Source organism: Flavobacterium sp. 28YEA47A (assembly GCF_041262125.1).
Taxonomy (GTDB): domain Bacteria; phylum Bacteroidota; class Bacteroidia; order Flavobacteriales; family Flavobacteriaceae; genus Flavobacterium.
This window is the reverse complement of record NZ_JBGCCI010000003.1, coordinates 288,358-346,028: the sequence shown is the minus strand read 5'-3', so window position 1 is coordinate 346,028 and position 57,671 is coordinate 288,358. Positions and strand designations below refer to the sequence as shown.

55 protein-coding genes and 4 tRNA genes (2 of these 59 only partly in view) are annotated in these 57,671 nt (G+C 36.9%); 40 read left to right on the top strand and 19 right to left on the bottom strand.

The annotated features are described in order from the left end of the window. From der to ABH942_RS05960, 3 genes are all read left to right on the top strand, one after another. On the top strand, positions 1-1,090 hold the 3' portion of the coding sequence (der, locus tag ABH942_RS05970; RefSeq protein WP_370030115.1) for a ribosome biogenesis GTPase Der. Its footprint begins 221 nt before the window's first position; the window shows 1,090 of its 1,311 coding nt (coding positions 222-1,311); its start codon lies off the left edge, out of view; it ends in the stop codon at positions 1,088-1,090. 804 nt (positions 1,091-1,894) lie between these two features. Next, a complete protein-coding gene (locus ABH942_RS05965; protein ID WP_370030113.1) occupies positions 1,895-4,687 on the top strand; it encodes an outer membrane beta-barrel protein in 2,793 nt (930 codons plus the stop codon). Between the two features lie 66 nt (positions 4,688-4,753). After that, positions 4,754-6,205: a glycoside hydrolase family 30 beta sandwich domain-containing protein gene (locus tag ABH942_RS05960; protein WP_370030111.1), complete on the top strand. Its 1,452-nt coding sequence runs from the start codon at positions 4,754-4,756 to the stop codon at positions 6,203-6,205. A gap of 116 nt (positions 6,206-6,321) precedes the next feature. Here the strand turns inward: ABH942_RS05960 and ABH942_RS05955 are convergent, their stop codons facing one another. The 5 genes from ABH942_RS05955 to ABH942_RS05935 are packed head-to-tail and all read right to left on the bottom strand — an operon-like array spanning position 6,322 to position 9,521. Continuing rightward, positions 6,322-7,116, bottom strand: a complete 795-nt coding sequence (locus tag ABH942_RS05955) for a YgcG family protein (RefSeq protein ID WP_370030110.1) — start codon at positions 7,114-7,116, stop codon at positions 6,322-6,324. Continuing rightward, positions 7,117-7,554, bottom strand: a complete 438-nt coding sequence (locus tag ABH942_RS05950; protein ID WP_370030108.1) for a TPM domain-containing protein — start codon at positions 7,552-7,554, stop codon at positions 7,117-7,119. A gap of 12 nt (positions 7,555-7,566) precedes the next feature. After that, the gene (locus ABH942_RS05945; RefSeq protein WP_370030106.1) at positions 7,567-8,154 is read right to left on the bottom strand and encodes a LemA family protein; all 588 of its coding nucleotides are present in this window, start codon (positions 8,152-8,154) and stop codon (positions 7,567-7,569) included. A 57-nt stretch (positions 8,155-8,211) separates the two neighbouring features. Beyond that, entirely contained in the window at positions 8,212-8,544 is a 333-nt protein-coding gene (locus tag ABH942_RS05940) for a MerR family transcriptional regulator (protein ID WP_370030104.1), read from the bottom strand. Continuing rightward, positions 8,544-9,521 carry a M23 family metallopeptidase gene (locus tag ABH942_RS05935; RefSeq protein WP_370030101.1) on the bottom strand — a complete coding sequence of 326 codons (978 nt, stop codon included), beginning with the start codon at positions 9,519-9,521 and terminating at the stop codon, positions 8,544-8,546. The genes ABH942_RS05940 and ABH942_RS05935 overlap by 1 nt, the downstream gene beginning before the upstream one ends. Positions 9,522-9,729: 208 nt before the next feature. Between ABH942_RS05935 and alaS the strand changes: the two genes are divergently transcribed. Beyond that, complete coding sequence (alaS, locus tag ABH942_RS05930) at positions 9,730-12,366, top strand: alanine--tRNA ligase (RefSeq protein ID WP_370030099.1); 2,637 nt, start codon at positions 9,730-9,732, stop codon at positions 12,364-12,366. Positions 12,367-12,435: 69 nt separating this feature from the next. On the opposite strand, the gene ABH942_RS05925 is transcribed toward alaS, so the two are convergent. Both ABH942_RS05925 and ABH942_RS05920 read right to left on the bottom strand, forming a co-directional pair. Then, entirely contained in the window at positions 12,436-12,852 is a 417-nt protein-coding gene (locus ABH942_RS05925) for a VOC family protein (RefSeq protein WP_370030097.1), read from the bottom strand. A gap of 29 nt (positions 12,853-12,881) precedes the next feature. Then, positions 12,882-13,304, bottom strand: coding sequence for an SRPBCC family protein (locus ABH942_RS05920; RefSeq protein ID WP_370030095.1), 423 nt, complete (start codon positions 13,302-13,304; stop codon positions 12,882-12,884). A gap of 324 nt (positions 13,305-13,628) precedes the next feature. Between ABH942_RS05920 and ABH942_RS05915 the strand changes: the two genes are divergently transcribed. From ABH942_RS05915 to ABH942_RS05875, 9 genes are all read left to right on the top strand, one after another. Further along, positions 13,629-13,856 (top strand): microviridin/marinostatin family tricyclic proteinase inhibitor, encoded by a 228-nt coding sequence (locus ABH942_RS05915; RefSeq protein WP_370030093.1) that lies wholly within the window; start codon positions 13,629-13,631, stop codon positions 13,854-13,856. Between the two features lie 103 nt (positions 13,857-13,959). Further along, positions 13,960-14,934, top strand: coding sequence for an MvdC/MvdD family ATP grasp protein (locus ABH942_RS05910; protein ID WP_370030091.1), 975 nt, complete (start codon positions 13,960-13,962; stop codon positions 14,932-14,934). A gap of 29 nt (positions 14,935-14,963) precedes the next feature. Next, on the top strand, positions 14,964-15,965 hold the full coding sequence (locus ABH942_RS05905; protein ID WP_370030089.1) for an MvdC/MvdD family ATP grasp protein: 1,002 nt from the start codon (positions 14,964-14,966) through the stop codon (positions 15,963-15,965). A gap of 120 nt (positions 15,966-16,085) precedes the next feature. Next, complete coding sequence (locus ABH942_RS05900; protein WP_370030087.1) at positions 16,086-17,033, top strand: GSCFA domain-containing protein; 948 nt, start codon at positions 16,086-16,088, stop codon at positions 17,031-17,033. Between the two features lie 103 nt (positions 17,034-17,136). Further along, positions 17,137-17,616 carry a hypothetical protein gene (locus tag ABH942_RS05895; RefSeq protein WP_370030085.1) on the top strand — a complete coding sequence of 160 codons (480 nt, stop codon included), beginning with the start codon at positions 17,137-17,139 and terminating at the stop codon, positions 17,614-17,616. A gap of 64 nt (positions 17,617-17,680) precedes the next feature. Continuing rightward, positions 17,681-18,178, top strand: coding sequence for a hypothetical protein (locus ABH942_RS05890; RefSeq protein WP_370030083.1), 498 nt, complete (start codon positions 17,681-17,683; stop codon positions 18,176-18,178). A gap of 175 nt (positions 18,179-18,353) precedes the next feature. Then, entirely contained in the window at positions 18,354-20,312 is a 1,959-nt protein-coding gene (locus ABH942_RS05885; protein ID WP_370030081.1) for a tetratricopeptide repeat protein, read from the top strand. A 21-nt stretch (positions 20,313-20,333) separates the two neighbouring features. Then, the gene (locus tag ABH942_RS05880) at positions 20,334-20,981 is read left to right on the top strand and encodes a response regulator (protein ID WP_370030079.1); all 648 of its coding nucleotides are present in this window, start codon (positions 20,334-20,336) and stop codon (positions 20,979-20,981) included. Positions 20,982-21,035: 54 nt separating this feature from the next. Then, positions 21,036-21,647, top strand: coding sequence for a DUF4230 domain-containing protein (locus ABH942_RS05875; protein WP_370030077.1), 612 nt, complete (start codon positions 21,036-21,038; stop codon positions 21,645-21,647). Positions 21,648-21,679: 32 nt separating this feature from the next. Here ABH942_RS05875 and ABH942_RS05870 read toward each other — a convergent pair whose 3' ends face one another. From ABH942_RS05870 to ABH942_RS05850, 5 genes are all read right to left on the bottom strand, one after another. Then, a complete protein-coding gene (locus ABH942_RS05870) occupies positions 21,680-23,437 on the bottom strand; it encodes an aromatic amino acid hydroxylase (protein WP_370030075.1) in 1,758 nt (585 codons plus the stop codon). Between the two features lie 163 nt (positions 23,438-23,600). Further along, a complete protein-coding gene (locus tag ABH942_RS05865) occupies positions 23,601-24,137 on the bottom strand; it encodes a DUF4136 domain-containing protein (protein WP_370030073.1) in 537 nt (178 codons plus the stop codon). A gap of 32 nt (positions 24,138-24,169) precedes the next feature. Further along, the gene (locus tag ABH942_RS05860; RefSeq protein ID WP_370030071.1) at positions 24,170-24,337 is read right to left on the bottom strand and encodes a hypothetical protein; all 168 of its coding nucleotides are present in this window, start codon (positions 24,335-24,337) and stop codon (positions 24,170-24,172) included. Positions 24,338-24,355: 18 nt separating this feature from the next. Beyond that, on the bottom strand, positions 24,356-26,338 hold the full coding sequence (locus tag ABH942_RS05855) for a urocanate hydratase (RefSeq protein ID WP_370030069.1): 1,983 nt from the start codon (positions 26,336-26,338) through the stop codon (positions 24,356-24,358). An 82-nt stretch (positions 26,339-26,420) separates the two neighbouring features. Then, entirely contained in the window at positions 26,421-26,597 is a 177-nt protein-coding gene (locus tag ABH942_RS05850; protein ID WP_370030067.1) for a DUF5522 domain-containing protein, read from the bottom strand. A gap of 28 nt (positions 26,598-26,625) precedes the next feature. Here ABH942_RS05850 and ABH942_RS05845 point away from each other — a divergent pair, with 28 nt between their 5' ends. Genes ABH942_RS05845 through hemL form a run of 4 tightly spaced genes read left to right on the top strand, consistent with a single transcriptional unit; the run spans position 26,626 to position 30,082 of the window. Further along, positions 26,626-26,952: a hypothetical protein gene (locus tag ABH942_RS05845; protein ID WP_370030065.1), complete on the top strand. Its 327-nt coding sequence runs from the start codon at positions 26,626-26,628 to the stop codon at positions 26,950-26,952. Positions 26,953-26,974: 22 nt separating this feature from the next. After that, positions 26,975-27,877, top strand: a complete 903-nt coding sequence (locus ABH942_RS05840; RefSeq protein WP_370030063.1) for a 1-aminocyclopropane-1-carboxylate deaminase/D-cysteine desulfhydrase — start codon at positions 26,975-26,977, stop codon at positions 27,875-27,877. Then, entirely contained in the window at positions 27,870-28,745 is an 876-nt protein-coding gene (locus tag ABH942_RS05835) for a glucosaminidase domain-containing protein (RefSeq protein ID WP_370030061.1), read from the top strand. Before ABH942_RS05840 ends, ABH942_RS05835 begins: the two co-directional genes overlap by 8 nt. 50 nt (positions 28,746-28,795) lie before the next feature. After that, positions 28,796-30,082, top strand: coding sequence for a glutamate-1-semialdehyde 2,1-aminomutase (gene hemL / locus ABH942_RS05830; protein ID WP_370030059.1), 1,287 nt, complete (start codon positions 28,796-28,798; stop codon positions 30,080-30,082). A gap of 53 nt (positions 30,083-30,135) precedes the next feature. Here hemL and ABH942_RS05825 read toward each other — a convergent pair whose 3' ends face one another. From ABH942_RS05825 to ABH942_RS05805, 5 genes are all read right to left on the bottom strand, one after another. Further along, complete coding sequence (locus ABH942_RS05825; RefSeq protein WP_370030057.1) at positions 30,136-30,456, bottom strand: hypothetical protein; 321 nt, start codon at positions 30,454-30,456, stop codon at positions 30,136-30,138. Between the two features lie 82 nt (positions 30,457-30,538). Beyond that, entirely contained in the window at positions 30,539-30,958 is a 420-nt protein-coding gene (locus ABH942_RS05820; protein ID WP_370030055.1) for a hypothetical protein, read from the bottom strand. Between the two features lie 151 nt (positions 30,959-31,109). After that, positions 31,110-31,439, bottom strand: a complete 330-nt coding sequence (locus tag ABH942_RS05815) for a hypothetical protein (RefSeq protein ID WP_370030053.1) — start codon at positions 31,437-31,439, stop codon at positions 31,110-31,112. A 195-nt stretch (positions 31,440-31,634) separates the two neighbouring features. Continuing rightward, positions 31,635-33,338, bottom strand: coding sequence for a lysine--tRNA ligase (gene lysS / locus ABH942_RS05810; protein ID WP_370030051.1), 1,704 nt, complete (start codon positions 33,336-33,338; stop codon positions 31,635-31,637). A gap of 121 nt (positions 33,339-33,459) precedes the next feature. Beyond that, on the bottom strand, positions 33,460-34,140 hold the full coding sequence (locus ABH942_RS05805; protein WP_370030049.1) for a GEVED domain-containing protein: 681 nt from the start codon (positions 34,138-34,140) through the stop codon (positions 33,460-33,462). 313 nt (positions 34,141-34,453) lie between these two features. Between ABH942_RS05805 and lipB the strand changes: the two genes are divergently transcribed. Further along, complete coding sequence (lipB, locus tag ABH942_RS05800) at positions 34,454-35,173, top strand: lipoyl(octanoyl) transferase LipB (protein WP_370030047.1); 720 nt, start codon at positions 34,454-34,456, stop codon at positions 35,171-35,173. On the opposite strand, the gene ABH942_RS05795 is transcribed toward lipB, so the two are convergent. After that, complete coding sequence (locus tag ABH942_RS05795) at positions 35,170-35,769, bottom strand: ribonuclease HII (RefSeq protein ID WP_370030045.1); 600 nt, start codon at positions 35,767-35,769, stop codon at positions 35,170-35,172. The genes lipB and ABH942_RS05795 overlap by 4 nt on opposite strands. A 200-nt stretch (positions 35,770-35,969) precedes the next feature. On the opposite strand from ABH942_RS05795, the gene ABH942_RS05790 reads away from it, so the two are divergent. The 6 genes from ABH942_RS05790 to ABH942_RS05765 all read left to right on the top strand — a co-directional run bounded on the left by ABH942_RS05790 (position 35,970) and on the right by ABH942_RS05765 (position 46,897). Further along, a complete protein-coding gene (locus ABH942_RS05790) occupies positions 35,970-39,017 on the top strand; it encodes a SusC/RagA family TonB-linked outer membrane protein (RefSeq protein ID WP_370030043.1) in 3,048 nt (1,015 codons plus the stop codon). Then, entirely contained in the window at positions 38,995-40,512 is a 1,518-nt protein-coding gene (locus ABH942_RS05785) for a RagB/SusD family nutrient uptake outer membrane protein (RefSeq protein WP_370030041.1), read from the top strand. Before ABH942_RS05790 ends, ABH942_RS05785 begins: the two co-directional genes overlap by 23 nt. Before the next feature lie 9 nt (positions 40,513-40,521). Then, on the top strand, positions 40,522-41,313 hold the full coding sequence (locus tag ABH942_RS05780) for a hypothetical protein (protein WP_370030039.1): 792 nt from the start codon (positions 40,522-40,524) through the stop codon (positions 41,311-41,313). 143 nt (positions 41,314-41,456) lie between these two features. Further along, positions 41,457-43,343: a S8 family serine peptidase gene (locus tag ABH942_RS05775; protein WP_370030037.1), complete on the top strand. Its 1,887-nt coding sequence runs from the start codon at positions 41,457-41,459 to the stop codon at positions 43,341-43,343. 93 nt (positions 43,344-43,436) lie between these two features. After that, positions 43,437-45,407: a putative porin gene (locus ABH942_RS05770; protein WP_370030035.1), complete on the top strand. Its 1,971-nt coding sequence runs from the start codon at positions 43,437-43,439 to the stop codon at positions 45,405-45,407. Between the two features lie 128 nt (positions 45,408-45,535). Continuing rightward, positions 45,536-46,897, top strand: coding sequence for a pyridoxal-phosphate dependent enzyme (locus ABH942_RS05765; protein ID WP_370030033.1), 1,362 nt, complete (start codon positions 45,536-45,538; stop codon positions 46,895-46,897). A gap of 60 nt (positions 46,898-46,957) precedes the next feature. On the opposite strand, the gene ABH942_RS05760 is transcribed toward ABH942_RS05765, so the two are convergent. After that, positions 46,958-48,631 carry a GLPGLI family protein gene (locus tag ABH942_RS05760; protein ID WP_370030031.1) on the bottom strand — a complete coding sequence of 558 codons (1,674 nt, stop codon included), beginning with the start codon at positions 48,629-48,631 and terminating at the stop codon, positions 46,958-46,960. Between the two features lie 111 nt (positions 48,632-48,742). Here ABH942_RS05760 and ABH942_RS05755 point away from each other — a divergent pair, with 111 nt between their 5' ends. The 16 genes from ABH942_RS05755 to rplA all read left to right on the top strand — a co-directional run. Then, on the top strand, positions 48,743-50,011 hold the full coding sequence (locus ABH942_RS05755) for a DUF2851 family protein (protein ID WP_370030029.1): 1,269 nt from the start codon (positions 48,743-48,745) through the stop codon (positions 50,009-50,011). A 59-nt stretch (positions 50,012-50,070) separates the two neighbouring features. Then, on the top strand, positions 50,071-50,298 hold the full coding sequence (locus ABH942_RS05750; RefSeq protein WP_056071361.1) for a hypothetical protein: 228 nt from the start codon (positions 50,071-50,073) through the stop codon (positions 50,296-50,298). A gap of 50 nt (positions 50,299-50,348) precedes the next feature. After that, on the top strand, positions 50,349-51,218 hold the full coding sequence (locus ABH942_RS05745) for a ComEA family DNA-binding protein (protein WP_370030027.1): 870 nt from the start codon (positions 50,349-50,351) through the stop codon (positions 51,216-51,218). A gap of 34 nt (positions 51,219-51,252) precedes the next feature. Then, positions 51,253-52,422: an acyl-CoA dehydrogenase family protein gene (locus ABH942_RS05740; protein WP_370030025.1), complete on the top strand. Its 1,170-nt coding sequence runs from the start codon at positions 51,253-51,255 to the stop codon at positions 52,420-52,422. A gap of 72 nt (positions 52,423-52,494) precedes the next feature. Continuing rightward, positions 52,495-52,689, top strand: a complete 195-nt coding sequence (gene rpsU, locus ABH942_RS05735) for a 30S ribosomal protein S21 (RefSeq protein ID WP_140002256.1) — start codon at positions 52,495-52,497, stop codon at positions 52,687-52,689. 72 nt (positions 52,690-52,761) lie between these two features. After that, positions 52,762-53,658, top strand: coding sequence for a tyrosine-type recombinase/integrase (locus ABH942_RS05730; RefSeq protein ID WP_370030023.1), 897 nt, complete (start codon positions 52,762-52,764; stop codon positions 53,656-53,658). A 35-nt stretch (positions 53,659-53,693) separates the two neighbouring features. Then, positions 53,694-53,996: a ribosome hibernation-promoting factor, HPF/YfiA family gene (gene hpf, locus ABH942_RS05725; RefSeq protein ID WP_140002260.1), complete on the top strand. Its 303-nt coding sequence runs from the start codon at positions 53,694-53,696 to the stop codon at positions 53,994-53,996. Between the two features lie 91 nt (positions 53,997-54,087). Beyond that, positions 54,088-54,161: transfer RNA gene (locus tag ABH942_RS05720), tRNA-Thr, on the top strand. A 34-nt stretch (positions 54,162-54,195) separates the two neighbouring features. Next, positions 54,196-54,276, top strand: a tRNA-Tyr gene (locus ABH942_RS05715). Between the two features lie 83 nt (positions 54,277-54,359). Beyond that, a tRNA-Thr gene (locus ABH942_RS05710) sits at positions 54,360-54,431 on the top strand. Between the two features lie 54 nt (positions 54,432-54,485). Further along, complete coding sequence (gene tuf, locus ABH942_RS05705; RefSeq protein ID WP_140002262.1) at positions 54,486-55,679, top strand: elongation factor Tu; 1,194 nt, start codon at positions 54,486-54,488, stop codon at positions 55,677-55,679. Positions 55,680-55,736: 57 nt separating this feature from the next. Next, positions 55,737-55,807: transfer RNA gene (locus tag ABH942_RS05700), tRNA-Trp, on the top strand. A gap of 15 nt (positions 55,808-55,822) precedes the next feature. Then, a complete protein-coding gene (gene secE, locus ABH942_RS05695; protein WP_370030020.1) occupies positions 55,823-56,020 on the top strand; it encodes a preprotein translocase subunit SecE in 198 nt (65 codons plus the stop codon). Positions 56,021-56,029: 9 nt separating this feature from the next. Next, positions 56,030-56,581, top strand: coding sequence for a transcription termination/antitermination protein NusG (gene nusG / locus ABH942_RS05690; protein ID WP_056069301.1), 552 nt, complete (start codon positions 56,030-56,032; stop codon positions 56,579-56,581). Between the two features lie 68 nt (positions 56,582-56,649). After that, positions 56,650-57,090 carry a 50S ribosomal protein L11 gene (gene rplK, locus ABH942_RS05685; protein ID WP_140002266.1) on the top strand — a complete coding sequence of 147 codons (441 nt, stop codon included), beginning with the start codon at positions 56,650-56,652 and terminating at the stop codon, positions 57,088-57,090. An 8-nt stretch (positions 57,091-57,098) separates the two neighbouring features. Beyond that, positions 57,099-57,671, top strand: partial view of a 50S ribosomal protein L1 gene (gene rplA, locus ABH942_RS05680; RefSeq protein WP_140002268.1) — the 5' portion only. 117 nt of this gene lie beyond the right edge of the window; only the first 573 of its 690 coding nucleotides appear in the window; its start codon is at positions 57,099-57,101; its stop codon lies beyond the right edge, outside the window.

The following is a 57,671-nucleotide window of genomic DNA, read 5'->3' as shown; positions in this document are numbered from 1 at the left end:
ACAGGTGGAGTTAGCTATTGATGAAGCCGATGTTATCATCTTTGTCGTAGACGTAGAAGAAGGCATCACGCCAATGGATGATGCAGTTGCAAAATTATTGCGTAAAGTCACCAAACCGGTTTTATTGGCGGTGAATAAGGTTGACAATGCCATGCGTGAAAAAGATGCTGTCGAATTCTATAATTTAGGTTTGGGAGATTATTACACATTTGCCAGTATTTCCGGAAGTGGAACAGGTGAATTGTTAGATGCCCTGATTGACGCTTTTCCTGAAAAGCCAGAGCCAACAAAAGAAGAACTGGAATTGCCTCGTTTTGCAGTTGTAGGACGTCCAAATGCAGGTAAGTCTAGTTTTATCAACGCCCTGATTGGAAAAGAAAGATATATTGTAACCGATATTGCGGGAACTACCCGTGATGCTATCGATACCAAATTCGACCGTTTTGGTTTTGAATTCAACCTTGTCGATACGGCTGGTATCCGTCGTAAGGCAAAAGTAAAAGAAGACCTTGAATTTTATTCTGTAATGCGTTCTGTGCGTGCCATAGAGCACTCTGACGTCTGTATCCTTATAATTGATGCAACACGTGGATTTGAAGGACAGGATCAGAATATTTTCTGGCTGGCTGAGAAAAACAGAAAAGGAGTCGTTATTCTGGTTAACAAATGGGATTTAGTTGAAAAAGACACCATGTCAACCAAAGAATACGAAGCAAAAATCCGTAAGGAATTAATGCCTTTTACAGATGTGCCAATCATTTTTACTTCGGCTTTGACCAAGCAGCGTTTGCTAAAAGCGCTGGAAGAAACAGTAAAAGTATTCGAAAGCAGAAAGCAGCGAATCGCTACATCGAAATTCAACGACCATATGTTGAAAATTATCGAAAACTATCCGCCGCCTGCCCTAAAAGGTAAGTATGTGAAAATCAAATACTGTATGCAGTTGCCAACTCTAACTCCACAGTTTGTGTTTTTTGCTAACCTGCCGCAATATGTGAAAGAACCATACAAGCGTTTTCTCGAAAACAAAATCCGTGAAAACTGGGACTTTTCAGGTGTGCCAATTGATATTTATATCAGAGAGAAATAATAGCAATGATTTAGTTCACTATGCAGACATGCATATGTTTGCTCAGACAGTTATATTCAAAAGAAACAGGGTTATCCAAATGAAGGATAACCCTGTTTTAGTTATTTGCCTATTCTAACAATTTTTGACATTTGATAAAAACTTAAAAATATTGGAGGTATAATTAATAGCTTGTATTGTAAAAAATAGTTATTTCCTAATAATAAGATTAGCACTACATAAATAATAAAAGGAAGTATTGAGAAAAATAGAACATTGAATTTATTTTTTTGCTCATAGAATTCCATTGATTGCCTGTTAATGAATATAACTAACAAGAAGAGAATAGAATGAAAAATAATATTGTTTTCAATGTTAAAAATATAGATAAGAGCAATTCCGATCGAACCAAAAAAATATAAGGCAAATAAGATTAATAATTTAATGCGTATGTTCTGTTTCTTTAAAAATGAAGGCATAGTGCTTGCGGATTAACTGAACCAATCACTTTTTAAAATTAAGTATTGAAAATTTAACGGATGCTACACAAAAAGGTAGAATTTAAGTCTGAATATGAATTCTATCCTTTAGTGTAGTACAAAGGAGCTTTTAAGTCAGAAACATAAAAGGGATTGTAAACGCAGTTCCCTTTTCTTATTTTCAGGAAGATTACATAAGCATTTTATTGACATGTTTGCCTGTTTTTGGTTTTTTTGACAATTTGTTAAAAATTCTGTAAGAAATTATTTCTTTTGACAATAAAAGTTGTAATTCGCAGTTTTATTTTCTTACAAACCAAAACTAACTAAACTAAAAGTACACTTAATGCTAAGAACCATCCTCCAAGTTCTCATTGTCCTAGTATCGTGCGCAGCATTTGGACAAAATTCATTTACCATTAAAGGAAAAGCAATCAGCAAAGAAGTAAATCTGCCTATCGAATCGGCTACAATCTACATTACTTCCGTGAAAGACTCAACCGTAGTAGATTATACCATTTCAAACAAAAATGGAAACTTTTCTATCACAGTGAAAAAATTAAACCAGCCTTTTGTTGTAAAAGTAGCTTCGTTAGGATACCAGACCTGGCAAAAAGAATTTCCTAAACTGACGTCTGATCTTGATCTGGGAGAAATCTTTGTTTCAGATGCAGTTACAAATCTTGGAGAGGTAGTTATTGTAAGCGAAGCACCGCCTGTCCGAATCAAAAATGATACACTTGAATTCAATGCTTCTTCTTTTAAAGTACGCCCTGATTCTAACGTGGAGGCTTTGCTAAAGCAGTTGCCGGGAGTTGAAATAGATAAAGACGGAAAAATAAAAGTAAACGGAAAAGAAGTAAACGAAATCCTCGTAAACGGAAAATCGTTTTTTGGGAAAGATGGTAAAGTAGCTATAAAAAACCTTCCATCTGAAATTATTGATAAGATTCAGGTTTCAGATACGAAAACAAAGGAAGAAAAACTGTCCGGTGATGCGGCAAGTTCAGATAATAAAAGTATCAACATTACAATACAGGAAGACAAGAATAAAGGACTATTCGGGAAATTTACAGGAGGTTATGGAACAGACAAACGGTACGAATCCAGTGCTTTGGTGAATTATTTCAAGGATAAACAGAAAATAAGTATTCTCGCTTCATCTAATAACATCAATTCCGTAGGATTTTCTATGGATGAGATTTTTGATGCCATGGGCGGAGGACGGAATTATTATAGCAATAGCAATGGTTCTTTTGGTATTGACGGTATGAGTTTTGGCGGAGCAAATGAAGGAATCACACAATCCAGCATGGTTGGACTTAATTTTGCCGATGAATGGTTCAAAAAACTGGAGCCAAATGGAAGTTATTTTTATACAAACTCCAAAACAGATAACGATACGCGTAGCCGGACAGAAAACTTCCTGACATCAGAAGACGGAACAAACAGTTCTTTTATTACTGAATCAACGGGTAAGACAAGAAGAACAAGTGACGGGCATAATTTTAATATGGAATTTGAATACAAGATCAATCCATCGTTGACATTGTCGGTTCGTCCAAGTCTGGTGAAAAACAATTCGGAGTCGAAAAACTTTTCAGAACAGTCTTCTACAAATGATTTAGGATTGGTAAACGAAAGCACCAATTCGTCACAATCGAGTAATGCTTCTTCTACTTTCGGAAATGAGCTATACCTTAATAAAAGATTCAAGAGGAAAGGAAGAAATTTTGGTTTCACTTTTAATAACACAAATAAGAGTAACGATAGAGACAATATAACAAATTCAGAAACGTATTTCTTCCAGGATCCTAGCAGGACTGAAGACATCCGTCGTCAGAGAGTATATGATGATGAAAAAGACAATACGTACTACACTCGAATTGGATATTCAGAACCAATAACAGATTCGTTGAGCATAACCATTAGAGGTTCGTATGAATGGAAAGATTATGACAATACCAAATCAACATTCGACCAAAATGCAATGTCAGGTCAGTATTCTGAATTTAACAACTTGTTGTCGTATGGTCTTATGTCAAAAACAAGGACATTTAATCCTAGTGCTTCCTTTAATGTAAGAAAAAATAAGTATTCTGGAGGGATGACTCTTGGTACAAAAGTGATCAGTATGGAAAATACCTCACTATATAATGGAACGACTAGTCTGATAGATAAAAAGTATATGTATCCGTCAGCAAATGCCTGGTTCAATTACAGACTGTCAAAGTCAAAATCGCTTTATATGTATTATAATTTTGACGTACAATTACCAACAGCGGCACAGATACTTCCTGTAGTTGATTTGACAAATCCATTGTTCCAGATTTCTGGAAATCCAGACCTGAATCCGTCAAAGAATCATAGTTTTCACCTGAATTATAACAATTATGATTATGCAACCAAGTCAGGATTTTATCTATATGCAGGGTTTAATTATTACGAACAACAGATTGTTTTTTCAAGAGTTTTTAATCCGATTGACTTAATCAACAGAGCTGATTATCAAAATATAAATGATACCTATAATAGCTATGGTGGAGTGAACTGGAGCAAGGCTATAAAGAAAGAGCAGCATACTTTTAGGTTTGATATAGGAATGAATGCCAACTATAACCTAAACAAAGGATTGACCAATAATGCCTTATATGAAGCAAGAGAATTGGGCTTGTCTCCTGAAGTGAGAATGGCATGGGATTATGGAGAACTGCTAACCATAGAGCCGTCCTATTCTTATAATTGGAATAAGACCAATTATGAAAATTATTCTGTAGGTAGCTCGTCTAACTTTACCCATAATTTCAAAGTACAGACTACAAGTCGTTGGCCAAAACATCTTGTTTTCGGAAATGATTTCGGTTATACATACAATTCTAATATTTCAGACGGTTATAAAAAGGATTTTTACCTTTTGAATACAAGTTTGGGTTATAGCTTTATGGACGATAAGTGGCTATTCAAAGTTAAAGTATATGATGTACTAAACCAAAACCAGAGTGCTGTCAGATACATTAACCCTGAATCGATTCAGGATATACAGAACACCGTGTTGAAAAGATATGCTATGTTTTCACTTACTTATAAGATTGAAAAATTTGGCGGAAAGAAAAAAGGAGGAGACAGTTTTAATTTTTAAGAACACTCATTTTAAGAAGATTTAATATTCTATTTGGTAAATTAGCAAACCAAATTAAATATTCAAATGAAAAAAAATGTAGTAAGCGCATTGTTAGTAATGGCTTGTTTCTCCGGATTCGCACAGGATTCTAAAAACAAGCCATTCACAACAAGCGGAAAAAAAATCAAGGTGTTTACCACGGCAGAAAACACAGATTTAAGGCTTGCCGCAACAGCTAGTCTTGGATTTAAGCCAGCAAAACAGCCTTTAGAGAACGAAGTCTCGGTTTTCGTAAATCCTAAAAAACAATTCCAAACCTTCATGGGAATTGGTGGGGCAATTACCGACGCGAGTGCTGAGGTTTTTGCCAAACTTTCAAAAGAACAGCAAAAAGAATTTCTGGAAGCCTATTATAGCAAGGAAAAAGGTATTGGCTATTCTTTAATCCGTACCACAATCCATAGTTCCGATTTTAGCAGCGCGAGTTATACCTATGTGAATGAAAATGATAAAGAACTAAAATCATTTTCAATCGATCACGATAAAAAATTCAGAATTCCGCTCATTAAAGAAGCATTAAAAACGGCTGGCAAAGAAATGACTTTGTATGCAAGTCCATGGAGCCCTCCGGCTTTTATGAAAGACACCAAAAGTATGCTGAAAGGCGGAAAATTGGCTCCTGAATTTTATCAGCCTTGGGCTAATTATTATGTGAAATTCATTCAGACGTATGAAAAAGAAGGTATTCCGATTTGGGGAATTACGGTACAAAATGAACCGATGGCAACCCAAACATGGGAATCCTGTATTTTTACTGCCGAAGAAGAAAGAGATTTCTTGAAAAAATACTTAGGCCCTACGATGGAAAAAAACGGACTGGAAAACAAAAAAATAGTAGTCTGGGATCATAACAGAGATTTGATGGTACAGCGGGCTAATACAATCTATTCTGATCCTGAAGCTGCAAAATATGCCTGGGGAATGGGTTTCCACTGGTATGAAACATGGAATGGCGGAAAACCGATGTTTGATAATGTAAAATTGGTAGCCGATTCTTTTCCTGATAAAAAACTGATGTTTACTGAAGGTTGCATCGAAGCATTTAACCCGGCACGTTATCAGTTTTGGGCTAATGCAGAACGCTACGGAATCAATATGATTAATGATTTCAACAACGGAACAGTAGCCTGGACAGACTGGAACATCCTTCTTGATGAAAAAGGCGGACCTAACCATGTGTCTAATTTCTGCTTTGCACCAATCCACGGTGATTTGACAGCCCAAAAATTGATTTATACGCCGTCATATTACTACATAGGTCATTTTTCAAAGTTTATCCGTCCTGAAGCCAAAAGGATAAGCACAGCGGCGAGCAGAAGCCAATTATTGAGCACAACATTCTTAAATACAAATGGAGAAATGGTAACCGTAGTCATGAACCAATCGGATGGCGAAATAAAGTATAAATTGTTTGTAGGCGATTCAGAATCAGAAGTTACAATTCCTGCTCATGCAATTCAAACATTAGTATATTAAAAATAGTTTACGAAGAGAGGTGCTAAGGAACTAAGGCTGAAAGGCAGACTTTTGAAACGATGTTTATATAAAAAAGAAAAGACTGCTAAACAGCAGTCTTTTTTATTGTGATATTTTTACCAGCTTCCTCCGGCACCGCCGCCACTAAAGCCGCCGCCGCCAAAACCTCCGCCGAAGCCACCACCGCCACCGCCGCCAAATCCGCCACCGGAAGAAGAACCTCCTCCGAATCCGCGTCCCAGGCTGCTTAAAATAATGATGTCAGATAGGTCTATACCGCCTCCGCGATTTCCGCCGTTTCTGTTATTCTTGTTTTTGGAAATAATAATAAGAATAACGATAAAAATAATGATGAAAACGACAAGGCCACCAGAGTTTGATTCCCCGTTAGAACCTTTTCGTGTTCCTTTATATTTTCCTTTCAGTACGTCAAATATAGCATCAGCACCCTTGTCTAAACCTTGATAATAGTTACCTGTTTTAAACTCTGGAATTATGACGTTACGTATTAGTTCGCCGTTGATTCCGGCAGTTAACCTTTCTTCAACACCATATCCGGGAGCAATCCATATTTTTCTCTCTTTTACAGCTAATAAGATAAAAACACCATTGTCTTCTTTTTCTTGTCCTACGCCCCAGGCATGGCCCCATTTTGGAGCTAAAAGACCAATGTCTTCACCATTTATGGTAGGAACAGTAACGACTACAATCTGCGTAGAGGTAGAATCAGAATAACGAATCAGTTTTTCTTCCAGCTTTGCTTTATCAGAACCAAGGATATTGGCATAATCATACACGCTGGTCTGAAAACTAGGTTTTTTCGGAATATCAAATTGAGCATATCCGGTCTGAGCCAGAAATAACAGAAGAAAGGATAGCAGGAAAGCGTTTTTTGTTGCGAAAAGTTTCATTTATCCTTTAGATATTTCGTTAGGTAATTCATTAGTGTCATCCTTTTCAAACGGGAAATACTGTTTCAGTCGTTCGCCGGCTTTTAAGATTCCGGAAACAAGACCTTCTTTGTATTTGTTTTCCTTGAAATGAGAAATGACAGTGTCTTTTGTGCAATCCCAGAAATCATCTTCAACCACTTTATGGATACCTTCGTCTCCAATAATTGCAAATGCATGGTCTGAAACGCCTACGTAAAACAATACGCCATTGCGCATGCTCGTGTTGTCCATACCTAAAAAATTAAAAACCTCCTGGGCTCTTTCGAGCGGAGGTTTTTCAGTATGATCTTCAATGTGCACCCTTATTTCTCCCGAAGTATTTCTTTCTGCCTGCGAAATGGCCTGCACGATTTCATTTTCTTCTTCCGGACTAAGGAAATCTTCAACTTTTGACATTGATTCGAGTTTTTAGAATTTTACTTCCACAGGTTTTTCAGCACCTTCAACTGATTTAAAGTATGGTTTTTCAGGATATGAACCGCCTAAGAACATGCTGTTTGGAAAGCTAAGTACATAACCATTGTAAATTTGAACCTGCTCGTTAAAACGAGTTCTTGCCGTAAGGATTTGGTTTTCTGTGCTAGCCAGTTCATCCTGTAATTTCAAGAAATTTTCGTTTGCTTTCAATTGCGGATACGCTTCAACAGAAACTAACAATCTTGAAAGACTTGAAGACACGTTAGATTGTGCTTGTTGGAATTGTGCCATTTGCTCCGGAGTAACATTACTTGGATCAATTGTCATAGCGGTCGCTTTTGCACGAGCTTCAACAACAGCAGTCAAGGTTCCTTTTTCAAAATCAGCAGCTCCTTTTACGGTATTTACTAAATTACCGATAAGGTCATTTCTTCTTTGGTAAGTAGTCTCAACATTTCCCCATTCTTTTGAAACAGCCTGATTGTGTTTCAATGCTGTGTTTTTAATTCCAACAACCCAGAATCCGATAATGACTACCAGTACAACAATAATTCCCAGAGGTATTAACCATTTTCTCATTTTGCTTTTGTTTTTAGAGTTTATTATTTATTGATTTGTTTTCTTTTTAAGCGTATGCTATAATTCATTTTTAATGCTCGTTAGCTGGGCTTTTATAGACTCCAGTTTGCTGACGATTTCAAATTTATCCAACGTCTTTTTCTGGCCTTCTTTTAAATGCGTTTTGGCGCCATCAAGTGTAAAGCCGCGTTCTTTGACCAAATGATAGATCAGCTGGAGATTTTTCACATCTTCAGGTGTAAACATACGATTGCCTTTCGCGTTCTTTTTTGGTTTCAGGATGTCGAATTCCTTATCCCAAAAACGGATGAGCGAAGCATTCACGTCAAAGGCCTTGGCTAATTCGCCAATGCTGTAATATCTTTTGTCTGGCGATAAGTTTAAATGCATTAATCTAAAGATTGGTTTTCTTGGTTAGCTAATTTTGATATGGCTGCAAACTCTGCTGCCGAAATATTGCCGTAATAATAATTCAAAGGGTTTACGACTTCCCCGTTTTTATGGACTTCATAATGCAAATGTGGCGCTTCAGAGCGTCCTGTACTTCCTACATAGCCTATTATGTCACCTCTTTTTACTCGTTGTCCGGCTTTTACCTTGTATTTGCTCAAGTGACCGTATAATGTTTCATATCCAAATCCGTGCCGAATTACAATATGGTTCCCATAACCTGACGCCGTGTTGTCAGCTCGTTCTACTACACCGTCACCTGTGGCATAAATTGGAGTTCCTGTTTTGGCAGAAAAGTCCATTCCGGCGTGGAATTTCCTGATTTTTGTAAATGGGTCACTTCGATATCCGTATCCGGATGCCATTTGTTTCAATTGCTCATTCTTGACTGGCTGAATGGCAGGAATAGCTGTCAGTAGCTTTTCTTTTTCTTTTGCCAGTTTCAGGATTTCATCTAAAGATTTGGATTGGATAACCAATTCTTTGGAAATAATATCCACACGCTTTGTTGTGCTCACAACCAGTTCGGAATTATTATAACCTTCAAGGGCTTTATATCGGTTTACACCGCCAAATCCAGCTTTTCGTTGTTCCTCAGGAATAGGAGAGGAGTTGAAATAAACCCGATACAGATTGTTGTCACGCTCGGCTACATTTTCCAAAACTTCATCCACCTGGTCCATTTTTTTATTCAGGATCGCATAATTGATTTTCATGTTTTCAATCTCACGGGCCTGAAGTCGGTCCTTAGGAGTTTCAAAGAACGGCGTATTGATTAATATTACGAAACACAAAAAACCGAACAATGCCGAAGCTAATAAAAATAAGGCAATTACGCCTAGTTTTTGTCCCTTTTTTGGTTTGATTTTCCGGTAAGCTAAATTTTCGGTATCGTAATAATATTTTACCTTTTTCATATTTTAAAATATGCTACTTTTGCACTTTTTAGTTACAACATTGTAACTTTTAGTGTAACTAGTTACAATTTACTTGCCAAAAAAGAGCTAATACGATTTATAAGCGATTACAATGTTAGACGAACAAATTTAATAAATGTTTCATAGGTTCGCCTTATTATTTTTAGAATAAAGCAATTTACTCCAAGACCATAAATTTATATTTCAGATGAAATCACAGGATATCAGAAAGCAATTTTTACAATTTTTTGAAGAACGCGGGCATTTAATCGTGCCTTCGGCGCCTATCGTACTTAAAGACGATCCAACCTTGATGTTTAATAATTCTGGGATGGCCCAGTTCAAGGAATATTTTTTAGGTAACGCCACGCCAAAAAGCAAAAGAATTGCCGATACCCAAAAATGTCTTCGTGTTTCCGGAAAGCACAACGATTTGGAAGATGTAGGTTTTGATACCTACCACCACACCATGTTTGAAATGTTGGGGAACTGGAGCTTTGGCGATTATTTCAAAAAAGAAGCGATCAATTGGGCCTGGCAATTGCTGACAGAAGTCTATAAAATACCAAAAGAAAACCTATACGTTTCTGTTTTTGAGGGCAACCCGGCTGAAAATGTACCATTTGATCAGGAAGCCTGGGATATCTGGAAAACATTGATTGATGAAGACCGTATCATCCTTGGAAATAAAAAAGATAATTTCTGGGAAATGGGAGAACAGGGACCATGCGGACCGTGTTCAGAAATCCATGTTGATTTGCGTAGTGAAGAGGAAAAAGCACAGGTTTCAGGAAAGAGCCTGGTCAATAACGACCATCCTCAGGTAGTGGAGATCTGGAATAACGTTTTTATGGAATTCAACCGTAAGGCAGATGGTTCTCTTGAAAAACTACCGGCTCAGCATGTTGATACCGGAATGGGATTTGAGCGTTTGTGTATGGCTTTGCAAGGTGTACAGTCAAATTATGATACGGATGTGTTTACACCGCTGATTCGTGAAGTTGAAGCAATCACCGGCAAAAAATATACTTCAAACGATGTTAAAGATATAAGCGAAGAACAAAACAAAACCAATATTGCAATCCGTGTTGTTGTGGATCACGTTCGTGCCGTAGCTTTTGCTATTGCTGACGGGCAATTGCCTTCAAATACGGGTGCCGGTTATGTTATCAGAAGAATTTTGCGCCGCGCTATCCGTTATGGCTTTACGTTCTTGAATACCAAAGAACCGTTTATCTATAAATTGGTTGCTGTTTTGGCGAACCAGATGGGTGAATTTTTCCCGGAAATCAAGACACAGCAGAATTTGGTTACCAATGTAATCAAGGAAGAAGAGGCTTCTTTCTTACGAACGCTGGATCAAGGTTTGCAACTGCTTGAAAATGTTGTCAAAGAAACAAAAGGAAATGAAGTTTCAGGAGCAAAAGCTTTTGAACTGTATGATACTTTTGGTTTCCCTAAAGATTTGACAGCATTGATCCTGAAGGAAAAAGGAATGTCATATAACGAAAAAGAGTTCGATGTCGAATTGCAAAAGCAGAAAGATCGTTCTCGTGCCGCATCAGAAACTTCAACAGATGACTGGACAATTTTAGTGGACGGAAATGTTGAAACTTTTGTCGGATATGACGAAGTAGAAAAAGAAGTAAGAATTACAAGATATAGAAAAGTAGATTCTAAAAAAGACGGTAAACTTTACCAGATCGTTTTAGATGCTACTCCATTTTATCCGGAAGGCGGAGGTCAGGTAGGTGATAAAGGAACTTTATATACGCCAAACCAGGCCATCGAGATTATCGATACTAAAAAAGAAAATAACCTGATCTTGCATTTTGCAAAAGAACTTCCTGAAAATCCGGAAGGGAAATTCATGGCATTGGTCAATACAAAATTACGAAGCGAATCTGCAAGTAATCACTCGGCAACCCATTTGTTACACCAGGCCCTAAGACATGTTTTAGGAACACACGTAGAGCAAAAAGGTTCATTGGTAGCACCTAACTATCTTCGTTTTGACTTTTCTCATTTTGCAAAAGTTACGGACGAAGAATTAAAAGAAGTGGAAACTTTTGTAAATGCAAAAATCCAGGAACAGTTGCCGTTGATTGAAAGAAGAAATATTCCGTTCAAGCAGGCCATTGAAGAAGGTGCTATGGCTTTGTTTGGAGAGAAATACGGTGATACGGTTCGTGCCATAAAATTTGGAGACAGTATGGAACTTTGTGGAGGAATCCACGTTAGAAATACGGCTGATATCTGGTATTTTAAAATTACAAGCGAAGGAGCTGTTGCAGCCGGAATCCGACGTATTGAAGCCATTACAAATGAAGGTGCAAAAGAATTTTTCGCTTCTCAGGAAAATGCTTTGAAGGAAATTAAAGAAGCGTTGAAAAATCCACAAGATTCATTAAAAGCGGTTGTTTCTTTACAGGAAGAAAATGCAAAACTGAAAAAACAGGTAGAAGCATTGCTGAAAGAAAAAGCAAAAAATCTTAAAGGAGAATTGGTTTCTGAGATTGAAGAAATCAACGGTCTGAAATTTTTAGCAAAACAAGTTGACCTGAATCCGGAAGGCGCTAAAGATTTGGCGTATGAATTAGGAAATCTTGGGACTAATCTTTTCCTTGTTTTGGCTACTGCCGAAGAAGGAAAACCAATGCTGACATGCTATATTTCTAAAGAATTAGTAGCAGAAAGAAATCTGAACGCGGGGCAAGTTGTCCGTGAACTTGGAAAATACATCCAGGGCGGCGGCGGCGGCCAACCCTTCTTTGCGACAGCAGGAGGAAAAAATGCTGACGGAATTAAAGAGGCATTGGAAAAAGCAAAAGATTTTGTAAAGTAACAGATTTAAAAAAATGCATAAAAAAACCACAACAGCAATGTTGTGGTTTTTTGTTTTTAAGAGGATTTATTATTGTTGCGGCATTTTGCTGAAATCCATAAAAAGCACGTTCCAACGATGTCCGTCATGGTCGCTGAATCCGCAGCCATACATCCAGCCGTCTTTCTCGCCCGGATTGGCATAAAGCACAGCTCCGGCAGCTACTGCCTTTTTAGCCAGCTCATCGACTTCGCTGGGAGACTGTGCATCGATTGAAAACAGAGCTTCGGTACCTTTTGTCGTATCTGCGATTTCGTTGCCGCTAAAGCTCTTAAAAAGCGTTTCGGGAAAGAAATTAACCACCACATTCTTGTCTCCTACAAAAAAAGAAGCCATAGTAGGGTTTTCGCTAAATTGTGAATTTTCTGTAAAGCCGATAGCTTTGAAGAAAGTTCGGGTCTTGCCGATGTCTTTTGTTGGAAGATTGATCCAAAATTCTTTTACCATGATTATTGTTTTTTAGTTGTGAAAATAGTTTAAAGCGTTTCTGTATACTTTTTAAAGTTATCCATAATGACCTGCCATCCTGCTTTTTGAAATTCGACAGGATGCGTGTTTTCAGGATCAAAGGTTTCGCTTACTTTAACACTGTCTCCTAAGTCTTCGAAAGCAATGCTTACACGACGGCCATCACCCATCACATATTCGATTTTTTTGTGATTCACGACATCAGTGTATTCGCCTCCAAAATCAAAGCCCATGCTGCCGTCTTTTGCAGCCATCTTTGTTCTGAATTTTCCTCCAACTCTTAGGTCGTTTTCTGCTTCCGGAGCATGCCATTCGTCAGAAGCGAAAGACCAGTTCATGATGTGTTGCGGTTCTGTAAAGCCCTGCCATACTTTTGATAGAGGAGCTTTTACGGTAGTTTCTACGGTAATTGTCTGGTTTGAATTGTTCATTGTTTGTTTTTTTAAAATGATTGATTTTGTTTTTGCCTTTTACAAAGATAAATTGAAACAGTGGAAATAAGAGGACGTAAATTAGCCAATGTTGAGGGCGAAACAGGACAGCAGTCTTTAGGGTGATAGGTGAAGAATTATTTTAGGTTAAAGCCTGTCAAACATGGGACTGTGAGCCATTTCTTACCTGATTTGTGTTCGCTAATTGCGAACTTACGGTGTTAAAATTTTGATTTTCAGCACTATAAATTGAAATTGTTTTGGTAATTTTTTTATCTTAGGACTGAAAAAGAAAAACATAGTATTAATCCCAAATTTATTATCATGGAAAATGACAAAAAATTGAAAAAGCCTTTTTTTGCTAACTTTTTGGAAAGCCAAGTTCCTGAAAAGGAAATGGAACAGATCAATGGCGGTACTGATGTCGTAACTCTTAAGTTCCCATCAGACGGTGAAGATGGTCCAGGCCAAGTCATCACCAGCAGAATCAAAGATCTTTATCAGACGATGAAATACCCGTCAGATAATGATGAATCTGGAGTTGAATTGTAAGACTTAATGATAGCAACAGTATTTTTATTTGGAAATACTGTTGCTTTCTTTTGAGCTCAGGATATATGCTTGGGCTTTTTTATTTAAATAATTCCCCAATTTAATGATACTTTGTCTGACGCACAGTAATGATCTCTATACCATTGATATAGTGATGAAACGGCTAAAAGAACTAGGAAAAGAGGCTTATAGAATGAATACAGACCTTTTTTCGCACCAATTATCTTTTGATTATTCGTTTTCAGAACCGGAGAATATTGTCCATGTTCAAATTGACGGGCATACTATTTATGCTGATGCTGTTGAAGCCGTGTGGTATCGCAAGTTATGGCAGGCTGAAATTCCCGATGAACTTGACGACGATTTCAAAGAGATTTATTTTCAGGAATATTATACCATGCGGAATATCTTTTTTGAATCGCTGAACGGTGTTCCCTGGTTTAATCCGATGGCAAAAGATCATGAAATTAGTAATAACAAATTCGGACAATTATCGGTAGCTTCCCAAAATGGCATCGAGATACCCAAAAGTCTTTTTACAAACAATCAGGAAAAGGTAAAAGCATTTTTCTATGAAGAATGCAATAAGCTGATGATTGCCAAGCTTCACGGCACGCTTTCAAGAAGCATGTCAGGCAGTGCGTCTTTTTTTCCTACTACGCAGATCACAGAGCCAAATCTTAAAGGCCTTGCCACGCTCGTTTACTGCCCTATGATTTTTCAGGAAATGATTCCCAAAGCCTATGAACTTCGCGTCATTTATGTTGACGGCGAATTTTTTGCCGGAAAAATTAATGCTGGACGGTCAGAACGAGGCAAAACGGACTGGCGGATTGCGACAGACATTTATTTAAAATGGGAATCGTATATGTTACCAGACTCGGTTGCAAAATCACTCACAAAAATGATGCAGCAGATGGGGCTTTTTTTTGGTGCTATTGATATGATCCGCCATCAGGACGGACGCTATATTTTTCTGGAGGTAAATCCTCAGGGCGAATGGGGAATGCTGCAAAGAGATTTGGGCTATCCTATTGGAGAAACCATAGCCGAAAAATTAGTTTCCAAACTGAGTTAACATTATTTAAACTCCCCAAATTATTCTTTATGAAAAAAGTATTGATAATCACACATAGCCAGGATAATGAATCTATAGAGACTGTTACAGAACAGCTAAAAAAATACAATACGAGAGCCATACGTTTTAATGTGGATCTGTATCCGTTACGCTACCGGCTGACAAGCTGTTATGAAGGCGGACAATGGAAAGTTTATCTCGACCATAACGGAGAAAGAGAGTCCTTCCACGACATTGATGCGTTATGGTACAGACGAAGTCATAACCTGGGAAGCGGCTTAAGTAGCGTGCTTGAAGGCGAATACTTGTCCTCCGCTCATGGCGAAATAAGAACTACGCTTTTCGGTATGTTGGAAAGTCTGAATTGTTTTCAGATAGGGAAATTCAGCCAATACAGAAGGCTGGACAGCAAAGAGGAGCAGATGAAAATTGCTTCTGCCTTAGGATTAAAAATCCCGGAAACATGCATTACCAATAATCCGGACGAAGCAAAAAGATTTGTGCTGTCACATCCTAAAGGAGCAATCACAAAAATGCAAAGTTCTTTTGCGATTGACAGGAGCGGCGTAGAGCATGTGGTTTTTACAAATGTGATTACTGAAGACAATCTGGATACGATTGACAGTTTGCAGTATTGCCCTATGCAGTTTCAGGAAAAACTCGAAAAGCAGAAAGAACTTCGGATAACCATAGTGGGTGATGCTGTTTTTTCTTTTGCGGTGGATTCCCAAAAACTAGACAATGCTAAAATCGACTGGCGACGTGAAGGTGTTGAACTGCTGGATAAATGGGAACCCTATGATTTGCCACAGTCTGTAAAAGAAAAACTATTGAAAATGATGGACATCTACCAGATTAATTATGGAGCCATTGACATTATTGTTACTCCTGAAAATGAACATTATTTCCTCGAAATAAATTCGGCAGGAGAATTTTTCTGGCTCGATCGCCTAATTAACGGAGAAATATCCGACCAAATTGCCAAAGTCTTGTCAGGACAAGCACCCAGACGCTACACACCTGTACTATAACACAAAAAACGGCTTTATCAAAGCCGTTTTTTGTCTCCCCAACTATCCACTATCCACTGTCCACTATCAACTATCCACTGTCCACTAGTTTCTTATCTTTGCAACTAAAATTCTCAACAAATGCAATTTGCTACTCCTATTCCAATACCTAAAAGCTATCATCCGATTGACTATAGTTCGAAAATTGTTTCGTTGGGCTCGTGCTTTGCCGAGAACATGGGAAACAAGCTGGATTATTTTAAATTCCGAAACACGACTAATCCTTTTGGGATTTTGTTTCATCCGTTAGCATTAAATAAAATAATACAGAAAGCGATTCGTCAGGAACAATTTACAGAAGAAGATGTTTTTTTTCATAACGAAAGATGGCATTCTTTTGACGTGCATTCTGAGTTAAGTCATACAGACAAGACGGTGTTTTTGAAGAATCTTAATTCAAACATAGAATTTTTGCATAACGCTTTACTAGAAAGCACTCATCTCATAATCACTTTAGGAACCTCCTGGGTTTATCGAAAAATTGAAACGGACACAATAGTTGCCAATTGCCATAAAGTGCCACAGGCAGCGTTTAAAAAAGAATTGCTTACTGTTTCACAAATTAAAGAGAGCCTTTCAGAAATTGTTAAAGCCGTTTTGTCTTTCAATCCAAAGGCGAAGCTGATATTTACGGTTTCTCCGGTACGCCATATCAAAGACGGTTTTGTCGAAAACCAATGGAGCAAGGCCAATTTGATTTCAGGCCTTCATGAAGTTATCCATTCCACAAATGACGCCCATTATTTTCCAAGCTATGAGATTATGATGGATGAGCTGCGTGATTACCGTTTTTATGCGGAAGACATGATCCATCCAAGTTCGATGGCGATTGATTATATATGGAAACGATTTGCTGAAACCTGGATTTTGGAAGATGCATTTTTTGTAATGCCGGAAGTAGACAGTATTAGGAAAGGCTTAAGCCACAGGTCATTTAATCCGCAATCAGAACAACACCAAAGATTTTTAGAAAGCCTTCAAAATAAGATATTGGTTTTGCAATCCAAGTATCCTTTTATGGAGTTTTGAGATGAAAATGAGTTTATTTTTATAAGAATACGGCATCTGCCGTATTTTTTTTTGTTTGGAATTAAAAGAATTTTGGAGTGTTAAACCTAAAAAACAATTTATTATGAAACCAACAACTTTACTTTCAAAACTGGCTATCGTATTTCTTTTTTTTCTTGGAACGACAGCTTTCTCCCAAAATTTGGTTCCGGCAGAAAACCTGACTCCGGCATTTTTAAAACAGACATTTGAAAATGCGTATATCAAGGTTTTGGAAACCCAAAATGAGTTTATCAAGGTACAGGACACCTATGATGTGTTTATTGATCTCGATCCTTCAAAAAGATATGTTTCTTTTAGCAGTTCGTATTCTTTGGTTGCCGGGACTTCTCAAAAAGATGCTTTGGAATTGATGAACCTTTTGAACACTGAAATCATTTTGATAAAGAGCTATTATATCGAAAAAAATAACTCGATTAATTACATAGCGTATTTCTGGACAGAAAGAGGTTTTAATCCGCAGTCGATGATTAACGCTTTCAAAATGTATGTTTCTGCTCTGTCGCTTTCACTTCAAAAAGACACAAAGAAGCTTATAAAATAGTGAGATCCTTTATCACTACCATCTTGAAGCAAATTCAATAACTAACCATAAAACTATGTAAACTATGAAAACGTTAAAAACATTTGGAACAATGTACCTTTTGGTAACAATTTTATTCTCATGCAGTAGCGATGACAGTAACGGATCGTCATCGGGAGGTTTTTCTTTAAATGCAAAGGTAAATGGCGCTAATTATTCGAATTCCAATCATTTTGATCCGATGGCTGTGATTACAAACAATGTTCTTGTCATTCAAAGCAGTGATAATGGTGGGAACTCGATTCAGATTCAAGTCATGAATTATGAGGGAGTTGGAAGCTATACTTCTGGGAACAATAACCTCACGGCAGGCTATATTAATTATCTAAAAGCAGGTGCTACGGTAGGTCAGTTCAGAACTTTCACTTCGGTTCGAGGCGATGGTTTGGTTGAAATTACTGAAGTGACAGATACGTATGTTAAAGGGACTTTTTCTGCGACAGCACCGGAGAATATCTCAAATCCGACAGAAAGTGCAGAGATTACCGAAGGAAGGTTCAAAGCTAAAATCCAGACTCAATAAAGCAATACTCACTACTATCTAACACAACAATAAAAGTTGTTGACTTGTCCTTTTCAGGCCGCAGCGGGAAAAATAGTTTTGTGCGCCTGGAAAGGGCTTTTTCAAAATAATGCAAGGATTATTTTTGTATATTTAAAGAGCCCAAACTGTTTTTTGTCTGTTATATCCTGGAACTATGCACTTAAAAACTAAATTCATTTTGGCGGTTCTCTTCCTGTTTGGAACTATTTCCGGTTTCGGCCAAGCCAATAAAACAAAAATCGACAGCTTAAAAAAGCAGATTTATTCCAAAAGCAGCGTTTCAAAAGCCAAATCCTTGATTCTGCTTTCGGACGAATTGTTAAGCTCCAATCCTAAAAATTCGCTCTTATATGCCCAAGAAGCATTGAGAACCTCACAGGAACTCAAAAATGACAGTCTGATTTCTGTAAGCTATAACAGCATTGCCTTAAATTATGAAACCCGAAGCAAACTGGATTCCGCACTTTTTTACCATAAGAAAGCACTGGCAATCCGTGTCAAATTAAAAGACCAGATCGGGACAGCAGATTCTTTCAATAATACGGGAGTTTGTCTCGACCAGCAAGGAAAATTTCAGGAAGCCCTGAAAAATTATTTCAAAGCCCTGAAAATATATGAAAGGAAAAAAGACAGTGAAAAAATAGCAATGACCTATGTAAACATCGGAATCGTTTATAAAACTCAGAAAGAATACGAAAAATCATTGGACTATTATAAAAAAGCAAATGCCATATATGCCCGAAATAAATCAGAATTCGGTTTTGCGGCTACATCTGGAAATATTGGTTCTGTTTTAATCGATTTCAAAAAATTCAGGGAATCCATACGCTATTCAGAACTGGCAAAAGAAGGCTATCAAAAACTGGCATATGACAGGTATGTAGGGTATCCTATTTCCAATATTGCGATTGCTTATGATAGCCTGAAAGAATATGGCAAAGCAGAAGAATTTTATTTGCAGGCCATCAATTTGCACAAGAAATTTCAGAATGATTATGAAATTGGCAACGTCTCAAATGCATATTCCAGATGCCTTAACAAGCAATCAAAGTTTAAGGAAAGTATCCGTATTTCTGAGGAAGCCTTAGGTTATATAAAAAAAGCAAAATTATTTCCTCTAGAGATCAATACCTTAAAAAACTTGGCTAATGCTTATGCGGGTGTTGGAAATTATTTAAAAGCCTATGAGTTATCAAGTGCCTATTCTAAAGGTAGGGATGCGCTTTTTGAAGAAGAAAAAACCAAAGCAGTTTTTGAGCTGGAAACCCAATATGAAACGGAAAAAAAGGAAAGAGAAATTCTTATTCAAAGAACACAAATAGCCGAAAATGAGTTGAAGATTGAACGCAAAAACCTTATGATTATGGCGTTTGTTTTTCTGTTGCTGCTTTCGATATTGATGGGATGGCAATTTTTCAACCGACAGAAGCTAAAAAACCGGCAGCTTCAAAAAGAAAATGAATTGAAAGATGCGCTCTTAAAAATTGAGACCCAAAATAAATTACAAGAGCAAAGACTCCGAATTTCAAGAGATTTGCACGACACTATAGGTGCACAACTTACTTTTATTATTTCTTCGATAGACAATCTCAAATATGGCTTCCGGATTGAAGATGAAAAGTTGCAAAATCGACTAACGGGAATCAGTGAATTTACCAAAGAAACCATCTATGAACTTCGGGATACGATTTGGGCGATGAACATGAACCAGATCACTTTTGAAGATTTGAAATCAAGGATATCGAATTTTATCGATAATGCCAAGATTTCATCTATCGGAATTGATTTTCGGTTTGCCTTTTCTAATGATAATCTCAATAAAAAATCATTTACGTCTGTAGAAGGAATGAATATATACAGGATTATTCAGGAAGCGGTAAACAATGCTATAAAACATTCCGGGGCTAGCAAAATAACTGTAACGATTGATAGCAACCAGGATAAATTGGCTATAGAAGTAGCCGATAATGGTAAAGGATTCGATTTAGATACTACAAATGACGGCAACGGGCTTAATAATATCCGAAAACGAGCCAAAGAAATTGGAGGAGAAATTGAACTTAATTCTGAACCAGGCGAGGGGACAGTTATGAAACTGTTTCTTCCACAATAGGCATAATCAAAAACAAATACCATGTCCATCAAGATAGCCATAGTAGACGATAATCATTTTTTACAGAAAACCATTGTAGAAAAATTGTCTTTTTTTACCGAATTGCAGTGCCGGTTCACAGCGCTGAATGGAAAAGAATTACTTGAAAAATTAGAGGACAACCATAATATCGATTTGATACTAATGGATATAGAAATGCCTGAAATGGATGGTATTGAGGCCACGGAGCGTGTGAAAAACAAATACCCGCACATTAAGATTATCATGCTGACTGTTTTTGATAATGACGAAAATATTTTTAACGCCATCAAAGTCGGTGCCGACGGTTATTTGCTGAAAGAAGTTAACGCTAAAGATTTGTGTCAGGGTATAGTGGAAACGATGAATGGAGGCGCGGCAATGAATCCGTCAATTGCCTTAAAAACATTAAAACTGCTTCGGAATCCGATAGAATTTGAACGAAAATGCGCTGATGAAATCAAACTTACAACACGAGAAATTGAAGTTCTGGAACAACTGAGCAAGGGTTTGAGTTATAATGTCATAGCAGATAATCTTATTCTTTCACCTGGTACGGTGAGAAAACATATTGAGAATATTTACGGCAAACTACAGGTGCATAATAAGATTGAGGCCATTGAAAAAGCCAAGAATAACAAGCTGATATAAAATAAAATCTTTGCATGGCATTATTAAAATTCTGTAACTTTATAGAAAAAAGTAATGCGAAGAATCCTTATTTATGCCGGAGTAGTTGTGATTATTATTTTGGCTTTTCGTTTTTGCGAATTCAAAAAAGATGACAAATCGACTATAGAATATGATACCAATCTTATCCAGGAGCGGATCGTGAATGTAGGCAAGCTGATTGTTACCGAAGGACATTTTGCAGAAGTTCTTACCTATAAAGATCAGGAGAAGTATTTGATGGATTTGATTTCTTTTGAGAAAAAAGCACTTGTTATTGTAAATGCAGATGTCACCGTTTCTTATGACTTACGACAGATGAAGTATGATGTTGATGAAAAAAATAAGACAATAACAATCAAATACATTCCTAAAGAAGAAATAAAAATAAACCCTGATATCAAATTCTATGACATCAACCAAAGCCGTATGAATCCTTTTACGGGTGATGATTATAACAAAATCAACAAGTCTGTAAAAGCTAATCTGGCTAAAAAAATAGAAAAATCATCATTGAAAACAAATGCCCAGAATCGCCTGATTAGCGAACTTTCCAAAATATTGATTACTACCAATTCAATGGGATGGACGTTGCGATATGACGGGCAGATTATAAATGAAGAATCGATTGACAAAGTGTTGCTTTAGCCAATCGATTCCGTATTATTTTCGGTGTAATATTAAACGCTTTCGTTCTCGAAAATTAATTCTAATCCACCCGATATAAGATGCGCTACTTCAGGACGGTTTTGTTTTAGTTTTTCAAGATAGATAAGAACTTCCTGTAAGAAATCAGTTTGGTGATTCTTGTCAAGCAATTCGGCAATTTCAACAGCTAAAAGCCAGTCTTTAGGGTGGTTTTCTTTTAGTATTTCAAAAGTCTTTTCAATAGTCATAAACGGAGTCTTTCCTTCACGCATATTTCTGATGTTCAGGTAAAGGCTTTCCAGTTCTTCTCTTTCTGTGCTTTTTTTAGCTTTAATAGTCTTGCTGGAAGGCACATGGCTCACCAGGTTAAAACTTTTTACATCGGCCGGGCCAGAGAATGCAGAAATCACTTTTTTACCAACTGCCATGTCATAGATTCCCCATTCTGGTTGGAAAAGGACAGTGTCGTTATGGGTCACCGTACAATTTTTAAAACTAATCAGGATGATTTTCCCCTGTATGTTTCTTGTGCCGGTAATAATCTCTCCCGTAACGGTAATATCGCCCTGGAATTCAAGCGTAACACGTTCTCCTTCGTAAATGCCGTAGGCTTTTAGGTCTCTCGGGCTCATATCTTCTATAGCCAGATTGATTCCTTTTAGCTTCCCGATCGGACTTCCAAAACCTTCTGCATGGTAAGACGAAGAATGGCCAACCAATTCTTTTTCTCTATAAGATAAAGCCGTTTCTCCGGTTGTCTGTACATAAACAGGTTTGCCTTCGCTTTCAATAACGTTGGTAAATACGCCAGAAATCTCGATTCCGGTGCTTAATTCAATCGTGCCTAAAGCTTTTGAATGTATTAACTTTTGAAGACCGGATAATCCTCCGGTTCTCAAAGCCATTGTATTGGCAAACTCTTCCAGCACCTGATTTAAGTGTGCAAAATCCGGAGTAACAAAAAGCTGCGGCTGAGGTTTCGTAATGTCAAAACTCTGGAAAGCTGCAGTAATATCGTAAGGAATCTTTTTTACATTATCTGTCATGCACCAGGTACTTTCTCCAATAGAGGAAAGTAATCCGGCACCGTAAATTTTTGGGTTAGTGATGTCGCCAATCAGCCCGTATTCCACTGTCCACCAATGCAGATTTCTGATAAGCGCCATTTCAGACAATTCGCCCATATCGTTTTGCAGGTCATCAACTCTTTTTTCGATGGCATCAATTTCGTCCTGAGGCGTTCCTTCGGCTTCTTTCAGGATAGAAAGTAGTCGGATGGCTTCATACATTTCATAATCTCTGGAAGACGAAATAGCTTTGCAGCCAATTTCACCAAACCGTCTAAGGTATTCTGCATATTCCGGATTGGCAATAATAGGAGCGTGGCCGGCACCTTCGTGGATAATATCCGGAGCAGGTGTATATTCAATATGTTCTAATTGTCGAATGTCTGAAGCGATTACCAAAACATTATAGGCCTGAAATTCCATAAAAGCATTCGGCGGGATAAACCCGTCAACAGCTACGGCCGCCCATCCTATTTCTTTTAGGATGCGGTTCATTCCATACATGTTTGGTATATTTTCTACCTCCAGTCCTGTTTTTTTCAGTCCGTCGAGATAAGAATTGTGTGCTACTTTTGAAAGATAATCCACATTTTTACGCATTACGTAACGCCATACAGCCTGGTTGATAGGTGTATAGTCTTCGTAATCCTGTGGTTTTATAAATTGCTTTAAATGTTCAGGAAGTCGGTCAATTAATGGGTTGCTTTCAAATGATGCATTCATGTTTTCAAACGTTGTAGTTTTTGTAAAATTACAAATCTTTACTAGAAAGAAGTCTTAAAAAAAGATAAAAAAATAAAGGAGGATATATGTAGGGAATAGTTTAAAAGCTTAAAATTGAAAACCGCAATTTCTTGCGGCTTTCAATTTTTTTTAAGTTCTACTCTTATTTTTTTCCTGGAGGATATTTCTCCAGGATTTTTTTGACAAATTCTTGGATACGTGCATCCTTTTTGTTGATGTTTTGTGTAAGTACACCTACACCTTCACCTTGCCAGATTAATTCCTTTTTTCGGGCATCAATCAGGTCGATATATAAAGTTCCTTCTGTTGAGGTAGAAACGGTAGTACTGCTGCCGCCCCACATCCAAGGATTCCATCCCCATCCCCAGCCGTATCCCCAGCCCGCATTGAACTGGTTTACGTCAACTTGTTGGCGGGACTTGGTGAAAATGTTAACCAAAAGGTCAGGATTTTCGCTTTTTGTTATTCCTTTGGCAGTTAATTCTGCATCAATAGCATTCAGTATTCTTCTCTTATCAAGATCTGAAATTTCGACTTTGTCAATTCCGGGTTTGAAAAAAGCAAATGATTTGTAATTTTCAAAATTAACATTTTTGTCATAATCGGTAGCTACTTGCACAGAGGAGCAGGATGCCAAGACAAAAAGGAAGAGCATGGGTAAAAATTTAATCGTTTTCATAGTAATTTATTTAATATTTTATTGAGAATAAGTTATTTGTTCTTTTTCTTTTCCTGAAAGCTTTTTATTGCAGCGGCAATACTTAAAATTGCTGCGGCGGTCAATACAACAATCTTCAGTCGTACATTTTCAAAAAGCATCCCGAGAACAAAGAACCCAAGGCTCATAAACATTAATGAAATACTATTTAGTGTTTTCATGATTGCTTGATGAAAATATTAAAAATCCAAAAGGCTATCGTCCACCATATTCGGAAGTGTAACTTTTAATAATGGTTGTACTTCCATAGCTCTTTTGATAGCAAAAATGGCGCCGTCGTTTCTCGCCCAGCTTCTTCGGGAAATACCGTTGTTTACATCCCAGAATAGCATGGATTCCAGACGTCTGGATGCTTCTTTTGAACCATCAAGAACCATACCAAAGCCGCCATTGATAACCTCGCCCCAGCCAACGCCGCCGCCATTATGGATAGAAACCCAGGTTGCACCTCTAAAGCTGTCACCAATGACGTTATGGATAGCCATATCTGCTGTAAAACGGGAGCCGTCATAGATGTTGGAAGTCTCCCTGTAAGGCGAGTCTGTTCCGGAAACATCATGGTGATCGCGGCCTAATACCACATATCCAATTTCTCCATTAGCAATAGCCTGATTAAAAGCTTCGGCAATCTTGATTCGTCCTTCAGCATCAGCATACAGGATTCTGGCCTGAGAACCTACGACCAATTTATTTTCTTGAGCACCTTTAATCCATTGGATATTATCCTGCATCTGCTGTTGAATTTCAACTGGAGCCGTTTTGGACATTTCTTCCAATACTTTGGAGGCGATTTTGTCTGTTTTTTGCAAATCTTCTGGCTTTCCGGAAGCACAAACCCAACGGAAAGGGCCGAATCCGTAATCAAAGCACATTGGTCCCATGATATCCTGCACGTAGCTTGGATATTTGAAATCAATGCCGTTTTCAGCCATTACGTCTGCGCCTGCACGCGATGCTTCTAATAAGAAGGCATTCCCGTAATCAAAGAAATACGTTCCTTTGGCTGTATGTTTGTTGATGGCAGCTGCATGACGACGCAATGTTTTTTGTACTTCAGCTTTAAACTTTTCAGGATCATTAGCCATCAGCTCATTGGATTCTTCAAAAGTGTATCCGGTAGGATAATAGCCGCCCGCCCAAGGATTATGTAAAGAAGTCTGGTCAGAACCTAAGTCGATATGCAGGTTTTCCTGATCGAATCGTTCCCATACATCGACAACATTTCCTAAATAGGCAATAGAAACTACTTCTTTGTTTTCCAGCGCCTTTTTTACTCTCGGAACCAATTCTTCAATATTCTCGACAACTTCATTGATCCATCCTTGTGAGTGGCGTATGTGTGTGATTTTTGGATTGACTTCTGCACAAACGGTAACGCATCCCGCAATATTTCCTGCTTTTGGCTGCGCTCCGGACATTCCGCCTAATCCTGAAGTAACGAACAGGTTTCCAGTTGGAGATTTTTTTATTTTTCGGAATCCGTTAAGGACGGTAATTGTTGTTCCGTGTACGATTCCCTGAGGGCCAATATACATATAACTTCCCGCCGTCATCTGCCCGTATTGTGAAACTCCTAAGGCATTGAATTTTTCCCAATCATCCGGTTTAGAATAATTTGGAATGACCATTCCGTTAGTAACTACAACTCTTGGTGCTTCTTTATGTGAAGGAAATAATCCCATTGGATGTCCGGAATACATAACCAGCGTTTGTTCGTCGGTCATTTCGGAAAGATATTTCATCGTTAACAGGTATTGGGCCCAGTTTTGGAAAACAGCACCATTACCACCATAGGTAATCAGTTCGTGCGGGTGCTGCGCTACTGCATAATCCAAATTGTTTTGGATCATCAGCATAATAGCTTTTGCTTGTTCTGATTTTCCAGGATATTCTGAAATCGGACGGGCATACATTTTATAATCAGGACGCAGGCGATACATGTAAATCCTGCCGTAAGTTTCTAATTCTTCTCTGAATTCTTTGGCTAAAATGTCGTGGTGTTTTGCGTCAAAATAACGTAACGCGTTGCGGATGGCCAGTTTTTTTTCTTCTGCAGAAAGGATTTCTTTTCGCTTTGGAGCATGGTTTATAGTTGTTTCATATGGCTTAGGTTGTGGCAGCACTGATGGGATGCCTTGTTGTATTTGTTCTTGGAAAGTCATTTTAGTTGTTAATTTTCAGAACCGCTTTGGGTTCGTTAGTATATTAATTCTAATTCTGTTTTTAGCTTGAGAATAGGATTGCTTATTTTCTATTCGTCCCCGTTTTTTTATCAAACCCATATGGGCAATGGCGGCATCCGCTTTTACAGCAGTAGCCTCTTTTTAAATGATATTTTTCTGTAAAGCATTTGTATCCTTCGGGCGTATAATAAAAATCTTCGCCTTCTTTTAATTTATTTTCATTATTTTGCTCATTCATAAATACAAATTTATAAACTTTATAATGAATGTTTCTAATCGTTTCCAGATATTTAATTCCTAAAGGCTATCGCGGCATAACATTGTTCCCTTTTGTAATTCTAAGGAATCCTCCTGATAAGGCTAATAAAGTGTTGGTGAATCATGAAAAGATCCATATTCGCCAACAACTGGAGTTTTTGATCCTTCCTTTTTTTCTGTGGTATTTCGTAGAATATGCGATAAGGCTAATTCAATATAAAAATAAGAACTTGGCTTACAGAAACATCAGTTTTGAGAGGGAAGCCTATTCTAATGAATTTAATCTGGATTATATGAGAGATAGAAAGCTATGGGACTTTCGAAAGTATCTGTAAATATCCTAAACCTAAATACAATATGATTGAGATAAAAAATCAATTTGTTTTAAAGAAGAACACTGTTGACGTTTTCATAAAAAGAGAAGATCTCATTCATCCATTTGTTTCGGGAAATAAATATAGAAAGCTCAAATATAATCTGCTAAAGGCTAAAGAAGAAGGACATGCTGTACTGCTGACTTTTGGCGGTGCTTTTTCCAATCATATTGCTGCTGTAGCCTTTGCAGGGAAAGAAAACAATTTCAAAACCCTAGGTATTATCAGGGGCGATGAATTAAGAGAAAAAATTGATGAAAATCCAACTTTGAAATTTGCGCAAGAAAACGGCATGCAATTTGAGTTCGTTTCAAGGACGCAGTATTCAGATAAGCAAAATCCGGAATTTGAGAGCGAATTAAAAGATAAGTTCGGCGATTTTTATCTTATTCCGGAAGGCGGGACAAATGAATTGGCTGTAAAAGGCTGTGAAGAAATCCTCGTTCCTGAAGATGCGCAATTTGACTATATCTGTTGTGCGGTAGGGACAGGTGGTACAATTTCGGGAATTAGTAACGCGGCATTGCCACATCAAAAAGTTTTGGGCTTTCCGGCGTTAAAAGGAGATTTCCTAAAAAAAGAAATTCGTAAATTTGCCCCAAATGAAAATTGGGAGCTGATTGCTGACTATCATTTCGGCGGTTACGGAAAAGTCAATTTGGAACTGATTGAATTTATAAATAATTTTTATCAGGATAATAATGTTCCGTTAGACCCCGTTTATACTGGTAAGCTAGTCTTTGGTGTTTTAGATTTGATTGAGAAAAATTATTTTCCCGACAATTCAAAAATCTTGATAATCCACACAGGAGGATTACAGGGTATTCAAGGAATGAATACGGTATTAGAGAATAAACAATTACCCAAAATAAAGATCAATGTTTAAAAAAATCTTCTTTCTATTGGCAATTGCAACGCTGGCTAGTTGCGGTTCTTCAAAGTCAAAGGTAGCTACGACAAAAAAAGCGGCATATAAGCCGAAAAGGGAAGTAGCAACAAGAAAATCCCACACTGGAAAAACAGTGTCAACTAACAAATCCGGTTCTGGTTCAGGTCGTACTACTGAGGTGATCGAATCAACTTCAAAGACAATCGTATATAGTGACGTAGTGAATGGTTATGTTTTGCAATATAAAGAGATTGCAAAAGGCAACATGAAGCAGTACGGAATTCCCGCAAGTATTATTCTTGCCCAAGGTATTTTGGAGTCGGGAGCCGGTTCAGGAACGTTAAGCAAAACGGCCAATAACCATTTTGGAATTAAATGTCATACAGGATGGACTGGAGAAAGTGTTCGTCATGACGACGATGCTGATCAGGAATGCTTCAGAAAATATAACGACCCTGCTGAATCCTACAAAGACCATGCAGAATTTTTGACAGGAAGAAGTCGCTATGCGAGTCTTTTCAAGTTAGAGAAAGGCGATTATCAAGGATGGGCAAGAGGATTGAAAGCCGCGGGATATGCAACAGATCCAAAATATCCTGAGAAACTGATTAGCTATATTGAACGATACAATTTACATCAATATGATGCAGAGGTTTTAGGTTTAGAATTTACGCCTATTCAAAAAAGCCAACCTGTAGCGGTGAATACAAGACCAGGTAATACGGAAGGGTTTTATGAAGTAACCAAAGGCGATACCTTATATTCAATTTCAAAAAAATTCAACACCACTGTTGATGATTTGAAAAGATTGAACAACCTTTCGGATAATGCCATTTCGATTGGACAATATATAAAAGTAAAATAATTTAATTAACCCTTTCAGGGTTCAAAACCCTGAAAGGGTTCCAGTAGAATATGTTATATCAAAGAAGCAGCCAGCTTTTTGCTGAGGCTGAAAAAGTAATTCCAGGAGGAGTCAATTCTCCGGTTCGTGCGTTTAAAGCTGTTGGCGGAACGCCTATTTTTGTGAAATCTGCTAAAGGTGCCTATCTGTATGATGAAGATGGAAACAGGCTGATTGATTATATTAATTCTTGGGGGCCAATGATATTGGGCCATGCTTACGATCCTGTTGTCAATGCTGTAATTGAAAAGGCTAAACTGGGGACTTCTTTCGGTATGCCAACTGCTTTAGAAACCGAAATTGCAGAATTGGCAGTTTCTATGGTTCCAAATATTGATAAAATCCGATTTGTAAATTCAGGAACAGAAGCCTGTATGAGCGCCATACGATTGGCAAGAGGATATACAAAACGGGATAAGATTATCAAGTTTTCTGGCTGTTATCACGGGCATTCTGATTCGTTTTTAATCCAGGCAGGAAGTGGCGCCATTACTTTTGGAGCTCCAAACAGTCCGGGAGTAACACAAGGAACCGCAAAAGATACTTTATTGGCCAGATATAATGACATTCAAAATGTAGCGGATTTATTTGAGGCTAATAAAAACGAAATTGCAGCCATAATTATAGAGCCTGTGGCTGGAAACATGGGTTGTATTCCTCCGTCAGAAGGCTTTTTAAAGGCTTTAAGGGATCTTTGCGATGAAAATGGTACATTGCTGATCTTTGACGAAGTTATGACAGGATTTCGCCTTGCAAAAGGTGGAGCGCAAGAACTCTTTGGTATAAAAGCTGATATTGTAACTTTTGGAAAGGTGATTGGCGGCGGACTTCCGGTAGGTGCGTTTGCTGGGAGAAATGAAATTATGAATTATCTGGCACCTGTCGGACCTGTATATCAGGCGGGAACACTATCCGGAAATCCTTTAGCGATGGCTGCTGGCCTGGAAATGTTAAGGGCACTTAATACAGATACTGCTATATTTAAAAGATTGGATGAAAAGACAGCCTATTTGGAGAAAGGCATAAGAGAAAAGTTAACTGCCAATGGAATCAAGTTTACGATTAACAGGGTAGGTTCGATGATTTCGGTGCATTTTGATGAAAATCCGGTAACAGATTTACAATCGGCTTCAAAAGGAGATAATGAATATTTTAAAAAGTTCTTTCATGGACTGCTGCAAGAAGGAGTTTATATAGCCCCGTCGGCTTATGAAACATGGTTTATAACAGATGCGCTGACGTATGAAGATTTAGATTTTACAATAAATGCTGTCGATAAGGTGTCGAAGCAATTCTAAATAAAAAGGCTTTCCATTTGGAAAGCCTTTTTTCTTGTATTGAATCTCAGGGATTATTCCTGAGTCAGTTGTTTTAATAATTCAGGATTGCTGTCGATTTTTGCCATCTGTTCGGCACTTAAGGTACCTCTTAGCTTAGCGTCAATCGATTTGTAAATGACTTTTTTCTTGTCATCAGTAAGTCCTGGTTTTGACAATGCTTCGTGTTTCTTTTTGAAAAGTTCCAAAAACGTAGCTTTATTCTGCTCGTTCAATGTTACCGCTTCAGATAAGGAAGCAACATCTTTTTTTGCAAGATCAGCTGGACTTGTCTGAGCAAATGAAGCAATTGTGAATGCAAAAAATACCGATAGAGTAGCAATAAATTTTTTCATGATTAAATGAATTTTGTTTGGATAATATAATATCAAATTTGAAGCCAAAGTACGATATTTTCAAAAAACAGTCAATATTTGCTTACTTTTTTTCAGCTTTTTTTCTTCTTTCTTGAATTTTTTCTTTGACTTTTTCACGTTTTTCAGCTTTCATTTCATCCCATTTTTTAGACTGATCCGGAGTTAAAATTGCTTTGACCTTAGTGTCGAAAGCTTTCATTTCTTCATTCCTTTCAGCGCGTTTTGCCTGCATTAATTTTTCTCTTTCTGCCTTTTTTGTTTCTCTTTTTGCAGACTGTTCAGAAAGCAACGATGCCATTTGTTTTTGTTGGGAATCATTCAGTCCAAGATCTTTGGTTAGTTTTTTTAAGTGTTGCTCATTACGTTGTTCTGGCGTTAACCGTTCCATTTTAGCCTTGTCCATTTTCTTACCAGCTGGCTTTTCTTGTGCAAATGATGTCATTCCTATCATCAATACTGCAATTGCAAACATTTTTTTCATAATCTTTTCTTTTTAAATTTTTAGTTTGATAGTAAGACAATGACAATAAAGAAAGGTTTAATCGGTTTTGTTTTTTTCTGATTTATTTAAGATTTTAAAATAAAAAAAGCTCACTATAAGTGAGCTTTTTTGAATATGATTTATAAAAAAATTATTGAATTAATTTTTTCAATAGTTGTGGGTTTGCTTTTAACTTCTGGAATTGTGCAGGAGTTAATGCTTCTTCTAATTTTGCTTTAGTTTCTGCAGAAAGTTGTTCTTTTTGTTCAGCAGTAACATCAGTTCTGGATGTTAAAAATTTATGTTTGTCATAAAGTGCCGCTTTAACGTACTTTTCTGCTTTCTTAGATACAGGAATTACTGCATTTAAAGCAGCGAAATCTGCCTCAGAGGCTGTAGTAGCATCTTTTTGAGATTCTTGGGCGCTTGCACCAATTGAGAAAGCAAGGAAAAAAGCAAGAATAGCAAGTATTTTTTTCATAATATGAGTTTGATTAGGTTTAAGAAATCAAATCTAAATCATTTAAAAATAAAATCAAAGAAATATAATTGCAAAATTGCCGGTTATAAAATTTTTTAACAGGTTTCATGATTTTTAATGGTCAATAACGCCCGGATAATAAAAAAGACTGCTCTTTAGAACAGTCTTTTTAAATATATTGTGATGAGAATTGTATTATCCGATATACTGGACTATTTTATCTTCACCGTTGACAGTTACTTTTGTCAGGTTATGTTTTGCAAGAGATTTCATGGCAGCATCCCATTTTTTACCACTTAAATCGGCTTTGACTTTTAATAGGTTCAAAGGCATGGCGTTTTCGTTGGCTTTCAGGATTTCGATAATTCCTTTTTCTTCTGCCGTAAGTTCGACTTCTACTGTTTTTTTCTCAGGTCGCATTTGTGGGAAGAATAATACTTCCTGAATAGAAGCATTATTGGTAAGGAACATTATCAATCTGTCCATTCCGATTCCTAAGCCTGATGTAGGCGGCATTCCATATTCTAAAGCTCGAAGGAAATCGTAATCGATAAACTGCGTAGCTTCATCATCACCTCGTTCAGATAATTTTAGCTGTGCTTCAAATCGTTCTCTTTGGTCGATTGGATCATTCAATTCTGAATAAGCATTCGCTATTTCTTTTCCGCATACCATCAGTTCAAAACGTTCTGTAAGTTCCGGATTGTCGCGGTGCTCTTTGCAAAGCGGACTCATTTCTTTTGGATAATCAGTAATGAAAGTTGGCTGGATAAAGTTTCCTTCGCATTTTTCGCCAAAAATTTCATCGATTAATTTCCCTTTCCCCATGGTTTCATCAACTGCAATTCCCATAGATCTTGCAGCTTCGAAAATTTCTTTTTCCGTTTTTCCGGAAATATCAAATCCTGTATATTTTATGATAGCATCGGTCATTGTGACACGAGCATAAGGAGCCTTGAAACTTACTTTGTGTTCGCCAAATGTAGTTTCAGGAGTTCCATTTACGGCTACAGCACAATGCTCTAAAAGATTTTCTGTGAATTCCATCATCCAGTTGTAGTCTTTGTATGCTACATAAATCTCCATGGCCGTAAACTCAGGATTGTGGGTTCTGTCCATTCCTTCATTTCTGAAATTTTTAGAGAATTCATATACGCCGTCAAAACCTCCTACAATTAATCTTTTCAGATACAATTCATTAGCAATCCTCATGTATAAAGGGATGTCCAAAGAGTTATGATGTGTAATAAAAGGTCTGGCTGCAGCACCGCCCGGTATTGATTGCAAAACTGGAGTTTCTACTTCCATATATCCTGCAGTATTGAAAAAGTTTCGCATAGCATTGAACAGTTTTGTTCTTTTTATGAAAACTTCTTTTACTTGTGGATTTACTACCAAATCAACATAACGCTGGCGGTAACGCAATTCCGGATCTGTAAAGCCGTCATGAAGATTTCCTTCAGCATCGATTTTTGGTAATGGTAACGGACGAAGCGTTTTGCTTAGCAAGGATAAATTAGTTACAAGGATTGATTTTTCACCTACTTGTGTTGTAAATAAAGTTCCTTCAACGCCTATAAAGTCGCCCAAATCAACTAATTTTTTAAACACTTCGTTGTAAAGTGTTTTGTCATCGCCAGGGCAAAGCTCGTCACGGTTTACATAAATCTGGATACGTCCTTCGCTGTCCTGCAAGGATGCGAAAGAGGCTTTTCCCTGAATTCGTGTGCTCATAACACGTCCTGCAACAATCACCTTCTTTCCTTCTTCAAAAGTGTCCTTGACCTGTTTCGACGTGTGTGTCACTGGAAACAAATTAGCCGGATATGGGTTGATGCCGAGTTCTCTCAGCCTGCCCAACTTTTCTCTTCTGATGATTTCTTGTTCTGAAAGTTGCATATAGTGTTAATTTTAAGGGTGCAAAGATAATTAAAAGTTTGGGAAGTCGGAAAATCAAAAAAATAAAAAAAGGCTGTACATTTAAGTAGCAGCCTTTTTAAAGCAGAATTTAAAGCTGAATTTAGTTGGCTATTTTTTTAACATGCACAATTTGATCGGAAGTCAATATTTTTAATATTAGAATTTGATTGCCTAATGCAGAACTGTCCAGACTTGAAGAGTTGTTGTTGATGTTAGTCTGGTGATAAATCAGTTTGCCGGTAAGGTCGTATAGTTCAACGCTGTCGATTAAGGCAATTGAACTGCTAATATTCAAAAGGTCATTTGAATTTGATATTAACAGTTGGTTCTGCTTCTGAATATCTTCAATTCCTAAAGGCGGTTGGATATTTACGGTATAATCTTCCGTTTCGCCAAATTCATCCGATTCATCACAGGCAAGGTCGCTGGTAGCGGAGGGGGCTCCCACTGCTGCTACACGAACTCTCATCCTTTTGTTGCCGACTGTCGTCGTTGTTGGGATTGTGATATTTCCAGTTACAACGCTTCTGCTACCTGTGCCAATGTATGTAAATTCAGTGGTGTCGAAAACTCCATTTCCGTTATAATCAATCCATACACTTACAGATTCAACACTCCATCCGTCTCCAACAGTAACGGAAATAGGATAAGAAGCTCCCATATTGAGATTAGGTGCTGCCAGTGCTGTAAAGTTGCTATAGCCGTCGGTGCCGCAGGTGCTGGCATTGGTCAATGTTCCTAATGAAACATTCAAAATTACGTCATCATCCGTGCAATCCAATAAAGGCACACAATATTAGGAGTGCACCTGGAATCCCAGGGAGCAAAACATAATGCCAAATATGAGTTTCATATTATGAAATCTATTATGGGCAAAATGAATTTTCCAATTTTTAAAAGTAGTTTTCAAATTCATAAATCACAGATTAAATGTTAATAAAAATAAATTACGTTATTGTGAATTTAAAAAAAAATAAATTTAATATATATAATGTGTTAATATTTAAGAGTGCCTTTATTGGTTTTGTGTAGGGTTGGAGTTGTGTGAATTCTGGTGTTTAAGTTTGTATCTTTGTACTGTCAAAGTTTAGATTATGAATAAGGAGATACAGCTTCTGGATTTAGGCCGGAAAGACTATAAAGATACTTGGGAATATCAGGAAAGCCTTTTTAAAGATATTCTTGATTTGAAGATCAAAAACAGAAGAGAAGAGCTAGAGTTGGAAACTCCCAATTATTTTCTTTTTGTTGAACATCCACATGTTTATACGTTAGGGAAAAGTGGAGATTTTAATAATCTGCTTCTGAGTGAGAAAGAATTAGAGAATAAAGGGGCGACTTTTTATAAAATAAATAGGGGAGGCGATATTACTTATCATGGTCCCGGCCAAATTGTAGGTTATCCTATTTTGGATTTGGAAAACTTTTTTACCGATATCCATAAATATCTGCGTTTTCTTGAAGAAGTTTTTATCCGTGTTTTGGCAGATTATGGTCTTTCGGGGACCCGAAGTGAAGGGGAGACAGGAGTTTGGTTGGGAGTTGGAACTCCTTTTGCTAGAAAAATATGTGCTTTGGGGGTTCGTGCTTCACGATGGGTCACAATGCATGGTTTTGCCCTAAATGTAAATGCGGACTTGGGGTATTTTGATAATATTATTCCATGCGGCATCCGAGGCAAAGCGGTAACTTCTTTAAATGTTGAGCTTGGTTTGGAAGAAATGGATATGGAAGAAGTAAAAGAGAAAATAAAAAAACACTTTACAGAACTCTTCGAATCGCAGTTTGTTGCTTTTAAGGCGGTGACTGCTTAAAATTCAATTTCCAATTGCTCAGGTAAGAGACGAAATGACATTCTGTGGTATTTTGTCGTGCCATATTCTTTTATAGCTTCCCGATGTTCTTTCGTTGGGTATCCCTTGTTTTGTTTCCAATTGTACATTGGGAATTCTTCATGAATCTTATTCATATATTCATCCCTGTATGTTTTTGCCAGAATCGAAGCAGCGGCAATGCTTAGATATTTGCTGTCGCCTTTGATGATGCAGCTGTGTGGTATGTCTGCTACAGGTTTAAAGCGATTTCCGTCTACGATAATGTAATTAGGCGCGGGACTAAGTTTTTTTATACATTCCTGCATAGCATGTATTGATGCGTTGAGGATGTTTATTTTGTCAATAATTTCCGGTTCAATGTGGGTTACGGAGTAGCAAAGTGCATTTTCTTCAATGATTGGCCTTAAAAAATCTCTGTTTTTTTCTGATAATTGCTTAGAGTCATTTAATAATTCATTAAGAAAATCTTCTGGTAGAATTAATGCGGCTGCAGTTACAGGTCCGGCAAGACAGCCGCGTCCCGCCTCATCTGTTCCACATTCAAACTTTAAGTTGGAATAACGATTACGTAACATTAACATTTCGGAATTTTAGCAAAAATACATAAAATGACGCAACCTTTTGAATTTTGCGCATCTATTATGCGAGATATCTGCATAAATCTGAATTATCGGGCTTCTTTAGCGTTAATAAAAATATTATTCCGAAGTAATATTTGTTTATTTAAGAAATTATTAAGAAGTTTGCAAGATAACTAACTCAAATAAATTTAAATATGAGATCTAAGTTCAAATGGATTTTTGCGCTTTTGCTAGCGTTTTCAATGCAGTTTTCCTTCGCACAGGAGAAAACTATTTCTGGTACAATTACCGATGGTCAGGGCTTGCCATTGCCAGGCGTTAATGTTGTAGTTAAAGGAACAACTCGTGGAACACAAACTGATTTTGATGGTAAATATTCCATCTCTGCAAGTCAGGGTGAGGTTTTGCAGTTTACCTTCGTAGGTTATAAAACTTCTACTGCAGCTGTAGGGGCTTCTGGCACTGTAAATGTGTCTATGCAAGAAAGTAATGAGACGCTTACTGAAGTAATCGTTACTGGATATACAAGCACCAAAAGACCGAAAAGTTTGGCGGCAGTAAACTTTGTAAGTATGGATGAAATCGAAGAAAGATCAAATGCTTCGGTTATCCAAAACCTTCAAGGTATGGTTGCTGGTTTGAACATTGGTACTGGTAGCGGACAGCCAGGAGCTGATAGTACAATCATCTTAAGAGGTATTGGTTCTATCAATGGAAATATAGAGCCTTTATTCATTGTTGACGGTATGCCTGTTGATGAGGATGGATTCAGATCTATTAACCAAAATGATATTACATCTATTGCGGTTTTGAAAGATGCTGCTGCTACTTCTATTTATGGTAACAGAGGAGCTAATGGTGTTATTGTAATTAACACTAAGAATGCTAAATTCGGTCAAAGTCTTGAGGTTAAATATCGTGGTCAGTACGGTATAACTGAACTTCAGAAGTTCAATATTGACGTAATGAATACTAGACAAATACTTGAATTCCAAAGAAAATATAATGATGGAATGGGTGCTGGTATGAGTGATGCTGAGATTGCTGCTGCAGTTGCTTATGCAGATACTGACTGGAGAGACGTTTTCTTTAGAACGGGTGTTACTCAACAACATGATATTTCATTTGCTACAGGTTCTAAAAATTCAAGAAGCTTTACATCTCTTGGATTTATGGATCAAGATGGTATTTTCATCAATACAAACTTTAAAAGATTCAACTTCAGAAATAACTTCAATGGTAAATCTGATAACGAAAAGTTTACTTATACATCAAATATCAACGTTAACTTTTCTAGAAGCTCAGGTATAGACGGTGCTGGTTCAAACGCAATTTTCTTTGCTCCTTTTACAGCGGCTATTAGAGGTCTTCCTTATATTAATCCTAATGAAGTATTACCTTACCGTGATGTAGCTGCACTTTCAGTGCAAAATGTTCCTTTGGTATTGTTAAACTCTTCTAGAATGAATTCAAATATTCAGGATGAACTTAAGATTTTAGCTAACTTCAATGCTGATTATAAAATAACCGAGAATATCTCTGCGGGGATTAACATGGGTGTTGATTTTTCAGGATTCAGCACTAAAAAAATTACTGATCCGTTGAGTTTATTAGGGCCTTTCCAAGTAAGTGCACGTGCTCAATACGGTGGTATTCATGAAGAGTCAACTTCAAGAGATTTTAGATTTAATAATACTACTTATTTGAAATATAATAAAGTATTTAATGATAAGCATTCATTGAATGTTGGTTTGTATACTGAATACTACAAAGCTCACTATAATGGATTTAATTTCCAGAAAAGAGGTTTAGATCCTAGATTTACTGGTACGTCAGCGGCTTTTATTCCGTCAACAACTATCGAATCTTATCAAACTCTACCTCCATATATCCCAACAGCTCTTGGATCATTTAAAATAGAAGAAGGTTTATTCTCTTATTTTGGACAAGCTGATTACGACTATTCTGAAAAATATGGAATTAGTGCTAACGTAAGAAGAGATGCTTCTTTTAGATTTGTTGACGATAACAGATGGGGTACTTTCTGGTCTGTTGCAGGTAGATGGAATATCGACCAAGAAAGCTTTATGCAAGGAACTGCATTTAATATGTTGAAATTAAGAGGATCATATGGTACTTCTGGAAACCAGAGAGTTAACAATGATCAATATAGTGCTTTAAGTTTACCACGTACTTTATATGCTGTAGGTGCTGGTTATAACGGTACACCGTCTACAGTTCTGTCACAATTGGCAAACCCAAGCGTTCAGTGGGAAGAAATTGCTCAAACAAACATTGGTTTGGATTTCGGACTATGGCAGAATAAATTAAATGGTAGTATTGATGTTTACAAAAAACAGACTAATAAACTTTATCAAAGTTCTCCAATATCTGCAGTACAAGGTGCTACTAGCATCAGTACAAACATTGGAGGTATGGAGAATAAAGGGGTTGAATTGACTTTGAACTATAATGTTTTCAAAAACCAAGACTGGGATTTCTCTATTGGAGGTAATGCGTCTTATAACAAAAACAAAATTACTGAATTACCACCATCAACAAACGGTTTAGTGTTTGGAGGAGGTTCTACAGCTCTTGGAACAGGTGAATCTATCGGTTCTTTCTACGTAGTAAGATATGCAGGTGTTAACCCAGCTAATGGTAACCCATTATTCAAAACTGCTGATGGTGGATTGACTGAAATTATTACTGATGCAAATAGAGTATTTACAGGAAAATCTCAATATCCAGTATGGCAAGGAGGTTTCAATACTAATGTTAGCTACAAAGGATTCTCATTATATACTCAATGGAGTTTTGTTGCTGATATCTACAGAAACAACTTGGATTTAGGTACTTTAGAAGATGGAACACCAGGTTCATTGGATAGCGGTAACAGATCTGTAACAATGCTTAAAGCATGGCAGACTCCAGGTGATATCACTTCAATACCAAGAGTTGGTCACGGATACAATGAAATTGATTACATCAACAGTACTGACAGATATCTAGAAGATGCTTCTTTCTTGAGATTGAGAAATATCAAGTTGAGCTATAACTTTACTTCAGACCAATTAAGCAGAACTTTCTTGAAAGGTTTAGGATTCTTTATCCAGGCTGAAAATATTGTTACTTTCTCTTCTTGGAGAGGCTGGGATCCTGAATCTAACTTTAGATCTACTGATAGAGGTCAGTATCCAACTCCAAAAATATTTACTTTTGGAACATCAATTAATTTTTAAAAAAAAGAATATGAAAAAATCGATATTATTATTACCAATCTTTTTCTTGATGCTTTTCTCATGCTCAGATGCATATGATATTAGACAAGATAATGAAGTGGAAGATCCTGAGGCTTTTACTACCATTCAGCATTTGGTATCCGGTTTGAATGGAGCATATGCAGCTTACGGACCTGATTTTGGTGGAGACGCTATTATTTTTAATGATTTATTTACAGATAACATAAGAAAAGGAAAGAGCAATAACGGACAAGGTTCTGAAGAATATAACTTTCTTATGCAACCAAACTCTGACATGCCTGAGTCTGTGTGGGGTAATAGATATGCTACTATAAACAGAATCAACAGAGTTTTGAGAGCTTATGATAGATTGTATCCTAATTTCACAGCTGTTGAAAAAAGAAGAGCTGATCATGCTAAAGGTAATTTGTTAGCATTAAGAGCTTTGTGTCATTTTGATTTGTTCCAGTACTTTACTGTAGATTACAAAAATGCTGCTAGCCCATCAATTATTAAGATGGACTTTGTTCCTGCATCTACTTTTGATGTTTTTCCTAGAAATACTGTAGGGGAGATTACTGCTTTTATTAAGCAAGATTTGACAGATGCAAAAGCATTGATAACTACTGCTATCGCGCCACTTTTTCCAGGTGAGCAACTTCCGGCTGATCTAGCAGCATATAATACGGTAATGTATTTAAGACCTGTAGCTATTGACTTCATCAGATGTAAACTTGCGTTGCTTGAAGGTGATTATCCAACAGCTCAAACTATGGCGACTACATTAATGGCTGCAGCTCCACTTTCTAATAGAACTGTATATGCACAAATGTATGGTGTTACTGATGCTCCAGGAGAATGTATTTTTAAATTATCAAGAGTTTTACGTAATAACCAAATTGCTTCATTGTACTATTTTAACTATAACGATAATGGTACTCCAATAGATCCGTTGTTCTATGGATCAATTCAGTTGTACAACTTATATGCTACTGCTGATATTAGAAAAACTGTTATTTTCGGAGGTTCTAATGACCTAGGTAGAGGTGAGCTTCCTATTACTAAGTATATGGGTAGTAATGATGGAGATGGAATCAACGATGTTAAATTATTCAGAGCTTCAGAAGTGAAATTAATTCTTGCTGAGTGTAAAGCTAGAAATACTGATTTCCTTGGTGCAGCTACAGACATTCAACAGTTAAGAGCGCAAAGAATTACTGGAGCTAATCCAGTACCTACTTATGCTAACTTAAATGCAGCTTTAACTGATATTCTTAATGAAAGAAGAAAAGAGTTTGCTTTTGAAGGTCACAGATATTTAGATATTAAACGTATTGGTAGTGAGATTAATGTTGGTATTAACAGATTGGCTGACGATGCTTTTTCTTTTAGTGCTCCTACTGCTTTACCGGCAAGTGATTACAGATTTACTTTACCAATACCTAGATCGGAAATTTCTGCAAACCCTACAATTGCTCAAAATCCTAATTATTAATTTATTGTTATGAAAAAACTTTTTATCCTATTAATTTCTGTAGCATCTTTTATAAGCTGCTCAGATCCTGACGAGGTCACGTATAACGACAGCAGAACTTTTGTTGGTTTTGAGAACACAGTATATAATTTACGTGTTCCTAGAGATGCAAGTACTGTTCTGAATGTTAAATTTGCATCTAGTAGTGTGTCTAATGTTGTAAGGACATATAATGTGTCTGTTATAACTGATGTATCGGATGCGAATCCAGCTACTTATAGTGTTCCTGCAACTTTTACTATTCCTGCGAATGAGCGTTTTGGTACTCTTTCAATTACAGGAACAGATAATGGTCTTATTGATGCTACTGTTAAGAAGATTGTTCTTAAGTTATCTGGACTTGGAGCGAAAGAAACTGCAGATACGGATATATTAACTGTGTTTGTTTATGAATTCTGTCCTGTAGTTGTAGCTGACATAGTTGGTCTTTATGATAGCCAAACATGGTGGTTGGATGGTGCTGCTGTTAATGAGATAGTTGCTGGTCCTACACCTAATACTCTAACAATCCTTGACTTTTTTGATGGGCCAGATGGTGATTTTGTTATAACCTATGATGAGGACAATAAAGTTACTTTCCCTACTCGTAGAACAGGTCAGCTTTATCAAGGAGGTCCAGACATCATGATAAGAATGTCCGCTTCGCCAACTCAAGTTTCAGAAATAGATGCTTGTACAGGTAGAATAACTCTATGGATTGATTATTACGTTCCTGGTGTTGGAGGCTGGGGAGCACAACAAGAGGTGTTTATTAAACAATAATTGTTTTTCCTAATACAAAAGACCGCTATAAGTTTTCTTATAGCGGTTTTTTTTTAATATTTTTTGATGAATGTTAAATTTCGAATTAAAAGTGATATATCGGCTTTTTTATTTATTTTTGGATTTCTTTTAAATTACTTATTATGAAATATTTTTATGTTTTAATTAGTATTTTTTCTTCAGGAATGCTTTTTTCTCAATCAAAGGAAAGTCTGAATGAAGTAATTAAAAATACTAATGTTTCAGAACTGTTGCTGTTAAAAAAACAATTTCAGGCTGAATATCTTGAGCGTCAAGAAAGAATCAATGATTACTTGTTGAAAAATCCTAAAGCTTCTAGGGTTATAAAAAATGAGTTTGGCAAAAAAGAAATGTACGATGTCATAGATGGAAAAGAAGTGCTTTATTATGAGACATCTAATGCTGGTTCATCTGCAACTATTCGTACTAATAGATTGTATTCAGGTGGGTCTTTGGGGTTGAATGTGCAAGGACAAGGAATGAAAGGATTTGTATGGGATGGCGGCGGAGCCAGAACTACTCATGTCGAATTTCCTAATAATAAGGTTAATGTTATTGATGGTGCAGAATCAGATAATCATGCTACTCACGTTACAGGGACTATAGCTGCTCAGGGTTTGACAGCAACTGTAAGAGGTATTGCCTTTGATGCTTCTGTTGATAGTTACGATTGGAATAATGACTATGCCGAAATGGCTGATGAGGCTTCTCGAGGAATGTTGGTTTCTAATCATTCCTACTGGATTGGACAAAATGCTAGATGGGTATTCGGGGCTTATGATAGTAGGGCCAGATCATTTGATTTAATTGCTTTCAATGCGCCTCATTATTTAGCGGTTACTGCTGCTGGGAACGATAGAAATGATTTTGGGGATGCATTAGTAGGTCCATATCTGAGTGAAAAGGGAGGTTATAATTTGGTAAGAGGAATGCAAAACGCGAAAAACTACCTTACAGTTGGAGCCGTAAACCAAGTGTCTAATTATACAGGTCCGGATAGTGTGGTTATGTCTACATTTAGTAGCTGGGGACCTACAGATGATGGAAGAATTAAACCTGAAATTGTCGCTAAAGGTGTAAATGTAAGATCAACACTCAATACATCTGATACGGCTACTGGACTTTTGAGCGGTACATCAATGGCATCGCCTGCAGTTACTGGAGCGGTATTATTGATGCAACAACATTATCATAATGTTTTTTCTAGCTTTATGATGGCAGCAACGGTAAAAGGTTTATTGTTACATACAGCTGATGAAGCAGGGTTTTATGAAGGTCCGGATTATGAATATGGCTGGGGATTATTAAACGCAGAGAGAGCTGCAACTTTGATTACAAATAAAAATGCTGGAACAGCTGTTATTGATGAATTGACTTTGGCTAATGGTGAAACCTTTACAAAAACAATTTCAGCTAATGGGACTGCTCCACTGTTTGTTTCTATTTCTTGGACAGATAGACCGGGAGTTGCTAATACAGCAGGAACAAATGATCCAGGAGTATTGTATCTTGTTAATGACTTAGATGTAAGAGTTGTAAAAGCTGATAATACTATCTATTTCCCATGGACACTAGATCCGGGTAATATTGGTGGTGAACCATCAAGAACTCAAGATAACTTCAGAGATAACTTTGAGAAAATACAAGTTGATAATCCAAACGGAACGTATAATATTGTAGTGACTCACAAAGGTGTATTAACTGGAGGTTCTCAGAATTTTTCATTGATTGTTTCAGGACCTCAATCATTAAGTACAAAAGAAACAGTTAAGATTGATGATGCGATTGCTGTCTATCCTAACCCGGTTGTTAACAGCTTGAATTTTACAGTTTCAAATAACATTATCCTGTCTGATGTGTCAATTTTTGATGTTACAGGAAAAATGATTATTTCAAGTAAAGATTTGTCATCAAGCTCTATTGATGTTTCAAGACTTCAAACAGGTGTTTACTTTGCGAAATTTACAAGTCAAGATAAGACAGTAACAAAAAAATTCATCAAACAATAATTAGTTAGATGCATACAAAACCCGCTTTTAAAGCGGGTTTTTTTATGTTTTTATTTTACTTAAAAAAAGTATCTTTGCTCAAATTGTATCTTAATGGCAAAGTTTTTTTATGTAGCGCTATTTTTATTACCACTTTTTGTCTTTGCGCAAACAAAAGATCCGCAGGCAAAAAAGGATATTGCTACGAGCAAAGAGAAAAAAGGTCAATTAACTGAACCTGCCAAAAGTGATACCATTGCTACGATTGATATGTACAAGATTATCACTCTGCAGCATGATACTACCTATGTTGATACCTCTTTAACCATACAAAAAGAATATAAATTCAATTATCTGAGGAAAGATAATTTTGGATTGTTGCCTTTTGCTAATGAAGGACAAACGTTTAATACGCTTGATTACAGCTACAATAAAGTCACTGCCTATCCTGGCTTTGGATTCGCAGGAAAACATTTTAACTATCTTGAAGTAGGTGATATAAAATACTATAATGTCGCCACACCTATGACAGAACTTTATTTTAAAACTGTTATGGAGCAGGGCCAGATGATAGATGCCTTTATTACTTTAAATACTTCCGAAAGGTTGAACTTTTCAATCGGTTACAGAGGTTTGCGTTCGTTGGGGAAATATGTAAATCAGCTTTCAAGTAACGGGAATTTTAAATTTATGACCAGCTATAACACATCTAATGAAAGGTATTTCTTAAAAGCACATTTTACAGGCCAGGATCTTACTAATGGAGAAAATGGCGGTATCGTAAGCCTTGAAGATTTTGAAGGCGGTGATAGTGAATTTAACAATAGGGCGAGGCTAGACGTATACTTTTTAGATGCCACCTCCATTCTAAAAGGGAATCGTTATTTTGTAGACCATCATTTTAGAGTCAATGCCAAGAAAAGTACTAATAATCTTTATATCGATCATCAGCTGAATTACGAAAATAAATTTTTCGAATATACGCAGCCAACTATCGTCACTTCCATCACGACACCGGCACAAGGAACTATCAGGTTATCAAGATTTGGAGAGTCCTACCGATCAAGTAATATAAATGACAAGACACGCTATAACAGGATGTATAATAAAGTTGGGGCGACTTATGAAAATAGTACATTAGGTCAGTTTCAGTTTTTTATAGAAGATTTCAGATACAATTATTTCTATAACCGTATAATCATAGAGAGTCCAACATACAGAATTGGAAATCAGTTGTCGGATGAATTTAATGTAGTTGGCGGACAATATACCTATCAAAAAAATAACTGGAACGGAAGGTTTTTGTTCTCAAGCTCAATTTCTGAACAGAAAATGTCTACGCTTGATGCCAACCTGTCCTACAAGTTTGATGAAAAGAATAATGTACATTTCCAATATCAGAATTTAAGCAAGGTACCAGACCATATATTCAATCTTTTCCAAAGCAGTTATATAGATTATAATTGGGCAAATAATTTTGAAAATGAAAAGATAAATAGTCTGACCGTTAACGCAAATACCCAATGGGCAAATGCTTCGCTACAAGTGTCAAATTTGAAGAATCATTTGTATTTCTTTAATGAAAGCACAACCCAAGATACATTAACAATCAAGCCAGGCCAATATTCAAAAGCAATCAATTATCTGTCTTTGAAAGTGTCTAAAGAATTCAAGTTTAGAAAATGGGCACTTGACAATACTGTTCTTTATCAAAAAGTAGATCAGGATAATGATATACTCAATGTTCCTCAGCTGGTCACAAGAAATACGCTTTATTATTCTACCCACGTTTTCAAAAAGGCAATGTTTTTACAGACTGGTATAACATTCAGCTATTTCTCAAAATATTATGCAAATGACTACAATCCGGTTATTGGAGATTTTTACATCCAGACCAAAAGAGAGATTGGAGGCTTCCCAACGTTTGACTTTTTTATAAATGCGAAGATTCGTAACACAAGAGTTTATCTGAAAGCAGAACACTTCAATTCCGGCTTTGCAGATAAAAACTATTATTCTGCACCTAATTATCCATACCGTGATTTCATTGTACGTTTTGGATTGGTATGGAACTTTTTCTCCTAAGATTTTATAAGCAAACAGCTCATTTATATTTCACGCACAGAATGTGTGCAATATAATTTATACTCCAGAATTCGTAATTAATTTTGTAGTTCCTATCTTTGTGGCTTAAAAAAAATCACAGATTATAAATGAAATACGCAAATAATATACTAGAAACTATAGGAAATACACCTTTAGTAAAACTAAACAAAGTCACCAAAGAAGTAGATGCTTTGGTTTTAGCAAAAGTTGAAACTTTCAATCCGGGTAATTCTGTTAAAGATAGAATGGCCGTAAAGATGATTGAAGATGCAGAAGCAGATGGACGACTAAAACCAGGAGGGACTATCATTGAAGGTACATCTGGAAATACCGGAATGGGATTGGCTTTGGGTGCTATTGTTAAGGGATATAAATTAATTTGTGTAATTTCAGATAAGCAGTCTAAAGAAAAAATGGATATTCTTCGTGCTGTAGGTGCAAGAGTTGTTGTTTGCCCAACAGATGTTGAGCCAACAGATCCACGTTCTTACTATTCCGTTTCTAAAAGACTGGCAGAAGAAACACCAAATTCCTGGTATGTAAACCAGTACGATAATCCGTCCAACTCTTTAGCACATTATGAACAAACCGGTCCTGAAATCTGGGAACAGACAGACGGTAAAATTACTCATTTTGTTGTAGGAGTAGGAACAGGCGGAACAATCTCCGGAGTTGCAAAATTCCTGAAAGAAAAAAATCCTAATATCAAGATTTGGGGAGTTGACACCTACGGTTCTGTATTTAAAAAATACCATGAAACTGGAATCTTTGATGAGAATGAGATTTATTCCTATATCACGGAAGGAATAGGGGAAGATATACTTCCAAAAAATGTTGACTTTTCATTGATAGACGGTTTTACAAAAGTAACCGACAAAGATGCTGCGGTCTATACAAGAAAAATTGCTTTGGAAGAAGGAATTTTTGTAGGTAACTCTGCCGGATCAGCTATAAAAGGAGTATTGCAGTTAAAAGAACACTTTAAGCCGGAGGATGTAGTTGTAGTTCTTTTCCATGATTCAGGAAGCCGTTATGTAGGTAAAATGTTTAATGATGACTGGATGCGTGAAAGAGGATTTCTCGATGAAGAAATTACAAAGGCAGAAGATGTGATTAAAGACCATATCGATAAGCCACTTGTTGTAGTTCGTACTGAAGAATTGGTTTCTCATGCCATTGAAAGAATGCGCAAATATAAAATCTCGCAAATTCCTGTAATCGATATCAATGGTTTTGTAGGATCGGTTGATGAGACTGATTTGTTCCAAAGCTATGTTTCGGATAAAAATGTGGCCGATAAACCAATTAAAGATGTTATGGGTAAACCTTATCCGATTGTAAAATCAGGAACTTCAATTGAAGAAGTTTCTAAATTGTTTAGCAAAGACAATCAGGCGGTATTGGTTGATTTAGGTAACGGAAAACATCATATTATTACCAAATACGATATCATCGGTTCTATAAAATAATACTTTAGATAAATAAAAAAAGCCTAACATTTCTGTTAGGCTTTTTTTATTGAAGATGTTCTAATTCCCAATTAAAATACCAGAAATATTCCAGGAACTAAAACCTCCGCCTTCATTTGGGCCTTGTGGAATTTTTACCTGAATAGTATGTTTTCCAGCTTTAAGATCGCCTAAATCAATCAGCATAGGATTGGTAACAGTACCCGGACACCAATTGGAACGGCTATAATCAGAAGAAGATAATCCATTGTTGAAATTGCCAGAAGCAGGGTTAAAAAGGCGGTAAGAACCACAGTCCATTCGCCAGGGTACAAAACTAAAAGCTTCTTTTCCGTCTAAAAGAATCGTATTTTTCTTCGGAACAAACTCATCTCCGTTTTCCCATCCACCATGACCGGTTGTAATGTAGCGTAGCCTGGCATCTTTTATGTCTTTCTCCAGGATAAAATCTACCATAAGTCCTTTTTCATTATTAAACATAGTTGCATATTCCTGACCGGCCATCTCCATAATGTTGGTTGTATTGAAAAGAGGTAGTGCAAATGTGTTTTTAGGCTGCTGTTTTTCTTCCCCGTGAATTGTGATGTTCAGGCTTATCTTGTGTCCGCCTTTGTCATAGTTTCCAATAAAAGTTCCTATGTAAACTTCCTGATTGCTTAAAGCCGAATATAATTCCGAAATATCCTGACGGTAAGGCACGCTTTCATGCCAGGTTTTGTCTTTTAACTGGATATGTCCGTACTGCTTAATACCGAAAGGAGTAAAGAAACGCATCAATTCTAATAAAGGAGAAAATTCGCCAGTTTTTATCACACCCTGATATTGTTTCCCATTTCCATTTTCATATATAGGAAGTGTTTTAGCTCCATTTTTTAGCCCTTCCATAAAAGAGAATTTTTCATTGACAGGAATGGCGAAAACGGTTCCGGTTCTGTCATAAGCATCTCCATTAGATTGTTCTTTCAAATCAACAAATACCTGGCTGCCAGATTTGATTTCAGGGAATTTTATTTTTTTCAGGATAATTGTTCCGTTGGCAAATCTTAAAATGCTGTCGTTGGATTTTGAAGCATCAGAAAAATTGATAACCTCGTCTTCAAAAACGGGAATTGTAACAAAACGGCTTTTCCAAAGCAAATCCCTATAGGTTAAAGCATCGGTAGCTGAAAAATTAGATTTTAATGACAATAGGTTATTCGGAATAGATTTGATCTTTTCAACTTTTGTGGCCGAAATGATATAATTGTTATTACGGTTCATTTCGAGTACCAATCCTAATTTCTGGCCTAAAACGCTAGGCGCTCCTTTAATGTTTAAATCGTTCGTAAACCACAATTCTATGGTATTTGAGTTGATAATGGTCTTAGCCTTTTTGCATTTATATCCTAAAATTGTACGGGTTTCATTTCCAATTTCAAAGGTTTGTTTTCCCAAAGAAAGGCTGTCAACAGTAAAAATTTTTCTTGTAGCAGAAAGGCGGGCAGCCTGAATGACAATATTGGAATTAGGCGTAATAAAAGTCTCTTCAAAAGGATATTCGGCCTTGCCTGTGAGGTTGTTTACAGAAGTAATGACGGTCTCGTTAGCATCAGAAAAAACTAAAACGGGATCCTGACCTTCAACTGTTTTTCCGTTGGAACTTCTGGAATAGGTTATTTTGTATGCTTTGCTGTTTTTTTGAGCGGAAGAAGCAATCGTAAAAAAAGCAAAAACGATTAATAAGTAATGTTTCATGGTTCATAATAGTTAGTCTCGCAAAGATAGATTTGTTTGTTAGATAATATTTGCTACATTAGTTAATCTTTTGAATGATACACGCCTAATACTAATTTAAAACCCATACAGATGAAAGAAGATTTTCTGCATTTTCTGTGGCAGTTCAAAAAGTTTGATCTTGCCAAATTACACACTACCAAAGGAGATAAATTAACAATTGTTAGTTCGGGTCTCTACCTTCAGAAAGCCGGTCCGGATTTTTTTAATGCTCAAGTTATTATAGGAACTCAAAAATGGGCTGGAAATGTTGAAATACATTGCCGGTCGTCAGATTGGTATTTACATAGCCATGAAACCGATTCCAATTATGACAATGTAATCCTTCATGTGGTTTGGGAACATGACACAGAAGTTTTTAGAAAAGACAATACGGAACTTGCCGTTTTGGAACTCAGCAACTATGTTCCGGAAAAAATGCTGGAAAACTACCAGTCGCTAATGCTGGATAAGACTTGGCTTTTTTGCGAAAAACAGATTGCTTCAATAGATGGTTTTGTCTTAAATAATTGGAAAGAGCGGCTGTTTTTTGAACGCCTTGAGAAAAAATCCCGATTAATATGGAAAACATTCTCAGAAACTTTAAACGATTGGGAAGCTTTGTTGTTTTGTCTTTTGGCGAAAAACTTCGGATTAAACAGTAATGGAGAAACCTTTTTAAAAATAGCGCTTTCTATTCCTTTCCAGAAAATCAGAAAGGAAAGTTTTGAAGTCAGAAATCTGGAAGCCCTGTTTTATGGTATGGCTAGATTGCTTGATAATGAAAACGAAGATGTTTATTTTCAAGATTTGAAAGAACGATGGGTTTATTTAAGGCATAAGCATCTTTTGAAAAGAATATACGTGGACCCGCTACAGTTTTTTAGACTCCGCCCTAGTAATTTTCCAACTATAAGACTTTCACAACTCGCTAATCTGTATCATTCAAAGCCAAGTTTGTTTACAGAAATAATAGAAAGCAAGTCGCTTGCCGAATTTTATAAAATATTTAATGTGTCTGCTTCTGATTATTGGAGCGATCATTATCAGTTTGACAGGCAAAGCCGCAAAAAAGAGAAGAGGCTTACGAACGTCTTTATTGATTTATTACTTATCAATACTGTCGTCCCGCTAAAATTTGCCCATGCAGCATATCTCGGGAATGATATTTCGGAAGAAATTGTACAATTGCTTACGGAAATTTCAGCAGAGAAAAACATCATTATTGATAAGTTTCAGGATTTTGGAATTGCCGTAAGCAATGCTTATGAAACACAAGCCTTGCTGCAACTCAAAAATGAATATTGCAACAAGAAACGTTGTTTAGAATGTGGGATAGGAATGGAGCTGATGAAAAGCTGAAAAATAATAAGTATGAAAAAACAGAAATGCTTACTTTTGGACTTTAGATATCAAATGATATGTCGTTTATAACAAACATCAGGCACTTTTTTGAAAAGCATGGCTTTGAAGTTTCTTCCCGTCTGGCAGACAGGCTGGGGATGAGGGCTTCAAGTGTCCGTTTGTTTTTTATCTATATTTCCTTCTTTACCGTAGGCCTCTGGTTTGGAGTCTATCTCACGCTTGCTTTTTTGGTCAGGCTAAAAGACCTGGTCTATACGAAACGAAGTTCTGTTTTTGATTTGTAGTTTTACTCTTCTCCCTTTTTCTTTATTCTACGCCAACTAAATTTTTTTATATGCCAATAAACAAATCTTTCTTTAAGTTTGATTTCAGACAACGCACAGGTATTTTTGTACTGCTTTTTATTATACTGGCAATACAGCTGAGCAGTTACTGTATCGATATAACAATCAAGGAAGATAATTCTCCCGAAAAACAGCAGTGGCTTTCATTGCAGTCAGAAATCGATTCTCTTAAAATTGCAAAAACAGCCAACAAGCCGGTAATGTATCCTTTTAATCCCAATTTCATTACAGACTATAAAGGATATAAACTAGGAATGTCTACAGCTGAAATTGACAGGCTTCTCGAATTCAGAAAGACAAACAAATATGTAAATTCGGCACAAGAGTTTCAGACAGTAACAAAAATTTCCGATTCATTATTACAGGTTATATCTCCTTATTTTAAATTTCCGGATTGGGTTAAAAATAAGAAGAATGACTTTGCTTATGAAAATCAACAGCCGTTTAAGAAAACAAAAATTGTGCTTATCGATATCAATAAGGCAACTCAGGAAGATCTGATGAAAATATACGGTATCGGGCCAGGATTATCGGAACGAATATTAAAACAAAAAGAACTGTTTGGAGCCTTTGTCAGCATGGAACAGATGGCTGATGTATGGGGATTGTCGCCTGAAGTTATCGAAAAGCTCAATGCACAATTTTATGTAGGATTAGCGCCAGAGGTCAAAAAAATAAGGATAAATGATGCTTCTATGAAAGAACTGTCTCATTTTCCGTATTTTAGATATCCAATCAACAAGGAAATAGTTACTTACAGAAGCATGAATAATGGGGTTTTAAGCATTGAGGATTTAACAAAAGTTAAGGGATTTCCTGTTGAAAAAATAAAAATAATTGCTTTATATTTGGAATTCTAAAAAATATGACACAAAAATACCCTTAATTATAAATATGAATTCAATATATTTTACTGAAGAACACGAACTGTTTAGAAAGAGTCTGCAGGATTTTTTGCAAAAAGAAGTAGTCCCGCACATTGAAAAATGGGAGAAAACAGGAACAATCGAGCGCTTCATTTGGAAAAAATTTGGTGAAATGGGATTCTTCGGAATCAATTATCCTGAAGCTTATGGAGGGATGAACCTGGATTTGTTCTACACAGTAGTTTTTTTAGAGGAACTTCAAAAAATTAAATCATCTGGTTTTGCGGCAGCAATGTGGGCTCATGCTTATTTAGCCATGACACACTTAAATGCAGAAGGTGATGAGAGAATTAAGCAAGACTATTTAGCACCAAGCATTTCGGGAGACAAAATAGGGGCATTGTGTATTACAGAACCTTTTGGCGGCAGTGATGTTGCAGGAATGCGTACAACAGCAATTAAGCAAGGCAACAAATACATTATTAATGGCTCAAAAACGTTTATTACAAATGGTGTTTATGCAGATTATTATGTAGTTGCGGCTAAAACAAACCCAGAATCTGGTAATAAAGGAATAAGCATGTTTTTGGTAGATTCTAATCTGAAAGGAATAGCGGCTACAAAATTAGATAAATTAGGATGGAGAGCTTCAGATACTGCCGAAATTGCATTTGATAATGTTGAAATTCCTGAAGAGAATTTAATGGGAGAGGAAGGAAAAGGCTTCCCTTATATAATGCAGCATTTTGCATTAGAGCGATTAATCATGGCGATTAATGCTCATGCCAGAGCAGAGTACGCTATTGAGTATACTATAGGGTATATGTCGGAACGCGAAGCATTCGGGAAAACAATAGATAAATTTCAGGCTTTACGACATACTATTGTTGAGCACGCAACTGATGTTGAACACTGCAAAATATTTAACTATGCAACAGTTGCTAGGTTAAACCAAAAAGAATACGTGGTGAAAGAAGCCTCGATGGCAAAATTAAAATCGACCAAAGTAGCTGATGAAACAATTTATAGCTGTTTGCAAATGTTAGGCGGTTATGGATATATGGAAGAATATCCTCTGGCACGTTTGTTAAGAGACAGTCGTTTAGGGCCAATCGGAGGAGGAACGTCAGAAATTTTAAAAGAAATTCTATCGAAAATAATAATTGACAAGCAGAATTATAAACCTGCTGTAAAATAATTTGCAATTCATAATTCATAATTCGTAATTATTTTATAAGTTTGCACCCTTAACGAGAGGAGGTGTCACATTATGTTAATTATACCAATTAAAGACGGAGAAAATATCGATAGAGCATTAAAGCGCTATAAGAGAAAATTTGACAAGACTGGAACAGTTCGTCAACTAAGAGCACGTCAGGCTTTCATTAAGCCATCTGTTGTCAGAAGAGCTCAAATCCAAAAAGCAGGTTACATCCAAAATCTTAGAGATCAATTAGAGAATTAATATTTAATTTTCTTCAAGATACAAAACCGTTAGTCATGAAAGTTTAATACCTTTGATGCTAACGGTTTTTTTATGCTTGATAGTAAAGAATCATTTAAGGATTATCTTCAAAAAGAGAAAAATTATTCCCTTCACACGGTTATGGCCTACACTAACGATCTGTCTGAGTTTGGTTTTTTTTTAAAACAGAATTTTGATCAGGACGATTTGGAAGATGTAAATTACAGCCAAATCAGAAGCTGGATCGTTTCTTTGGTCGATGCCGGTATCTCAAATACATCTGTTAACCGAAAGATTTCTTCCCTGAAATCATTTTATAGGTTCCTGTTGAAAATAAAGCGAATTGAAGCGAGTCCATTATTGAAGCATAAGGCGTTAAAAACACCCAAGAAACTGCAAATCCCTTTTTCTGAAAAAGAATTAGATAATGTTCTGAATTATATCGTCTATCCAGAAGGTTTTGAAGGAGTGCGCGACAAACTTATTATTGATTTGTTTTATGCTACAGGAATACGTCGGGCTGAACTCATTGGGCTCAAAATGTCTAATGTGGACTTGTCAAAAGGAGTTTTGAAGGTTTTGGGAAAAAGGAATAAGGAGAGAATTCTTCCCTTATTGTCAATAATACAGAATCAAATCCAATTGTATTTATCTGAAAGAGCTGGGTTAAAAGAAATTAAGGATGAAGCGTTTTTCTTTCTTACGTTAAAAGGAGTTAAATTAAACGATTCTCTTGTGTATCGACTAATAAATACGTACTTTAGTAATGTCTCAGAGAAAGTAAAAAAGAGTCCACATGTCTTGCGGCATACCTTTGCGACTCATATGTTAAACAATGGGGCAGATTTAAACTCAGTAAAAGAATTATTAGGACATTCCAGTTTGGCATCTACTCAAATATATACCCATAGCAGCTTAGCTGAGCTGAAAAAGGTTTATGGAGATGCACATCCCCGGAATCAGAAGTAATTCAAAATGTTCAACCGTATAAAATTTTATTTATTATGAAGGTAAACGTTCATGCAGTTAACTTTAATGTTGACGGAAAGCTTGTGGCATTCATTCAAGCCAGATTGGATAAGTTAGAAAAGTACTATGACAAAGTGGTTTCGTCAGATGTTTTTTTAAAGGTAGAAAAAACGAGTGATAAGGAGAATAAGATAGTGGAGATAAAAATCCATGTTCCTGGAGATGAATTTATTGTTAAAAAACAATGCAAAACATTCGAAGAAGGAGTCGAACTTTCGTCTGAAGCTTTAGAGAGGTTGTTACTGAAACGAAAAGAAAAGATAAGAACACATATATAATATAAATTTTTTTCAAAAATATTTTGATTAAGAAACAAAATGATATACATTTGCAGTCCGTTAGAAATAGCGGACTTTTTTTATTGAGTTTGCCGGTGTAGCTCAGCTGGCTAGAGCAGCTGATTTGTAATCAGCAGGTCGTGGGTTCGAGTCCCTCTATCGGCTCAGTTCTTTTATTAGATTGAAAATAAAATGGTTAGGGGAGATACTCAAGCGGCCAACGAGGACGGACTGTAAATCCGTTGGGAAACCTTCGCAGGTTCGAATCCTGCTCTCCCCACAAAACAAAGATTTTTGAGTTAAGATTTTTGATTTATATCTAAATCTTAAATCCAAAATCATAAATCCTAATCGGGATTCCCTGCCGGTGTAGCTCAGGGGTAGAGTGCTTCCTTGGTAAGGAAGAGGTCACGGGTTCAAATCCCGTCATTGGCTCAAGTAAGTAAGAATTTGAACACTAATATATAACTAAGATTAAAATTAAGTAAAATGGCAAAGGAGAATTTTAACCGTTCCAAACCGCACTTAAATATAGGTACAATTGGACACGTAGATCACGGAAAAACTACATTGACAGCTGCGATTACTAAAGTAATGGCGGAAGCAGGTTTTTCTAAAACAGCTGCAAAATCTTTCGATCAGATTGATAATGCTCCTGAAGAAAAAGAAAGAGGTATTACAATCAATACATCACACGTTGAGTACGAAACAGCTAACCGTCACTACGCGCACGTTGACTGTCCAGGTCACGCGGATTACGTAAAGAACATGGTTACTGGTGCTGCTCAGATGGACGGTGCTATCTTGGTTGTAGCTGCTACTGACGGACCAATGCCGCAAACTCGTGAGCACATCCTTTTAGGTCGCCAGGTAGGTATTCCTAGAATTGTTGTATTCATGAACAAAGTGGATATGGTTGATGATGCTGAGTTGTTAGAACTAGTTGAAATGGAAATCAGAGACTTATTGTCTTTCTACGAATATGATGGAGATAATGGTCCAGTTATCCAAGGTTCTGCTTTGGGTGGATTGAACGGAGATGCTACATGGGTTCCTAAAATTATGGAATTGATGGAAGCTGTTGACAACTGGATCGAAGAGCCAGTTCGTGACGTTGCTAAACCATTCTTGATGCCAGTTGAAGACGTATTTACAATTACAGGTCGTGGAACTGTTGCTACAGGTCGTATCGAAACTGGAGTTGCTAATACTGGAGATGCTGTTGAAATCATCGGTATGGGAGCTGACAAATTGACTTCTACAATCACTGGAGTTGAGATGTTCCGTAAAATCCTTGATAGAGGAGAGGCTGGAGATAACGTAGGTTTGTTGTTGAGAGGTATTGATAAAGCTGATATCAAAAGAGGTATGGTTATTATTAAGCCAGGATCTGTTAAGCCACACTCTAAATTCAAAGCTGAGGTTTATATCTTGAAAAAAGAAGAAGGTGGTCGTCACACGCCATTCCACAATAACTACCGTCCACAGTTCTACGTACGTACAACTGACGTAACAGGAGTTATCTCTTTGCCAGCAGGTGTAGAGATGGTAATGCCAGGTGATAACTTAACTATCGATGTGGCTTTGTTGAGCCCAATCGCTATGAACGTAGGTCTTCGTTTTGCTATCCGTGAAGGTGGTAGAACAGTAGGAGCTGGTCAGGTGACTGAAATCGTTGAGTAATTAGAATATATCTTAAAGAACCAGCAGCGCCTTTCGGATGCTGCTGGTTTTTAATAAACGGGCGTAGTTCAAGGGTAGAATAGCGGTCTCCAAAACCGTTGATGGGGGTTCGAATCCCTCCGCCCGTGCAAAAATAAATTACAATGACAAAAGTTGTTAATTACATAACCGAAGCTTTCGGTGAATTAAAAAATAATGTTACTTGGCCGGAATGGGCAGAAGTACAGCGCTTGACAATTGTAGTTGCTGTTTTCTCTGTGATATTCGCCTTGGCAACATGGGGAGTAGATGTTATTTTCGCAAAAGCATTAGCTGGATTCTTTAATTTGATAAAAGGTTAATTTTTTGAGATGGCGGATAATAATGTGAAAAAATGGTATGTGGTCAGAGCGGTAAGCGGACAGGAAAACAAAGTCAAAGCTTATATCGAAACTGAAATCAACAGATTGGGAATGGCTGATTATATTTCTCAAGTACTTGTGCCTACTGAAAAAGTAGTGCAGGTAAGAGATGGAAAAAAAATCAGCAAAGACAAAGTCTATTTTCCTGGTTATGTTATGATTGAGGCTAATCTTGTTGGCGAAATACCTCATATTATCAAGTCTATTACTAGTGTTATTGGTTTTTTAGGCGAAGTTAAGGGTGGAGATCCTGTGCCTTTAAGACAATCTGAAGTAAACAGAATGTTAGGTAAAGTTGATGAGTTGGCTGTGAAGACAGATAATCATGCTATTCCTTTCACTGTTGGAGAAACAATCAAGGTTGTTGATGGTCCTTTTAATGGTTTCAATGGAACTGTTGAGAAAATCAATGAAGAAAAGCGTAAGCTTGAGGTAATGGTGAAAATTTTCGGTAGAAAAACACCATTAGAATTGAGTTTTATGCAAGTTGAAAAAGTATAATTTTTGTTACATATATAGTAAAAACCGCATCTATCGCTTCCAAGATGATGCGTTAAATTTTTTAAACAATGGCTAAAGAGATTAGTAAAGTAGTTAAACTACAAGTTAAGGGAGGTGCCGCGAATCCATCGCCACCGGTTGGACCTGCTCTGGGTGCTGCTGGAGTTAACATCATGGAGTTCTGTAAGCAATTTAATGCTAGAACACAAGATAAACCTGGCAAAGTGTTACCAGTACAAATTACTGTTTACAAAGATAAGTCTTTCGACTTCGTTGTAAAAACACCACCTGCTGCTATTCAACTATTAGAAGCTGCAAAATTGAAGTCTGGTTCTGGAGAGCCTAATCGTAAGAAAGTAGCGAAAGTTACTGTTGATCAGATTAGAGCTATCGCTGAGGACAAGATGGCTGATTTGAATGCGTTCACAATTGAGTCTGCTATGAGCATGATTGCTGGAACAGCTAGATCTATGGGTATAACTGTAACGGGAGACGTTCCTTCTAATTAAGAAAAGACATGGCAAAATTGACAAAAAAACAAAAAGAAGCTGCATCAAAAATTGAGAAAAATAAGCTGTATTCTTTGAAAGATGCTTCTGCATTAATCAAGTCTGTTGCTTCTGCAAAATTTGATGAGTCTGTTGATATCGCTGTTAAATTGGGTGTAGATCCAAGAAAAGCAAATCAAATGGTAAGAGGTGTAGTAACATTGCCTCACGGAACTGGAAAAGATGTTAGAGTTTTGGCATTGGTTACTCCAGATAAAGAAGCTGAAGCTAAAGCTGCTGGTGCAGACCACGTAGGTTTAGATGACTATTTGCAAAAAATCAAAGACGGTTGGACAGATGTTGATGTAATCATCACTATGCCGGCTGTAATGGGTAAACTAGGACCATTAGGAAGAATCTTAGGACCAAGAGGTCTTATGCCAAACCCTAAGACTGGAACAGTTACTATGGATGTTGCAAAAGCAGTTCAAGAAGTAAAATCAGGTAAAATCGACTTTAAAGTTGACAAGACTGGTATCGTTCATGCAGGAATCGGAAGAGTTTCTTTCGGTGCTGAGCAAATCTCAGAAAACGCGCATGAA

What these genes read in the sequence shown, in the direction of transcription:
- ABH942_RS05740 (WP_370030025.1), top strand. Translation starts at nt 51,253, where the DNA reads ATGAATTCAATATATTTTACTGAAGAACACGAACTGTTTAGAAAGAGT.
- ABH942_RS05865 (WP_370030073.1), bottom strand. Translation starts at nt 24,137, where the DNA reads ATGAAAACGATTAAATTTTTACCCATGCTCTTCCTTTTTGTCTTGGCA.
- tuf (WP_140002262.1), top strand. Translation starts at nt 54,486, where the DNA reads ATGGCAAAGGAGAATTTTAACCGTTCCAAACCGCACTTAAATATAGGT.
- hemL (WP_370030059.1), top strand. Translation starts at nt 28,796, where the DNA reads ATGTTATATCAAAGAAGCAGCCAGCTTTTTGCTGAGGCTGAAAAAGTA.
- ABH942_RS05885 (WP_370030081.1), top strand. Translation starts at nt 18,354, where the DNA reads ATGCACTTAAAAACTAAATTCATTTTGGCGGTTCTCTTCCTGTTTGGA.
- ABH942_RS05820 (WP_370030055.1), bottom strand. Translation starts at nt 30,958, where the DNA reads ATGAAAAAAATGTTTGCAATTGCAGTATTGATGATAGGAATGACATCA.
- ABH942_RS05960 (WP_370030111.1), top strand. Translation starts at nt 4,754, where the DNA reads ATGAAAAAAAATGTAGTAAGCGCATTGTTAGTAATGGCTTGTTTCTCC.
- ABH942_RS05890 (WP_370030083.1), top strand. Translation starts at nt 17,681, where the DNA reads ATGAAAACGTTAAAAACATTTGGAACAATGTACCTTTTGGTAACAATT.
- ABH942_RS05855 (WP_370030069.1), bottom strand. Translation starts at nt 26,338, where the DNA reads ATGACTTTCCAAGAACAAATACAACAAGGCATCCCATCAGTGCTGCCA.
- rpsU (WP_140002256.1), top strand. Translation starts at nt 52,495, where the DNA reads ATGTTAATTATACCAATTAAAGACGGAGAAAATATCGATAGAGCATTA.
- ABH942_RS05730 (WP_370030023.1), top strand. Translation starts at nt 52,762, where the DNA reads ATGCTTGATAGTAAAGAATCATTTAAGGATTATCTTCAAAAAGAGAAA.
- ABH942_RS05935 (WP_370030101.1), bottom strand. Translation starts at nt 9,521, where the DNA reads ATGAAAAAGGTAAAATATTATTACGATACCGAAAATTTAGCTTACCGG.
- ABH942_RS05965 (WP_370030113.1), top strand. Translation starts at nt 1,895, where the DNA reads ATGCTAAGAACCATCCTCCAAGTTCTCATTGTCCTAGTATCGTGCGCA.
- ABH942_RS05840 (WP_370030063.1), top strand. Translation starts at nt 26,975, where the DNA reads ATGATTGAGATAAAAAATCAATTTGTTTTAAAGAAGAACACTGTTGAC.
- ABH942_RS05760 (WP_370030031.1), bottom strand. Translation starts at nt 48,631, where the DNA reads ATGAAACATTACTTATTAATCGTTTTTGCTTTTTTTACGATTGCTTCT.
- ABH942_RS05825 (WP_370030057.1), bottom strand. Translation starts at nt 30,456, where the DNA reads ATGAAAAAATTTATTGCTACTCTATCGGTATTTTTTGCATTCACAATT.
- ABH942_RS05750 (WP_056071361.1), top strand. Translation starts at nt 50,071, where the DNA reads ATGTCGTTTATAACAAACATCAGGCACTTTTTTGAAAAGCATGGCTTT.
- ABH942_RS05780 (WP_370030039.1), top strand. Translation starts at nt 40,522, where the DNA reads ATGAAAAAACTTTTTATCCTATTAATTTCTGTAGCATCTTTTATAAGC.
- hpf (WP_140002260.1), top strand. Translation starts at nt 53,694, where the DNA reads ATGAAGGTAAACGTTCATGCAGTTAACTTTAATGTTGACGGAAAGCTT.
- ABH942_RS05895 (WP_370030085.1), top strand. Translation starts at nt 17,137, where the DNA reads ATGAAACCAACAACTTTACTTTCAAAACTGGCTATCGTATTTCTTTTT.
- ABH942_RS05860 (WP_370030071.1), bottom strand. Translation starts at nt 24,337, where the DNA reads ATGAAAACACTAAATAGTATTTCATTAATGTTTATGAGCCTTGGGTTC.
- ABH942_RS05770 (WP_370030035.1), top strand. Translation starts at nt 43,437, where the DNA reads ATGGCAAAGTTTTTTTATGTAGCGCTATTTTTATTACCACTTTTTGTC.
- ABH942_RS05915 (WP_370030093.1), top strand. Translation starts at nt 13,629, where the DNA reads ATGGAAAATGACAAAAAATTGAAAAAGCCTTTTTTTGCTAACTTTTTG.
- ABH942_RS05775 (WP_370030037.1), top strand. Translation starts at nt 41,457, where the DNA reads ATGAAATATTTTTATGTTTTAATTAGTATTTTTTCTTCAGGAATGCTT.
- nusG (WP_056069301.1), top strand. Translation starts at nt 56,030, where the DNA reads ATGGCGGATAATAATGTGAAAAAATGGTATGTGGTCAGAGCGGTAAGC.
- rplK (WP_140002266.1), top strand. Translation starts at nt 56,650, where the DNA reads ATGGCTAAAGAGATTAGTAAAGTAGTTAAACTACAAGTTAAGGGAGGT.
- ABH942_RS05940 (WP_370030104.1), bottom strand. Translation starts at nt 8,544, where the DNA reads ATGCATTTAAACTTATCGCCAGACAAAAGATATTACAGCATTGGCGAA.
- lipB (WP_370030047.1), top strand. Translation starts at nt 34,454, where the DNA reads ATGAATAAGGAGATACAGCTTCTGGATTTAGGCCGGAAAGACTATAAA.
- ABH942_RS05905 (WP_370030089.1), top strand. Translation starts at nt 14,964, where the DNA reads ATGAAAAAAGTATTGATAATCACACATAGCCAGGATAATGAATCTATA.
- ABH942_RS05845 (WP_370030065.1), top strand. Translation starts at nt 26,626, where the DNA reads ATGTTTCTAATCGTTTCCAGATATTTAATTCCTAAAGGCTATCGCGGC.
- ABH942_RS05910 (WP_370030091.1), top strand. Translation starts at nt 13,960, where the DNA reads ATGATACTTTGTCTGACGCACAGTAATGATCTCTATACCATTGATATA.
- ABH942_RS05955 (WP_370030110.1), bottom strand. Translation starts at nt 7,116, where the DNA reads ATGAAACTTTTCGCAACAAAAAACGCTTTCCTGCTATCCTTTCTTCTG.
- ABH942_RS05900 (WP_370030087.1), top strand. Translation starts at nt 16,086, where the DNA reads ATGCAATTTGCTACTCCTATTCCAATACCTAAAAGCTATCATCCGATT.
- ABH942_RS05795 (WP_370030045.1), bottom strand. Translation starts at nt 35,769, where the DNA reads ATGTTACGTAATCGTTATTCCAACTTAAAGTTTGAATGTGGAACAGAT.
- ABH942_RS05950 (WP_370030108.1), bottom strand. Translation starts at nt 7,554, where the DNA reads ATGTCAAAAGTTGAAGATTTCCTTAGTCCGGAAGAAGAAAATGAAATC.
- ABH942_RS05755 (WP_370030029.1), top strand. Translation starts at nt 48,743, where the DNA reads ATGAAAGAAGATTTTCTGCATTTTCTGTGGCAGTTCAAAAAGTTTGAT.
- ABH942_RS05745 (WP_370030027.1), top strand. Translation starts at nt 50,349, where the DNA reads ATGCCAATAAACAAATCTTTCTTTAAGTTTGATTTCAGACAACGCACA.
- ABH942_RS05815 (WP_370030053.1), bottom strand. Translation starts at nt 31,439, where the DNA reads ATGAAAAAAATACTTGCTATTCTTGCTTTTTTCCTTGCTTTCTCAATT.
- ABH942_RS05925 (WP_370030097.1), bottom strand. Translation starts at nt 12,852, where the DNA reads ATGGTAAAAGAATTTTGGATCAATCTTCCAACAAAAGACATCGGCAAG.
- alaS (WP_370030099.1), top strand. Translation starts at nt 9,730, where the DNA reads ATGAAATCACAGGATATCAGAAAGCAATTTTTACAATTTTTTGAAGAA.
- ABH942_RS05790 (WP_370030043.1), top strand. Translation starts at nt 35,970, where the DNA reads ATGAGATCTAAGTTCAAATGGATTTTTGCGCTTTTGCTAGCGTTTTCA.
- ABH942_RS05850 (WP_370030067.1), bottom strand. Translation starts at nt 26,597, where the DNA reads ATGAATGAGCAAAATAATGAAAATAAATTAAAAGAAGGCGAAGATTTT.
- lysS (WP_370030051.1), bottom strand. Translation starts at nt 33,338, where the DNA reads ATGCAACTTTCAGAACAAGAAATCATCAGAAGAGAAAAGTTGGGCAGG.
- secE (WP_370030020.1), top strand. Translation starts at nt 55,823, where the DNA reads ATGACAAAAGTTGTTAATTACATAACCGAAGCTTTCGGTGAATTAAAA.
- ABH942_RS05945 (WP_370030106.1), bottom strand. Translation starts at nt 8,154, where the DNA reads ATGAGAAAATGGTTAATACCTCTGGGAATTATTGTTGTACTGGTAGTC.
- ABH942_RS05870 (WP_370030075.1), bottom strand. Translation starts at nt 23,437, where the DNA reads ATGAATGCATCATTTGAAAGCAACCCATTAATTGACCGACTTCCTGAA.
- ABH942_RS05920 (WP_370030095.1), bottom strand. Translation starts at nt 13,304, where the DNA reads ATGAACAATTCAAACCAGACAATTACCGTAGAAACTACCGTAAAAGCT.
- ABH942_RS05875 (WP_370030077.1), top strand. Translation starts at nt 21,036, where the DNA reads ATGCGAAGAATCCTTATTTATGCCGGAGTAGTTGTGATTATTATTTTG.
- ABH942_RS05880 (WP_370030079.1), top strand. Translation starts at nt 20,334, where the DNA reads ATGTCCATCAAGATAGCCATAGTAGACGATAATCATTTTTTACAGAAA.
- ABH942_RS05835 (WP_370030061.1), top strand. Translation starts at nt 27,870, where the DNA reads ATGTTTAAAAAAATCTTCTTTCTATTGGCAATTGCAACGCTGGCTAGT.
- ABH942_RS05765 (WP_370030033.1), top strand. Translation starts at nt 45,536, where the DNA reads ATGAAATACGCAAATAATATACTAGAAACTATAGGAAATACACCTTTA.